This is a genomic window from Pseudomonas sp. PI1 (assembly GCF_000812405.1).
GTDB classification, from domain to species: domain Bacteria; phylum Pseudomonadota; class Gammaproteobacteria; order Pseudomonadales; family Pseudomonadaceae; genus Pseudomonas; species Pseudomonas citronellolis.
This window is the reverse complement of the sequence record NZ_JWMC01000060.1, coordinates 54,498-106,879: the sequence shown is the minus strand read 5'-3', so window position 1 is coordinate 106,879 and position 52,382 is coordinate 54,498. Positions and strand designations below refer to the sequence as shown.

At 67.4% G+C, this 52,382-nt stretch carries 53 protein-coding genes (1 of these 53 only partly in view); 44 read left to right on the top strand and 9 right to left on the bottom strand.

Translation table 11 applies throughout. The features are described 5' to 3' along the window. Window positions 1-157: 157 nt before the first annotated feature. From RN02_RS34475 to sthA, 3 genes are all read left to right on the top strand, one after another. Window positions 158-283 carry a hypothetical protein gene (locus tag RN02_RS34475; RefSeq protein ID WP_257724420.1) on the top strand — a complete coding sequence of 42 codons (126 nt, stop codon included), beginning with the start codon at window positions 158-160 and terminating at the stop codon, window positions 281-283. 123 nt (window positions 284-406) lie between these two features. Beyond that, the gene (locus RN02_RS20025) at window positions 407-1,414 is read left to right on the top strand and encodes an FAD:protein FMN transferase (protein WP_082033838.1); all 1,008 of its coding nucleotides are present in this window, start codon (window positions 407-409) and stop codon (window positions 1,412-1,414) included. 179 nt (window positions 1,415-1,593) lie between these two features. Continuing rightward, on the top strand, window positions 1,594-2,988 hold the full coding sequence (gene sthA / locus RN02_RS20020) for a Si-specific NAD(P)(+) transhydrogenase (protein ID WP_043267287.1): 1,395 nt from the start codon (window positions 1,594-1,596) through the stop codon (window positions 2,986-2,988). A 42-nt stretch (window positions 2,989-3,030) separates the two neighbouring features. Here the strand turns inward: sthA and RN02_RS20015 are convergent, their stop codons facing one another. From RN02_RS20015 to RN02_RS20005, 3 genes are read right to left on the bottom strand one after another with little or no spacing between them, the layout of a single operon-like run. Then, window positions 3,031-3,753 (bottom strand): glycerophosphodiester phosphodiesterase, encoded by a 723-nt coding sequence (locus tag RN02_RS20015; RefSeq protein WP_043316180.1) that lies wholly within the window; start codon window positions 3,751-3,753, stop codon window positions 3,031-3,033. Further along, window positions 3,750-4,067 carry a hypothetical protein gene (locus RN02_RS20010; protein WP_009621384.1) on the bottom strand — a complete coding sequence of 106 codons (318 nt, stop codon included), beginning with the start codon at window positions 4,065-4,067 and terminating at the stop codon, window positions 3,750-3,752. Before RN02_RS20010 ends, RN02_RS20015 begins: the two co-directional genes overlap by 4 nt. Beyond that, entirely contained in the window at window positions 4,064-4,642 is a 579-nt protein-coding gene (locus tag RN02_RS20005; RefSeq protein WP_043316179.1) for a PilZ domain-containing protein, read from the bottom strand. The genes RN02_RS20010 and RN02_RS20005 overlap by 4 nt, the downstream gene beginning before the upstream one ends. A gap of 135 nt (window positions 4,643-4,777) precedes the next feature. On the opposite strand from RN02_RS20005, the gene RN02_RS20000 reads away from it, so the two are divergent. Genes RN02_RS20000 through RN02_RS19990 form a run of 3 tightly spaced genes read left to right on the top strand, consistent with a single transcriptional unit; the run spans window position 4,778 to window position 7,974 of the window. Then, window positions 4,778-6,031: a lipoprotein-releasing ABC transporter permease subunit gene (locus RN02_RS20000; RefSeq protein WP_009621388.1), complete on the top strand. Its 1,254-nt coding sequence runs from the start codon at window positions 4,778-4,780 to the stop codon at window positions 6,029-6,031. Then, window positions 6,024-6,707 (top strand): lipoprotein-releasing ABC transporter ATP-binding protein LolD, encoded by a 684-nt coding sequence (gene lolD, locus RN02_RS19995; protein ID WP_009621390.1) that lies wholly within the window; start codon window positions 6,024-6,026, stop codon window positions 6,705-6,707. Before RN02_RS20000 ends, lolD begins: the two co-directional genes overlap by 8 nt. Before the next feature lie 16 nt (window positions 6,708-6,723). Continuing rightward, the gene (locus RN02_RS19990; protein ID WP_009621392.1) at window positions 6,724-7,974 is read left to right on the top strand and encodes a lipoprotein-releasing ABC transporter permease subunit; all 1,251 of its coding nucleotides are present in this window, start codon (window positions 6,724-6,726) and stop codon (window positions 7,972-7,974) included. Window positions 7,975-8,722: 748 nt separating this feature from the next. On the opposite strand, the gene RN02_RS19985 is transcribed toward RN02_RS19990, so the two are convergent. Further along, a complete protein-coding gene (locus tag RN02_RS19985) occupies window positions 8,723-9,253 on the bottom strand; it encodes a DUF2062 domain-containing protein (RefSeq protein ID WP_043316177.1) in 531 nt (176 codons plus the stop codon). Between the two features lie 136 nt (window positions 9,254-9,389). On the opposite strand from RN02_RS19985, the gene RN02_RS19980 reads away from it, so the two are divergent. The 8 genes from RN02_RS19980 to murB all read left to right on the top strand — a co-directional run bounded on the left by RN02_RS19980 (window position 9,390) and on the right by murB (window position 16,227). Next, complete coding sequence (locus RN02_RS19980; protein WP_177331067.1) at window positions 9,390-11,597, top strand: DNA internalization-related competence protein ComEC/Rec2; 2,208 nt, start codon at window positions 9,390-9,392, stop codon at window positions 11,595-11,597. Between the two features lie 72 nt (window positions 11,598-11,669). Next, a complete protein-coding gene (locus RN02_RS19975) occupies window positions 11,670-12,305 on the top strand; it encodes a MotA/TolQ/ExbB proton channel family protein (protein ID WP_009621398.1) in 636 nt (211 codons plus the stop codon). Next, the gene (locus RN02_RS19970; RefSeq protein WP_009621400.1) at window positions 12,302-12,748 is read left to right on the top strand and encodes an ExbD/TolR family protein; all 447 of its coding nucleotides are present in this window, start codon (window positions 12,302-12,304) and stop codon (window positions 12,746-12,748) included. Before RN02_RS19975 ends, RN02_RS19970 begins: the two co-directional genes overlap by 4 nt. Beyond that, the gene (gene lpxK, locus RN02_RS19965; RefSeq protein WP_043316174.1) at window positions 12,748-13,746 is read left to right on the top strand and encodes a tetraacyldisaccharide 4'-kinase; all 999 of its coding nucleotides are present in this window, start codon (window positions 12,748-12,750) and stop codon (window positions 13,744-13,746) included. The genes RN02_RS19970 and lpxK overlap by 1 nt, the downstream gene beginning before the upstream one ends. Window positions 13,747-13,786: 40 nt before the next feature. Further along, on the top strand, window positions 13,787-13,972 hold the full coding sequence (locus tag RN02_RS19960) for a Trm112 family protein (RefSeq protein ID WP_009621404.1): 186 nt from the start codon (window positions 13,787-13,789) through the stop codon (window positions 13,970-13,972). A 13-nt stretch (window positions 13,973-13,985) separates the two neighbouring features. Further along, entirely contained in the window at window positions 13,986-14,750 is a 765-nt protein-coding gene (kdsB, locus tag RN02_RS19955; RefSeq protein ID WP_043316171.1) for a 3-deoxy-manno-octulosonate cytidylyltransferase, read from the top strand. Further along, complete coding sequence (locus RN02_RS19950) at window positions 14,750-15,211, top strand: low molecular weight protein-tyrosine-phosphatase (protein ID WP_043316169.1); 462 nt, start codon at window positions 14,750-14,752, stop codon at window positions 15,209-15,211. Before kdsB ends, RN02_RS19950 begins: the two co-directional genes overlap by 1 nt. After that, on the top strand, window positions 15,208-16,227 hold the full coding sequence (gene murB, locus RN02_RS19945; RefSeq protein WP_043316167.1) for a UDP-N-acetylmuramate dehydrogenase: 1,020 nt from the start codon (window positions 15,208-15,210) through the stop codon (window positions 16,225-16,227). Before RN02_RS19950 ends, murB begins: the two co-directional genes overlap by 4 nt. A gap of 331 nt (window positions 16,228-16,558) precedes the next feature. Here the strand turns inward: murB and rne are convergent, their stop codons facing one another. Continuing rightward, entirely contained in the window at window positions 16,559-19,852 is a 3,294-nt protein-coding gene (gene rne / locus RN02_RS19940) for a ribonuclease E (protein ID WP_043316165.1), read from the bottom strand. A gap of 579 nt (window positions 19,853-20,431) precedes the next feature. On the opposite strand from rne, the gene rluC reads away from it, so the two are divergent. Genes rluC through sppA form a run of 3 tightly spaced genes read left to right on the top strand, consistent with a single transcriptional unit; the run spans window position 20,432 to window position 23,046 of the window. Continuing rightward, the gene (gene rluC / locus RN02_RS19935; RefSeq protein ID WP_009621414.1) at window positions 20,432-21,388 is read left to right on the top strand and encodes a 23S rRNA pseudouridine(955/2504/2580) synthase RluC; all 957 of its coding nucleotides are present in this window, start codon (window positions 20,432-20,434) and stop codon (window positions 21,386-21,388) included. Beyond that, window positions 21,381-22,076 (top strand): HAD-IIIA family hydrolase, encoded by a 696-nt coding sequence (locus RN02_RS19930; RefSeq protein ID WP_009621416.1) that lies wholly within the window; start codon window positions 21,381-21,383, stop codon window positions 22,074-22,076. The genes rluC and RN02_RS19930 overlap by 8 nt, the downstream gene beginning before the upstream one ends. Next, on the top strand, window positions 22,066-23,046 hold the full coding sequence (sppA, locus tag RN02_RS19925) for a signal peptide peptidase SppA (RefSeq protein WP_009621418.1): 981 nt from the start codon (window positions 22,066-22,068) through the stop codon (window positions 23,044-23,046). Before RN02_RS19930 ends, sppA begins: the two co-directional genes overlap by 11 nt. A gap of 214 nt (window positions 23,047-23,260) precedes the next feature. Here sppA and RN02_RS19920 read toward each other — a convergent pair whose 3' ends face one another. Then, window positions 23,261-23,839: a Maf family protein gene (locus tag RN02_RS19920; protein WP_043316163.1), complete on the bottom strand. Its 579-nt coding sequence runs from the start codon at window positions 23,837-23,839 to the stop codon at window positions 23,261-23,263. Window positions 23,840-23,949: 110 nt separating this feature from the next. On the opposite strand from RN02_RS19920, the gene RN02_RS19915 reads away from it, so the two are divergent. The 13 genes from RN02_RS19915 (at window position 23,950) to RN02_RS19855 (ending at window position 34,178) form a co-directional block, all read left to right on the top strand. After that, window positions 23,950-24,480 (top strand): YceD family protein, encoded by a 531-nt coding sequence (locus RN02_RS19915; RefSeq protein WP_009621422.1) that lies wholly within the window; start codon window positions 23,950-23,952, stop codon window positions 24,478-24,480. Between the two features lie 13 nt (window positions 24,481-24,493). Next, entirely contained in the window at window positions 24,494-24,676 is a 183-nt protein-coding gene (gene rpmF, locus RN02_RS19910; protein ID WP_009621425.1) for a 50S ribosomal protein L32, read from the top strand. A 3-nt stretch (window positions 24,677-24,679) separates the two neighbouring features. After that, entirely contained in the window at window positions 24,680-25,687 is a 1,008-nt protein-coding gene (gene plsX, locus RN02_RS19905; RefSeq protein ID WP_081884555.1) for a phosphate acyltransferase PlsX, read from the top strand. Between the two features lie 205 nt (window positions 25,688-25,892). Next, the gene (gene fabD / locus RN02_RS19900; protein ID WP_043316160.1) at window positions 25,893-26,831 is read left to right on the top strand and encodes an ACP S-malonyltransferase; all 939 of its coding nucleotides are present in this window, start codon (window positions 25,893-25,895) and stop codon (window positions 26,829-26,831) included. Window positions 26,832-26,846: 15 nt separating this feature from the next. Beyond that, window positions 26,847-27,590: a 3-oxoacyl-ACP reductase FabG gene (gene fabG, locus RN02_RS19895; protein ID WP_009621431.1), complete on the top strand. Its 744-nt coding sequence runs from the start codon at window positions 26,847-26,849 to the stop codon at window positions 27,588-27,590. A gap of 194 nt (window positions 27,591-27,784) precedes the next feature. Continuing rightward, window positions 27,785-28,021, top strand: coding sequence for an acyl carrier protein (gene acpP, locus RN02_RS19890; protein WP_007160597.1), 237 nt, complete (start codon window positions 27,785-27,787; stop codon window positions 28,019-28,021). Between the two features lie 128 nt (window positions 28,022-28,149). Beyond that, complete coding sequence (fabF, locus tag RN02_RS19885) at window positions 28,150-29,394, top strand: beta-ketoacyl-ACP synthase II (RefSeq protein ID WP_082033837.1); 1,245 nt, start codon at window positions 28,150-28,152, stop codon at window positions 29,392-29,394. Further along, the gene (gene pabC, locus RN02_RS19880; protein ID WP_043316157.1) at window positions 29,394-30,209 is read left to right on the top strand and encodes an aminodeoxychorismate lyase; all 816 of its coding nucleotides are present in this window, start codon (window positions 29,394-29,396) and stop codon (window positions 30,207-30,209) included. Before fabF ends, pabC begins: the two co-directional genes overlap by 1 nt. Before the next feature lie 6 nt (window positions 30,210-30,215). Next, window positions 30,216-31,298: an endolytic transglycosylase MltG gene (gene mltG / locus RN02_RS19875; RefSeq protein ID WP_043316156.1), complete on the top strand. Its 1,083-nt coding sequence runs from the start codon at window positions 30,216-30,218 to the stop codon at window positions 31,296-31,298. A 21-nt stretch (window positions 31,299-31,319) separates the two neighbouring features. Further along, a complete protein-coding gene (gene tmk, locus RN02_RS19870) occupies window positions 31,320-31,952 on the top strand; it encodes a dTMP kinase (protein WP_043316155.1) in 633 nt (210 codons plus the stop codon). Next, a complete protein-coding gene (locus tag RN02_RS19865) occupies window positions 31,945-32,931 on the top strand; it encodes a DNA polymerase III subunit delta' (protein WP_043267251.1) in 987 nt (328 codons plus the stop codon). Before tmk ends, RN02_RS19865 begins: the two co-directional genes overlap by 8 nt. Before the next feature lie 34 nt (window positions 32,932-32,965). Next, window positions 32,966-33,322 carry a PilZ domain-containing protein gene (locus RN02_RS19860; protein WP_009621447.1) on the top strand — a complete coding sequence of 119 codons (357 nt, stop codon included), beginning with the start codon at window positions 32,966-32,968 and terminating at the stop codon, window positions 33,320-33,322. A 79-nt stretch (window positions 33,323-33,401) separates the two neighbouring features. Beyond that, window positions 33,402-34,178, top strand: coding sequence for a TatD family hydrolase (locus tag RN02_RS19855; RefSeq protein ID WP_043316153.1), 777 nt, complete (start codon window positions 33,402-33,404; stop codon window positions 34,176-34,178). A 973-nt stretch (window positions 34,179-35,151) separates the two neighbouring features. Here the strand turns inward: RN02_RS19855 and RN02_RS19850 are convergent. Continuing rightward, window positions 35,152-36,285, bottom strand: coding sequence for an aminotransferase class V-fold PLP-dependent enzyme (locus RN02_RS19850; RefSeq protein ID WP_043316151.1), 1,134 nt, complete (start codon window positions 36,283-36,285; stop codon window positions 35,152-35,154). Window positions 36,286-36,369: 84 nt separating this feature from the next. Between RN02_RS19850 and RN02_RS19845 the strand changes: the two genes are divergently transcribed. The 5 genes from RN02_RS19845 (at window position 36,370) to RN02_RS19825 (ending at window position 40,213) form a co-directional block, all read left to right on the top strand. Further along, a complete protein-coding gene (locus RN02_RS19845; RefSeq protein ID WP_009621451.1) occupies window positions 36,370-37,008 on the top strand; it encodes a TetR/AcrR family transcriptional regulator in 639 nt (212 codons plus the stop codon). Window positions 37,009-37,091: 83 nt separating this feature from the next. After that, window positions 37,092-38,060, top strand: coding sequence for a GTP 3',8-cyclase MoaA (locus tag RN02_RS19840; RefSeq protein WP_043316149.1), 969 nt, complete (start codon window positions 37,092-37,094; stop codon window positions 38,058-38,060). Between the two features lie 29 nt (window positions 38,061-38,089). After that, window positions 38,090-38,980 (top strand): radical SAM protein, encoded by an 891-nt coding sequence (locus RN02_RS19835; protein ID WP_043316147.1) that lies wholly within the window; start codon window positions 38,090-38,092, stop codon window positions 38,978-38,980. A 64-nt stretch (window positions 38,981-39,044) separates the two neighbouring features. After that, window positions 39,045-39,656 carry a DUF4823 domain-containing protein gene (locus RN02_RS19830; protein ID WP_043267243.1) on the top strand — a complete coding sequence of 204 codons (612 nt, stop codon included), beginning with the start codon at window positions 39,045-39,047 and terminating at the stop codon, window positions 39,654-39,656. Further along, entirely contained in the window at window positions 39,653-40,213 is a 561-nt protein-coding gene (locus RN02_RS19825) for a DUF1285 domain-containing protein (RefSeq protein WP_043316145.1), read from the top strand. The genes RN02_RS19830 and RN02_RS19825 overlap by 4 nt, the downstream gene beginning before the upstream one ends. Window positions 40,214-40,470: 257 nt before the next feature. Here RN02_RS19825 and RN02_RS19820 read toward each other — a convergent pair whose 3' ends face one another. Further along, window positions 40,471-42,126 (bottom strand): electron transfer flavoprotein-ubiquinone oxidoreductase, encoded by a 1,656-nt coding sequence (locus RN02_RS19820; RefSeq protein WP_043316143.1) that lies wholly within the window; start codon window positions 42,124-42,126, stop codon window positions 40,471-40,473. A gap of 346 nt (window positions 42,127-42,472) precedes the next feature. Between RN02_RS19820 and RN02_RS19815 the strand changes: the two genes are divergently transcribed. The 3 genes from RN02_RS19815 (at window position 42,473) to fabV (ending at window position 45,551) form a co-directional block, all read left to right on the top strand. After that, the gene (locus tag RN02_RS19815; protein WP_043316141.1) at window positions 42,473-43,222 is read left to right on the top strand and encodes an electron transfer flavoprotein subunit beta/FixA family protein; all 750 of its coding nucleotides are present in this window, start codon (window positions 42,473-42,475) and stop codon (window positions 43,220-43,222) included. After that, a complete protein-coding gene (locus RN02_RS19810; RefSeq protein ID WP_043267238.1) occupies window positions 43,222-44,151 on the top strand; it encodes an electron transfer flavoprotein subunit alpha/FixB family protein in 930 nt (309 codons plus the stop codon). Before RN02_RS19815 ends, RN02_RS19810 begins: the two co-directional genes overlap by 1 nt. 203 nt (window positions 44,152-44,354) lie before the next feature. Next, window positions 44,355-45,551 carry an enoyl-ACP reductase FabV gene (gene fabV / locus RN02_RS19805; RefSeq protein ID WP_043316139.1) on the top strand — a complete coding sequence of 399 codons (1,197 nt, stop codon included), beginning with the start codon at window positions 44,355-44,357 and terminating at the stop codon, window positions 45,549-45,551. A 58-nt stretch (window positions 45,552-45,609) separates the two neighbouring features. On the opposite strand, the gene RN02_RS19800 is transcribed toward fabV, so the two are convergent. Further along, complete coding sequence (locus RN02_RS19800) at window positions 45,610-46,560, bottom strand: alpha/beta fold hydrolase (RefSeq protein ID WP_043316137.1); 951 nt, start codon at window positions 46,558-46,560, stop codon at window positions 45,610-45,612. Window positions 46,561-46,772: 212 nt separating this feature from the next. Between RN02_RS19800 and RN02_RS19795 the strand changes: the two genes are divergently transcribed. From RN02_RS19795 to RN02_RS19770, 6 genes are all read left to right on the top strand, one after another. Next, complete coding sequence (locus tag RN02_RS19795; protein ID WP_043267233.1) at window positions 46,773-47,591, top strand: substrate-binding periplasmic protein; 819 nt, start codon at window positions 46,773-46,775, stop codon at window positions 47,589-47,591. A 25-nt stretch (window positions 47,592-47,616) separates the two neighbouring features. Further along, on the top strand, window positions 47,617-47,958 hold the full coding sequence (locus RN02_RS19790; protein WP_009621471.1) for a DUF4398 domain-containing protein: 342 nt from the start codon (window positions 47,617-47,619) through the stop codon (window positions 47,956-47,958). After that, on the top strand, window positions 47,955-48,767 hold the full coding sequence (locus RN02_RS19785; protein WP_043316135.1) for an OmpA family protein: 813 nt from the start codon (window positions 47,955-47,957) through the stop codon (window positions 48,765-48,767). The genes RN02_RS19790 and RN02_RS19785 overlap by 4 nt, the downstream gene beginning before the upstream one ends. A 140-nt stretch (window positions 48,768-48,907) precedes the next feature. Next, a complete protein-coding gene (locus RN02_RS19780) occupies window positions 48,908-49,543 on the top strand; it encodes a response regulator transcription factor (protein WP_043267231.1) in 636 nt (211 codons plus the stop codon). A gap of 129 nt (window positions 49,544-49,672) precedes the next feature. After that, entirely contained in the window at window positions 49,673-51,112 is a 1,440-nt protein-coding gene (locus RN02_RS19775) for an aminotransferase-like domain-containing protein (RefSeq protein WP_043267229.1), read from the top strand. An 89-nt stretch (window positions 51,113-51,201) separates the two neighbouring features. Continuing rightward, on the top strand, window positions 51,202-52,382 hold the 5' portion of the coding sequence (locus RN02_RS19770; protein WP_043316132.1) for a vWA domain-containing protein. It continues 481 nt past the right edge of the window; only the first 1,181 of its 1,662 coding nucleotides appear in the window; it begins with the start codon at window positions 51,202-51,204; the stop codon falls past the right edge of the window.

Below are 52,382 nucleotides of genomic sequence, written 5' to 3'. Positions count from 1 at the left end.
TGAACAGTGGAGGCCCCAGTCAAGCGATGGCGGCAGGCGAAGAACGTTAACGCCTAGCCACTCCTGAAATCAGCAAAACATCCCACGCCGATCGAGGCCCCTGCCTACGCGCAGGACGCCATCTCTGGCAGATAAATCCAGGGAAACGTTGATTGCCTTGATCGAACTGGACTACCCCGGGTGGAAGATGGTCGTCCAGCTTTCCGGCCTGAGCCAGGAGCGTATTTCCGATGAAACCACCCTGCTCAACGTCCGCCGCCTGCGGGTTCTTGTTTCTGTATGAGAGGGCTTTGGTCAATATGCTGACGTGGTCAACGAACCTTTACCGCCTGGGCAACAGTAAGCCCCGCCGTTTCCGGTAGAATGTGCGCCGCCCGTGCCGGGGCAGGGGAATGGAGGTGGCGCGTTGCGAGGCATCTGGCTGTGCTTGGGGCTGTTGGCGTTGGCCGGTTGCGGCGAGCGTGTCGAGCGCTTCGGCGGCCCGACCATGGGCAGCAGCTATTCCGTGCAGTACCTGCCGACGGCGCAGAGCCCCGCGCCGCAGCGCCTGCAGGCGGAGGTCGAGGGCATTCTCGGCGAACTCGACCGGCAGTTCTCCACCTACCGCGACGACTCCGAGGTCTCGCGCTTCAACGCCCTGCCGGCCGGCGCCTGCCAGGCCATGCCGACCGAGCTGGTGGAGCTGCTGCGCTACGGCAACGAGCTGTCCGAGGCCAGCGCCGGCGCCTTCGACCTCACCGTCGAGCCGCTGATGAACCTCTGGGGCTTCGGTCCGCAGTCCCGCGGTGAGCTGGTGCCGGCGCCCGAGGCGCTGGAGCGCGAGCGGGCACGCGTCGGCTACCGCCACCTGCGGGTGGACGGCAGCCTGGTGTGCAAGGACGTGGCGGCGCAGCTGGACTTCGACAGCATCGTCGCCGGCTACGCGGTGGACCGCGTCAGCCAGCGCCTGGCCGAGCTGGGCGTGAAGAATTACCTGGTGGAGATCACCGGCGAACTCAAGGCCGTGGGCCACAAGCCCGACGGCTCGCCCTGGCGGGTGGCGCTGGAGGTGCCCAGCGGCGAACGCGAGCGCAGCGTGGCGCGCTCGCTGGCGGTGGACGGCTACGGGGTCTCGACCTCGGGCGACTACCGCAACTATTTCGAGGAAGGTGGGCAGCGCTACTCGCACACCTTCGACGCGCGCACCGGCACGCCGGTGCGGCACAGGCTGGCGGCGGTGACCGTGGTCGACCGCTCGACGCTGCACGCCGACGGCTTGTCGACCCTGCTCATGGTGCTGGGCCCGGACGAGGGCTACCGCTACGCCGAGCAGCACGGGCTGGCCGCCTGGTTCGTCGTGCACCAGGGGCAGGGCTTCGCCATGCGCGCCAGTACGCGCTTCGCCGAGCTCTTCCCCGATCCGGCGCGGCCATGAAAGCCGCACCAAATGTAGTGATGGCAAAATTCGCCTACCGCACGACCAAGCGCTAATGTGCAGCAATTTGTCACGCGGCTAAGCTGCCAACATCGATTCGATCGCTCCCGGCGCCAGGCGTGCCGGGACTTTGCCGGAAGCGCCACAGGGGCGCCCCGGCCTGTTCTGAAGGAGTACGCATGGCTGTCTACAACTACGACGTGGTGATTCTCGGCACGGGCCCGGCGGGCGAGGGGGCGGCGATGAACGCCTCCAAGTACGGGCGCAAGCTGGCGGTGGTGGACAGCCGTCGCGTGGTCGGCGGCAACTGCACGCACCTGGGCACCATCCCGTCCAAGGCGCTGCGTCACTCGGTGAAGCAGATCATCGAGTTCAACACCAACCCGATGTTCCGCCAGATCGGCGAGCCGCGCTGGTTCTCCTTCCCCGACGTGCTGAAAAGCGCCGAGAAGGTGATCAACAAGCAGGTCTCCTCGCGCACCGGCTACTACGCGCGCAACCGCATCGACATGTTCAACGGCACCGCCAGCTTCGTCGATGAGCGCACCGTCGAGGTGGTCACTCCCAGCGGCGCCGTGGAGCGCCTGGTCGCCGACCAGTTCGTCATCGCCACCGGCTCGCGCCCCTACCGCCCGGCGGACATCAACTTCAACCACCCGCGGGTCTACGACAGCGACACCATCCTCTCGCTGAGCCACACCCCGCGCCGCCTGATCATCTACGGAGCCGGCGTTATCGGCTGCGAGTACGCCTCGATCTTCAGCGGCCTGGGCGTGATGGTCGACCTGATCGACACCCGCGACCAACTGCTGAGCTTCCTCGACGACGAAATCTCCGACGCCCTGAGCTACCACCTGCGCAACAACAACGTGCTGGTGCGCCACAACGAGGAGTACGAGCGCGTCGAGGGCCTGGACAACGGCGTGATCCTGCACCTGAAGTCGGGCAAGAAGATCAAGGCTGACGCCCTGCTGTGGTGCAACGGCCGTACCGGCAACACCGACCGCCTGGGCCTGGAGAACGTCGGCATCAAGGTCAACAGCCGCGGCCAGATCGAGGTGGACGAGAACTACCGCACCTCGGTGTCGAACATCTATGCCGCCGGCGACGTGATCGGCTGGCCGAGCCTGGCCAGCGCCGCCTACGACCAGGGCCGCTCGGCCGCCGGCAACATCGTCGAGCAGGACACCTGGCGCTTCGTCAACGACGTGCCCACCGGCATCTACACCATTCCGGAGATCAGCTCCATCGGCAAGAACGAGCACGAGCTGACCGCGGCGAAGATTCCCTACGAAGTGGGCAAGGCGTTCTTCAAGGGCATGGCCCGCGCGCAGATCTCCAACGAGCCGGTGGGCATGCTGAAGATCCTCTTCCACCGCGAGACCCTGGAAATCCTCGGTGTGCACTGTTTCGGCGACCAGGCTTCGGAGATCGTCCACATCGGCCAGGCGATCATGAACCAGCCGGGCGAGCTGAACACCCTGAAGTACTTCGTCAACACCACCTTCAACTACCCGACCATGGCCGAAGCCTACCGCGTAGCGGCATTCGACGGCCTCAACCGGCTTTTCTGAAATACCCCGACCGGCGGCCTGAGCCGGCCGGGGGCGACCCGCTCAGCGATTCCCGAGCGTGGCAGTGGCCAAACCGGGAAAGTCTGTAATCAGGCTGTCCACGCCGAAGTCGGCGAGCCGGCGCATCAGCGCCGGTTCGTTGACCGTCCACACCGACACGTGCAGCCCCTGCTTCTGCGCCTTGAGCAGCCGCTCGGGGGTGCACAGCGTCCAGTTCAGCGCCAATATCTCGCAGCCATAGTTCGCCGCCACCTTCAGCGGATCGAGCCAGGCGTATTCGGCCACCAGCCCGCGGGACAGGTCCGGCGTCAGCTGCTGCAGCGCGCGCAGCACGGTGCGTGAACTGGACGTGACGGTGATGCGCTCGCGCAGGCCGAAGCGCCCGACCAACTGGTGGATGGCCTGCACGGTGCGCGCCGCGCGCTCGCGCGAAGCGCTCTTCACTTCCAGCTGCCAATGCTCGAACTCGCAGCGCTCGAACAGCTCGGCCAGCCGCGGGATGGGGCAGGGGCGCACCCAGCCCGGGCCGCCCTGGCGCGCGTCGTAGGTGACCAGGTCCTCGGCCAGTTGCTCGGACACCTTGCCGCGGCGCCCGGTGGTGCGCTTGAGCGTCGGGTCGTGGATCACCATCAGTTCGCCGTCGCGGGACAGGTGCAGGTCCAGTTCGCAACGCGTCACGCCGTGTTCCAGGCAGCGCTGGAAGCTGGGCAGGGTGTTTTCCGGCGCTTCGCCTTTAGCGCCGCGATGGCCATAGATGAGAGTCACTGGGGCTCCTTGGGAGAGGGAAGGATCGGGTTCTGCGGGCGATGCGCGCGAACCGCGTCGACCACGTGATCGTATTCGAAATAGACGCTGAATTCGCGGTAGTCCCAGCGGGTGATCGGCGGGCTGCCCACGGCCGGGTGCTCCTCGTCGGGCAGGCCGAAGCGCTCCAGCACGGCGCGCCGGCTCTCGCCGCGGGCGGGCAGAGCGATGCTGGCGTCGCCCTGGGCGCCGACGGGGATTTCCAGGGTGTCGGCCGCGGCCGGCAGGGCCATGCCCAGGCACAGCAGCAGGAAGGGGATGTGCAGGGCCTTCATGGGTCGTCGCGGTCCTTCGCCTGGCGCCGTTCGGCCGCCTGTTTCTGCAGGATGTGCCGGGCCAGCAGCTGGCGCTGCGGCTCCTCGAGGTTCTCGAACAGGGTGCCGATCTCGTACTCGCCCAGCCCGCGTGACTCGCAGTGGGTGACCCGCGCGCGCAGGCTCAGGCCCAGGGCCTGGGGCAGCAGCACCAGCTTCAGCGCCAGCAACTGCCCGGGGTGGAAGGGCTCGGGGGCGATGAAGGCGATGCCGCCCTCGGAGAGGACCACCGGCTGCGCCGGGCCGACCTGCTCCAGCAGCCCGCGGGCGAGGGCGCCGGCCACCAGGTCCAGGCGCTTGTCGAGCAGCTTCAGGTAGCTGGCCAGGGGGCGGTCGCGCTCGGCGATCTGCCGCAGCAGGTGCTGCGCCTCCACTTCCAGCAGATGCAGGTCGCCGAGCAGGTTGAACAGCGGCGAATCATCCTGTAACGCTTGCGCCACCTGCTCCGCGTCCTCCGCAAGAGGGCGAAATTCCAGTGCGAGGTGATCCTCGATACGGTAGTATTCGCGGCGGTCATCCGCGTCTGGAGTGGACATGGCGAACCCACGGCGGCAGTGATGGTCTGAGTGTAAAGCCGCCCGCCGTAGCTCGCCACAACGGCCTCCGCAAACCCTTGCGCGGTAGCGGACGCCGGCCGGACCGACGCCCCAATCCCCTGACAACGGCCCCACATGTTCAGACCTCTTTCCGTCTATATCGGGACGCGCTACACCCGCGCCAAGCGCCGCAGCCACTTCGTTTCCTTCATCTCCCTGACTTCCATGATCGGCCTGGCGCTCGGCGTCATGGTGATGATCGTGGTGCTCTCGGTGATGAACGGCTTCGACCACGAGATGCGCACCCGGGTGCTGGGCATGGTGCCGCACGCCACCGTCGAGGCCTACCAGCCGATCGACGACTGGCGCGGCCTGGCCACGCAGATCAAGGCGCAGCACCCCAACGTGCTGGAAGTGGCGCCCTTCATCCAGATGCAGGGCCTGCTGAGCAACAACGGCGTGGTGCAGAAGATTCTCATCAACGCCGTGGACCCGGCCGAGGAAGGCAAGGTCTCGATCATCGGCGACTTCTTCAGGCAGGGCAGCCTGGCCAGCCTCAAGCCCGGCGAGTTCGGCATCATCATCGGCGACAAGGCCGCGGCCAACCTGGGGGTGAAGGTCGGCGACAAGGTCACCTTCGTCGCCCCCGAGGTCTCGGTGACCCCCGCCGGCATCTTCCCGCGCATGAAGCGCTTCACCGTGGCCGGCATCTTCCACGTCGGCGCCGGCGAGCTGGACGGCTACGTGGCCCTGGCCAACGTCGAGGACGCCGCGCGCATGCAGCGCTTCAAGGACGGCGAGGTCCAGGGCCTGCGCCTGAAGCTCGACGACCTGTTCCAGGCGCCGCGCACCGCCTGGGAAATTGCCCAGACGCTGAAGGGCAACGACTTCTACGCCCGCGACTGGACGCGCACCCACGGCAACCTCTACCAGGCCATCCAGATGGAGAAATCCATGATCGGCCTGTTGCTGCTGCTGATAGTCGCGGTGGCCGCCTTCAATATCATTTCCACGCTGGTGATGGTGGTCACCGACAAGAAGTCGGACATCGCCATCCTCCGCACCCTGGGCGCCACGCCGGGGCAGATCATGGCCATCTTCATGGTCCAGGGCAGCGTGATCGGCGTGATCGGCACCCTGATCGGCGGCGTGCTCGGCGTGCTCGCGGCGCTCAAGGTGAGCGACGCCATCGCCCTGCTGGAGAAGCTGATCGGCCACAAGTTCCTCAGCTCGGACGTCTACTTCATCGATTACCTGCCCTCGCAGCTGATGCGCGAGGACGTGATCCTGGTGTGCGCCGCCGCGCTGATCCTGAGTTTCTTCGCCACCCTGTATCCGGCCTGGCGTGCCGCGCGCACCCAGCCCGCGGAGGCCCTGCGTTATGAGTGACAAGACCGTCCTGAGCTGCCGCAACCTGCGCAAGAGCTACGAGGAGGGCCCGCAGTCGGTCGAGGTGCTGGTCGACGTGCAACTGGAGCTGTTCCCCGGCGAGCGCGTGGCCATCGTCGGTAGCTCCGGCTCCGGCAAGAGCACCCTGCTGAACATGCTCGGCGGCCTCGACATCCCCAGCAGCGGCAGCGTCTGGCTGGCCGGCGAGGAGCTGTCGGCGCTCAACGAGAAGCAGCGCGGCCTGCTGCGCAACCGCGCGCTGGGCTTCGTCTACCAGTTCCACCACCTGCTGCCGGAATTCACCGCCCTGGAGAACGTCTGCATGCCGCTGCTGATCGGCCGCATGCCGATTCCCGAGGCCCGCGAGCGCGCCGCCGCGCTGCTGGAGCGGGTGGGCCTGAAGCCGCGCTTGCAGCACAAGCCGTCGGAGCTGTCCGGCGGCGAGCGCCAGCGCGTGGCCATCGCCCGCGCCCTGGTCAACCAGCCGCAGCTGGTGCTGCTCGACGAACCCACCGGCAACCTCGACCAGCACACCGCGCATTCCATCCAGGAGCTGATGCTCGAACTGTCGCAGTCGCTGCAGACGGCCTTCCTGGTGGTAACCCACGACCCGCACCTGGCGCAGCAGATGGACCGCGTGCTGCGCCTGGAGGACGGCCGCCTGATCGCTGCCTGATCGAGCCGCAGACGCCATGTTCAGACCCTTATCGATCTTCGTCGGCACCCGCTACACCCGGGCCAAGAAGCGCAACCACTACATCTCCTTCATCTCCCTGACCTCGATGATCGGCCTGACCCTCGGGGTGCTGGCGATGATCGTGGTGCTCTCGGTGATGAACGGCTTCCAGAAGGAAATGCGCTCGCGCATCCTCGGCATGGTGCCCCACGCCGTGCTGCAGAACGCCGACGGCAAGCCGCTGGCCGACTGGCAGGCGGTGGCCGCCGAGGCCTCGAAGCAGCGCGAGGTGGTCGGCGCGGTGCCCTACACCGAGCTGGACGGCATGCTCTCGTTCAAGGGCATGATGCAGCCGATCGAGGTGGACGGCGTCGACCCGGCCCTGGAGCCGAAAGTCTCGATCATCGGCTCGCACATGGTCCAGGGCAGCCTGGACGCGCTGAAGTCCGGCGAGTCCGGGGTGGTGATCGGCCAAATCACCGCGCGGCGCTTCCGCGTCAACGTCGGCGACAGCCTGCTGCTGATCGTCCCCGAGTCCACCTCCGCCGCCGGCGGCGTGACGCCGCGCATGCAGCGGTTGAACGTGGTCGGGGTGTTCAAGGTCGGCGCCGAGCTGGACGGCACCCTGGCGCTGGTCCACGTCGACGACGCCGCGCACCTGCTGCGCTGGGAGCCGGGCCAGGTGCAGAGCGTGCGCATCGCCCTGAAGGACCTGTTCCAGGCGCCGGAAGTGGGCCAGCGCATCGCCGCCGACCTGGGCCCGGGCTTCCGTTCGGTGGACTGGACGCACACCCAGGGCAGCCTGTTCGGCGCCATGAAGATGGAGAAGACCATGATCGGTCTGCTGCTGCTGCTGATAGTCGCGGTGGCGGCCTTCAACATCATCGCCACGCTGATCATGGTGGTGGCCGACAAGCGCACCGACATCGCCATCCTCCGCACCCTGGGCGCCACGCCGGGGCAGATCATGACCATCTTCATGGTCCAGGGCACGGTGATCGGGGTGATCGGCACCCTGGTCGGCGGCACCCTGGGCGTGCTGGCGGCGTTCAACGTCACCGCCATCGTCTCGGCGATGGAGAAGGCCCTGGGCACCCATGTGTTCAGTTCCGACGTCTACTTCATCAACTACCTGCCCTCCGACGTGCAGGTAACGGACGTGCTGCTGGTGTGCTGCGCGGCCCTGCTGATGAGCTTCCTCGCCACGCTGTACCCGGCCTGGCGCGCCGCCAGGACGCAGCCGGCCGAAGCGCTGCGCTACGAATGAACGAAGCCGCCCCGAGGGGCGGCTTCTTCGTTCCGTGGGCGCTGTCTTGCCGACTGCGCCGATCTGCTTTTCGCAGGATGGGTTGAGCTTGCGAAACCCGTCGGGCCATGGTGATGGGTATCGCTTCGCTCAACCCATCCTACGGGAATGACGTGGGTGGGGCAGCGTAGGATCTCATCCGCGAACCGCGCCGATACCTCCGGCTATCGCGGACAAGGTCCGCTTACGGGGAGGAATGCCGTGCCACCCGGCGACCTGTAGGAGCGGGCCCTGCCCGCGAAATCGCGCGCAGGGCGCGCTCCTACAGGGGGATGGCGTGGGTGGGGCAGCGTAGGAGCGAATCTCATCCGCGAACCGCGCCGACACCTCCGGCTATCGCGGACAAGGTCCGCTCCTACGAGGGAATGCCATGCCTCCCGGCAAATTGTAATTGCTACCCGGCATTCTGTAGGAGCGGGCCCTGCCCGCGAAATCGCGCGCAGGGCGCGCTCCTACAGGGGATGGCGTGGGTGGGGCAGCGTAGGGGATCTCATCCGCGAATCGCGCCGGAATGTCCGGCTATCGCGGAAAAGTTCCGCTCCTACGGGGAGGAATCCCGTGCCACCCGGCGACCTGTAGGAGCGGGCCCTGCCCGCGATTTCGCGCGCAGGGCGCGCTCCTACGGGGGAATGGCATGGGTGGGGCAGCGTAGGAGCGGATCTCATCCGCGAACCGCGCCGATGCCCCCGGCTATCGCGGACAGGGGGGCTCACAACCCCTGCCGCAGATTGCGCAACGCCTGGCGCCGCCGCCAGCTGCGGCCTATCCACCAGCGCCAGTAGGCCTGGGTGGCCAGGTAGCCGAGCAGGCCCACCAGCAGCCCGCAGATGATCGAACCGAGCAGGAACGGCTGCCAGAGCAGCGACAGCTCGCCGCTGATCCATTCCCAGGTGAGGTTCTCCGGTAGCGTGCGCGCCGGCACGCCCATGACCCAGGCGCCCATCTTGTAGGTGCAATAGAACACCGGCGGCATGGTGATGGGGTTGGTCAGCCAGACCAGCCCCACCGAGATCGGCAGGTTGGCGCGCACCCACACCGCCAGCGTGGCGGCCAGCAGCATCTGCAGGGGAATGGGCACGAAGGCGGCGAACAGGCCCATGCCCATGGCGCGGGATACCGACCTTCGATTCAGGTGCCAGAGGTTGGGCGAGTGCAGCAGGGACCCGAAGCAGCGCAGGGACTTGTGGTTCCTGATCAGCTCGGGGTCCGGCATGTAGCGCTGGAAAAGTCGGCGCGGCATGGGGAAATCTCTGGCAGACGAACACCGGCCATTATGCCTAGCTAGATGACAGCTTCTGTTCACCAACTATGTCCATGTGTAACCGGGCGCGGTGCACCGGACTTCGCTGCCAGGGAGGCAACCCGTGCGCACAGGGATGATGGCGCTGGCCTGCGGCCTGTTGCTGCTGCGTTTCCTGCCCCAGCTGCCACCCTTGGCGGCCCTGCTGCCATTGGTCGGAATGGCGCTGCTGTGCCTGTATCGGCGACATCACGCGGTGGCGCTCTTCCTGCTCGGCTTCGCCTGGGCCTGCCTGTTCGCCCATGACTCGTGGGAGGGGCGCCTGGCTCCCGAGCTGGACGGGCGGACGCTGTGGCTGGAAGGGCAGGTTGCCGGCCTGCCGGCTAGCGCGGATGGCATCGTCCGCTTCGAGCTGGAGGACGTCCAGGCGCGCCTGGACCTGCCCGGGCGCATCCGCGTGTCCTGGTATGGCGGCCCGGAGGTGCGGGCCGGGGAGCGCTGGCGCCTGGCGGTCACCCTGCGCCGCCCCCATGGCCTGGCCAACGACTTCGGTTTCGACTATGAAGCCTGGCTGGCGGCCGACGGCATAGGCGCCACCGGCAGCGTCAAGGATGGCCGGCGCCTGGCCGAGGCCACGGGACCGATGGCTTGGCGCGAAGCCTGGAAGGACCGGCTGCTGGCGGTGGATGCCCGGGGACGCAACGCCTACCTGGTGGCCCTGGTCCTCGGCGACGGCAGCGGCCTGGGCCGGGACGACTGGGACATGCTGCAGGACACCGGCACCCTGCACCTGATGGTGATCTCCGGCTCGCACATCTCCCTGCTGGGCGGCTTGCTCTACGCCCTGGTGGCGGGTCTGGCGCGCCTGGGAGCCTGGCCGGCGCGCGTGCCCTGGCTGCCCTGCGCCTGTGCCGCCGCACTGGCTGGCGCCTGGGGCTATGGCTGGATCGCCGGGCTGCAGGTGCCGGCATTGCGCGCTTGCCTGATGCTCAGCATGGTGCTGCTGTGGCGCCTGCACTTTCGTCGCCAGGGCGTCTGGCTGCCGCTGCTCGGCGCTCTGCTGGTGGTGCTGCTGGTCGATCCATTGGTCAGCCTGACGCCCGGCTTCTGGCTGTCCTTCGCCGCCGTGGCGCTGCTCGTCTACGGCTTCGCCGGGCGCCTGGGGCGGGGGGCCGGCTGGCTGGCCTGGGGGCGCGCGCAGTGGCTCATGGCCCTCGGGCTGGCACCGGTGTTGCTGGCCCTGGGCCTGCCGCTGAGTCCCGCCGGCGCGCTGGCGAACCTGATCGCGGTGCCCTGTGTCGAGTTGCTGGTGGTGCCCCTGGCGCTGGTCGGCAGCCTGCTGCTGTGGCTGCCGGCGGTGGGCGAGGGGCTGCTATGGCTGGCCGGTGGCGTGCTCGACGTGCTGCTGGGCCTGCTCGGGCGCCTGTCGCTGTATTCCCCGGCCTGGCATCCCATGGCACCGCCGGCCTGGAGCATCGCCCTGGCCCTGTTCGGCGCGCTGCTGTGCCTGGCGCCGGCCGGGCTGCCGCTGCGCCCGCTGGGCCTGGCGTTGCTGTTGCCGATGTTCTGGCCGCATTCCACTACGCCGCCCCATGGCCATGCCGAAGTGCGGGTGCTGGACGTGGGCCAGGGGCTGTCCGTGCTGATCCGCACCCGCCAGCACACCTGGCTGTACGACGCCGGACCGCGCCGGGGCGATTTCGACCTCGGCGAGGTGGCGGTGCTGCCGACTCTTCGTGGCCTGGGCGTCGAACGCCTGGACGTGCTGCTGCTCAGCCATGCCGACAACGACCACGCCGGCGGCGCCCGCTCGGTGGCGGCGGCCGTGCCGGTAGCGCGGATCATCAGCGGCGAGCCCGGGCGTTTGCCGGACAGCCTGCCTGCCGGCCCCTGCGGCAACGAGGCATGGCAGCTGGACGGCGTGCGCTTCTCCACCTGGCAGTGGCCCGGCGCGACGGACAGCAACGGTCGCTCCTGCGTGCTGCACGTCGAGGCTGGCGGCGAGAGCCTGCTGCTCACCGGCGACCTGCCGGCCGCAGGCGAGGCCGCCTGGCTGGCCAGCCATCCTGGGCTTGGCGCCGACTGGCTGCTGGCCGGCCACCATGGCAGCCGCAGCGCCTCTTCCGCGGCCTTCGTCAGGCAACTGGCGCCCCGCGCGGCGCTGGTTTCCCGCTCGCGGCACAACGCCCATGGCCATCCGTCCAGCGAGGTGCTGCAACGCTTTGCCGAGCAGGGGACGAAGGTGCACGATGTGGCCCGGGAGGGCGCCCTGCGCCTGCTCCTGGGCCAGCGCGGAACGCTGCGCGGCGTGCGCGAAAATGCCGGATTCTGGAGGGAAAAATGAGAACGGCGACGGTCGGCGGGGCAGGGGCCCTGTGCTAGAGTGTCGCCACTTTTTTTCAGGGGATTCGCCACTGTGTGGGAACTGGTCAAAGCCGGCGGCTGGATGATGCTGCCGATCATTCTGAGCTCCATCGCCGCCACCGCCATCGTCGCCGAACGACTCTGGACCCTGCGCCGCAGCCGCATCGCCCCGCCGCAGCTGCTGGGCCAGGTGTGGAAGCAGATCAAGGACAAGAAGCTGAACAGCCAGGCGCTCAAGGAGCTCAAGGCGTCTTCCCCGCTGGGCGAGGTGCTCGCCGCCGGCCTGGTCAACTCCAAGCACGGCCGCGAGATCATGAAGGAGTGCATCGAGGAAGCCGCCGGCCGGGTGATCCACGAGATGGAGCGCTACCTCAACGCCCTCGGCACCATCGCCGCCATGGCTCCGCTGCTCGGCCTGCTGGGCACCGTGTTCGGCATGATCCAGATCTTCAGCGCCTTCATGGGCGACGGCATGGCCAACGCCCCGCAGCTCGCCGGCGGCATCTCCAAGGCCCTGGTGACCACCGCCTCCGGCCTGATCGTGGCCATCCCGGCCGTGTTCTTCCATCGCTACCTGCTGCGCCGCGTCGATGAGCTGGTGGTGGCCATGGAGCAGGAAGCGATCAAGCTGGTGGAAATGGTCCAGGGCGACCGCGAGGTCGACCTCTCCGAGGATGGCAAAGCGTGAAATTCCGCCGCAGAAACGGCAGCGCCGCCCGCGATGACGTGTTCATCAACCTGGCGTCGCTGATCGACGTGATCTTCGTCCTGCTGCTGTTCTTCGTGGTCACCACCACCTTCAGCCGGCCGACGCAGCTGAAGGTCGAGCTGCCCGAGGCGGTCAGCGGCACGCCGCCGGAAGCCACCGACATCAAGCCGCTGGAACTGGACATCGACGCCGCCGGCCACTACGCGCTGAACGGCCAGACTCTGGTCAACGGCGACATCGCCACCCTGATGGCGGCGATGCAGAAGGAATCCGCCGGCGACAGCAGCCTGCCGCTGGTGATCACCGCCGACGGCAAGGCCACCCATCAGTCGGTGGTCACCGCCATGGACGCCGCCGGCAAGCTCGGCTTCAGCCACCTGCGCATCACCACCGTCGAGGCGCAGCCGGCGGCCAAGCCCTGATGGCGTTTTCCGAGCGCCTGCTGCGGGCCTGGTACCAGGGCCACCCGGCCCTCGGCCTGCTGCGCCCGCTGGAGGCGCTGTACCGGCGCATCGCCCTGCGCAAGCGCGCCGACTACCTGGAAGGCCGGCGCCAGGCCTACCGCGCGCCGGTGCCGGTCATCGTGGTCGGCAACGTCACCGTCGGCGGCACCGGCAAGACGCCGATGATCCTCTGGCTGATCGAGCACTGCCGCGCCCGCGGCCTCAAGGTCGGCGTGGTCAGCCGCGGCTACGGCGCCAAGCCGCCGAGCCTGCCCTGGCGGGTGCGCGCCGAACAGAGCGCGGCGCAGGCCGGCGACGAGCCGCTGATGATCGTCCAGCGCTGCGGCGTGCCCCTGGTCATCGACCCGGACCGCCCGGCCGCGGTGCGCGCGCTGCTGGCCGAAGAGCCGCTGGACCTGATCCTCTGCGACGACGGCCTGCAGCACTACCGCCTGGCCCGCGACCTGGAGCTGGTGCTGATCGACGCCGCGCGCGGCCTGGGCAACCGCCGCTGCCTGCCGGCCGGCCCCCTGCGCGAGCCGGCCGAGCGCCTGGAGTCGGTGGACGCGGTGCTCTACAACGGCGCCAGCAGCGATCCGGCCGGGGCCTTTTCCTTCGTCCTGCGGCCGAGCGCACTGGTCAACCTGCGCAGCGGCGAGCGCCGCGACCTGACGCACTTCCCGCCGGGCCAGCAGGTCCACGCCCTGGCCGGCATCGGCAACCCCCGGCGTTTCTTCGCGACGCTCGAGGCGCTACACTGGCGGCCTGTTCCGCACGCCTTCCCGGACCACGCGGCCTACAGCGCCGAGCAGCTGCAATTCAGCCCGCCGCTGCCCTTGCTGATGACCGAGAAGGATGCGGTGAAATGCCGGGCCTTCGCCGCCGCCGACTGGTGGTACCTCGCGGTCGACGCGCAGCCATCCCCGGCCTTCGTCGCCTGGTTCGACACCCAGCTCGAGCGTCTGATCGCGCGCTGACGGGTGGCGCCGCCACCCATTGCTTTCCAAGGATTCCGCCATGGACCCGAAACTCCTCGACATCCTCGCCTGCCCGCTGTGCAAGGGGCCGCTGAAGCTCACCGACGACAAGTCCGAACTGATCTGCAAAGCCGACGGCCTGGCCTACCCGGTGCGCGACGGCATCCCGGTGATGCTCGAGGGCGAGGCCCGCACCCTGAACGTCGACGAACGCCTGGACAAGTGACCGAGACGCAGCGATGAGCCAAGCCTTCACCGTCGTCATCCCGGCCCGCTTCGCCTCCACCCGCCTGCCCGGCAAGCCGCTGCAGGACATCTGCGGCAAGCCCATGGTCCAGCACGTCTGGGAGCAGGCGCGCAAGAGCGCCGCATCTCGCGTGGTGATCGCCACCGACGATGCGCACATCCTCGAGGCGGCCAATGTCTTCGGCGCCGAGGCGCTGCTGACCCGCGTCGACCACAACTCCGGCACCGACCGCCTGGCCGAGGTGGCCGATGCCCTGGGCCTGGCCGACGACGCCATCGTGGTCAACGTGCAGGGCGACGAGCCGCTGATCCCGCCGGCCATCATCGACCAGGTGGCCGCCAACCTGGCGGCCCACCCGGAAGCCGGCATCGCCACCCTGGCCGAGCCGATCCACGAGCTGGCCGCGCTGTTCAACCCGAACGTGGTGAAGGTGGTGACCGACCTCAACGGCCTGGCGCTGACCTTCAGCCGCGCGCCGCTGCCCTGGGCCCGCGACGCCTTCGCCAAGGAGTCGGACGGCCTGCCCCAGGGCGTGCCCTACCGCCGCCACATCGGCATCTACGCCTACCGCGCGCGCTTCCTCCGCGACTTCGTCGCCTGGGGCCCGTGCTGGCTGGAAGACACCGAGTGCCTGGAGCAGCTGCGGGCGCTTTGGCACGGCGTGCGCATCCACGTCGCCGACGCTCTGGAGGCGCCGCAGGCCGGGGTGGACACCGCCGAGGACCTGGAGCGCGTCAGGCGCATCCTGGGGGGCTGATGCGGGTTCTCTTCGTCTGCCTGGGCAACATCTGCCGTTCGCCCACCGCCGAGGGCGTGTTCCGCCACAAGCTGCGCGAGGCCGGGCTGGAGGCACGGGTGACCGTCGATTCCGCCGGCACCGGCGACTGGCACGTGGGCAAGGCACCGGACGCCCGCACCCGCGTCGCTGCCATGCGCCGTGGCTATGACCTGTCGGCGCTGCGCGCGCGCCAGGTGAGCGCTGCCGATTTCACCGACTTCGACCTGATCCTGGCCATGGACCTGAGCAACCTGGCTCATCTCGAACGCCTGCGGGGAAGTGGCCCGGCTGAGCTGGACCTGTTCCTGCGCCGCTACGCCGGCGCGCTGGACGAGGTGCCCGATCCCTATTACGGCGGCGAGGCCGGTTTCGAGCAGGTGCTGGACCTGATCGAGCTGGCCTGCGACGCCCTGCTGCTGGAAGTGAAGGGGCGCCTGTGAGCCTGGTTTTGCAGAAAGACGTTTCCCTGAAAGCCTTCAATACCTTCGGCATCGAAGCGCGCGCGCAGTTGTTCGCCGAAGCCCGCGACGACCAGGAAGTGATGCAGGGCCTTGCCCTGGCGGTGGAACACGACCTGCCGCTGCTGGTGCTCGGCGGCGGCAGCAACCTGCTGCTGACCCGCGACGTCGAGGCCCTGGTATTGCGCATGGCCAGCCGTGGCGTGCGCATCCTCGAAGACGACGGCGATCGGGTGCGTATCGAAGCCGAGGCCGGCGAGGTCTGGGACGACCTGGTGCGTTGGAGCCTGGAGCAGGGCTTCGCCGGCCTGGAGAACCTCAGCCTGATCCCCGGCACCGTCGGCGCCGCGCCCATGCAGAACATCGGCGCCTACGGCGTGGAGCTGAAGGACGTGTTCGACAGCCTGGTGGCGCTAGACCGCCATAGCGGCGGCCTGCGTGAATTCCACCTGGACGATTGCGCCTTCGCCTACCGCGAAAGCCTGTTCAAGCGCGAGTCGGGGCGCTGGGTGATCCTGCGCGTGCGCCTGAAGCTTGCGCGCCGGGCCAGCCTGCATCTGGACTACGGTCCGGTGCGCCAGCGCCTGGTGGAGGAGGGCATAGACGCTCCTGGCCCCGCCGACGTGGCGCGGGTGATCTGCGCCATCCGCCGCGAGAAGCTGCCCGACCCGGCAGTGCTGGGCAATGCCGGCAGCTTCTTCAAGAATCCGCTGGTATCCGCCGCCGTGGCAGAGCGCCTGCGTGGCGAATACCCGGACCTGGTGGCCTATCCCCAGGCCGACGGCCAGGTCAAGCTGGCTGCCGGCTGGCTGATCGACAAAGCCGGCTGGAAGGGCTTCCGCGACGGCGCCGCCGGCGTGCATGCCCAGCAGGCGCTGGTGCTGGTCAACTACGGCGGTGCCAGCGGGGCGCAGATCCAGGCACTGGCCGAGCGCATCCGCGAGGACATCCGGCAGCGCTTCGGCGTGGAACTGGAGATGGAGCCCAACCTCTACTGAGGTGTGCGGGCTTGGAAAAAGGCGCTTGCCGGCAACGGCAAGCGCCTTTTTTTGTCCGTGCTGCTTTTCGTAGGAGCGAGCCGTGCCCACCGGTATGGGTGTAGGAGCGGACCTTGTCCGCGATAGCCGGACATCCCGGCGCGATTCGCGGATGAGATCCTACACTGCCCCACCACTCCATTCCCCTGTAGGAGCGCGCCCTGCGCGCGATATCGCGCGCAGGGCCCGCTCCTACAGTTGTTGTCGTGAGGCATGGCGATCTACCCCACGCAACCCAGTAACCATAAAAAAAGGGGATGCCTAGGCATCCCCTTTTTCAGCACGGGGGCGATCAGCCGTGGTGCTTTTCCACTTCTTCGCGGTGCTGCTCGGCCTTGTCGGCTTCGACTTGCTCCTCGACGGCCTGGATGGCCTGCTCGCCTTCGGCAGCTTCGGCAGCTTCGGCAGCTTCGGCAGCTTCGGCAGCTTCGGCAGCGGGTGCTTCGGCGGCTTCGGTGGTGGCAGACGCTTCGACAGTCTCCTGGGCCGCTTCCACGACGTTTTCTTCCGCGGCCTCGACTTGCTGCTCGGCGATGGCTTCCACCTCGGCGGCCTGTTCGACCACGGCGGTTTCCACTACGGCCGGAGCGGCAGCGGCGGCTTCCGCGGCTTCACGGGCCAGGCGCTCGGCTTCGCGCTGCAGGCGACGACGCTCGCGCGGGTCGTTCAGGGCGCGGCCGGTGGCGTTGGCTGCCGGCTGGGCTTCGTCCTGGCTCGGCGCGGCAACAGCAGGCTCGGCCTGGGCGACCGGGGCTTCGACCACCTCGGGTTCGACGTGAGCGGTCTCGACGACCGGAGCGGCCTCGACCACGGCTTGCGCAGCAGGCTGCTCGACCGATTCGGCGGCGGCCGGGGCGGATTCGCTCGGCTGCAGGCTGAACTCGACGATCTGCTCGCCGGCGCTTTCCTCGTGGGTCTCGGTGACCACGACGGTGTCGGCGCCGGCTTCGACGGCAGCGGCCGGCTCGGCGGTTTGCTCGCTGGCGGCTTCGACGACCTGCTCGGCGACCACGGCTACCGCGGCGACACCGGTTGCGGCCAGGGCCGGAGCGGACGGCGACTCGCTGCCTTGCTGCTGCTCACCGGCCTCCGGGCCTTCCACGCCGACTTCGCGCTGACGCTCGCGGCGGTTGCTGCGGCGGCGCTGGCCACGGGAACGGCGGCGCGGACGATCGTCATCGCTGCCTTCCTGGTCATCCTGCTCCAGCAGTTCCTCGTTGTTCGGCAGTTCTTCGGCTTCCAGCGCGGCTTCGCGGGCCTGGCGCTCCTCGCGGGGCTGGCGCTCGCCACGTTCGCGACGCTCACCACGCTCTTCGCGCGGCTGGCGTTCTTCACGGGGCTGACGCTCTTCACCCGGCTGGCGCTCGGCACGTTCTTCACGCGGTTGGCGCTCCTCGCGGGGCTGGCGCTCGGCGCGCTCTTCACGCGGCTGACGTTCCTCGCGGGGTTGACGCTCGGCACGCTCTTCACGCGGTTGGCGCTCCTCGCGGGGCTGGCGCTCGGCACGCTCTTCGCGCGGCTGACGTTCCTCGCGGGGCTGACGCTCGGCGCGCTCTTCACGCGGCTGGCGTTCCTCGCGCGGCTGACGCTCGGCACGCTCTTCGCGCGGTTGACGCTCCTCGCGCGGCTGGCGTTCGGCGCGTTCTTCGCGGGGCTGGCGTTCTTCGCGGGCCGGGCGCTCGGCGCGCTCTTCACGACGGCGCTCGTTGCGCTCGCCACGCTCCTCGCGGGGCTTGCGCTCGTCGTCGCGACGGCCGCCATCACGGCGACGGTTCTGCTGACGGCCGTTTCGGCGCTCCTCCGGCGTCGAGCTGCGCTCGCTGGCGGGTTTCTCCGCGCTGGCGGCCGGCTTGGCCTCTTCTTCCTTGCCGGCGAACAGGCTCACCAGCGACTTGACCAGGCCCTGGAACAGGCTCGGCTGCGGCATCGGCTTGGCGGCTTCCACCGGTTGCGGCGCGGCGGCAGCCTGCTCGGCTTGTTGCGGGGCGGGAGTCTGCGGGGAGACGGTCTTCACCGCGGCTTCCTGGCGTACCAGGGTGCGGGTGGCGCTGACCGGCTGGACTTCCTCGTGCTCGACCTGGGCCATCTCGTAGCTGGTGTGGCCGACCAGCAGGTCCGGGTTGTCGTCACGCAGGCGCTGCACTTCGAAGTGCGGGGTTTCCAGATGCTCGTCCGGCAGGATGAAGATGCGCGCGCGGGTGCGCAGCTCGATCTTGGTGATGGCGTTGCGCTTCTCGTTGAGCAGGAAGGCGGCGACCTGGAAGGGCACGCGGGCGCGGACTTCCGCGGTGCGGTCCTTCAGCGCTTCTTCCTCGATCAGGCGCAGGATGGCCAGCGACAGGGATTCCACGTCGCGGATGATGCCCTGGCCGTTGCAACGCGGGCAGACGATGCCGCTGGTCTCGCCGAGGGACGGACGCAGGCGCTGGCGGGACATCTCCAGCAGGCCGAAGCGCGAGATGCGCCCGACCTGCACGCGCGCGCGGTCGGCCTCGAGGGCTTCGCGCACGCGCTCTTCCACGGCGCGCTGGTTCTTCGCCGGGGTCATGTCGATGAAGTCGATGACGATCAGGCCGCCGATGTCACGCAGGCGCAGCTGGCGGGCGATTTCCTCGGCCGCTTCCAGGTTGGTCTGCAGGGCGGTTTCCTCAATGTCGCCGCCTTTGGTGGCGCGCGCCGAGTTGATGTCGATGGACACCAGGGCCTCGGTCGGGTCGATGACGATGGAGCCGCCGGAGGGCAGCTTCACTTCGCGCTGGAAGGCGGTCTCGATCTGGCTCTCGATCTGGAAGCGGTTGAACAGCGGAACGCTGTCCTGGTACAGCTTGACCTTGCTGGCGTACTGCGGCATCACCTGGCGGATGAAGTTCAGGGCTTCTTCCTGGGCATCGATGCTGTCGATCAGCACCTCGCCGATGTCCTGGCGCAGGTAGTCGCGGATGGCGCGGATGATGACGTTGCTTTCCTGGTAGATCAGGAAGGGCGCGCCGCGCTCGCCGGAGGCTTCCTTGATGGCGCCCCACAGTTGCAGCAGGTAGTCCAGGTCCCACTGCAGCTCTTCGGAGCTACGGCCCAGGCCCGCGGTGCGGACGATCAGGCCCATGTCGGCGGGAGCGTTGAGGCCGTTCAGGGCTTCGCGCAGTTCATTGCGCTCTTCGCCCTCGATGCGGCGGGAGATGCCGCCGGCGCGGGGGTTGTTCGGCATCAGCACCAGGTAGCGGCCGGCCAGGCTGATGAAGGTGGTCAGGGCCGCGCCCTTGTTGCCGCGTTCTTCCTTCTCGACCTGGACGATGACTTCCTGGCCTTCGCTGAGCACATCCTTGATGTTGATGCGCCCTTCGGGGTTCTTCTTGAAGTACTCGCGGGAAATTTCCTTGAGGGGGAGGAAGCCGTGGCGCTCGGCGCCGAAGTCGACGAAGGCGGCTTCCAGGCTGGGCTCGACGCGGGTGATGCGGCCCTTGTAGATGTTGGCCTTCTTCTGTTCACGCGCGCCGGACTCGATGTCCAGGTCGAACAGACGCTGGCCATCTACCAGCGCTACACGCAACTCTTCGGGTTGAGTTGCGTTGATCAGCATTCTTTTCATGTAGTACCAATGGTTTCCGGGGCCACCGGAAACGGCAATCGGCACCCACGACTCTCACGGTCGGTGCTCAGGCGCGTACTCAGGAACGGCGGACCATTCCCGTGTCCAGCGACGTCCGGCCAGCAACGGGCCGGGTCGCGACTACGTCTCCTGCTTGTCCTGCGAACAAGCAATCAACAGGAGGAGGAATCAGCTGTCGGAGGCGGACGAAAGAGTGCGTCTGAAACAAGGCTATGCCAGCTACGCGGTCCGACAGTTGTGCATCTCCACCCTGCACGTTTCCTATTGAAGAAGCGGGTGCCGCTCGCAGAATCCGGGAGCGGGTTGGCTTTTCACGGCTACCGAGGCAACCGTGCGTCATGTCTCAAGGCTCGGGTTCCGAATCGTTGCGGCGAGGGATTCATGGGTCCGCCACGGCAACGCTTCGCAGGACTGCCTCACGTCCGTTCAATGTGCTTGCAGGCAGCGGGGATGGCGATTTCGCTGACATCCGCGGGCCCGGCCACTTTTGGCGGCCTCCCGAATATAGCAGCAATGATTAAGTGCTTCAATTGAATGAAAAATTGCTATGATGGGCGGATGACGACTTCCTCCCCTCCGACTTCCGGCGTCCAGCTGCTTGAAGTCGCGCCGGAATATGCCGGCCAGCGCATCGACAATTTCCTCAGAACTCAGCTCAAAGGCGTACCCAAGACCTTGATCTATCGCATCCTGCGCAAGGGCGAGGTGCGGGTGAACAAGGGGCGGATCAAGCCCGAGTACAAGCTGCAGGCCGGGGACGTGGTGCGTGTGCCGCCGCTGCGCCTGGCCGAGCGCGACGAGCCGGCGCCGCTGGCCCAGGGGCTGCTCGAGCGCCTGGAGGCCGCCATCGTCTACGAAGACAAGGCGCTGATCGTGATCAACAAGCCCGCCGGCATCGCCGTGCACGGCGGCAGCGGCCTCAGCTATGGCGTGATCGAGGCTTTCCGTCAGCTGCGTCCGGAGGCCAAGGACCTGGAACTGGTGCATCGTCTGGACCGCGACACTTCCGGCCTGCTGATGATCGCCAAGAAGCGCAGCATGCTGCGCCACCTGCATGATGCGCTGCGCAACGAGCATGTGGTGGACAAGCGCTACCATGCACTGGTGCGCGGCAGTTGGCCGGCGGCGAAGAAGCAGATCCGCGCGCCGCTGCTGAAGAACAACCTGCGCTCCGGCGAGCGCATGGTGGAGGTCAACGTCGAAGGCAAGGACGCGCTCACCGAGTTCAAGGTGCTGCGCCGCTTCGGCGATTTCGCCACCCTGGTGGAGGCGCGGCCGATCACCGGGCGCACCCACCAGATCCGCGTGCACGCCAAGCATGCCGGGCATTCCATCGCCGGCGACGCCAAGTACGGCGACGACGAATTCTCCCGCGAGATCCGCGAACTGGGCGGCAAGCGCCTGTTCCTGCATTCCGCGCAGCTGCGCGTGCCCATGCCCGACGGCTCCACCCTGGAGCTGGAGGCCGAGGTGGACGACATCTGGCGCAGCACCCTGGAGCGCCTGGATGCCTGATTACGCGCTGCTGGTCTTCGACTGGGACGGCACTCTGGTCGACTCCGTCGGCCGCATCGTCGAGTCGATGCGGGTGGCGGCCGAGCGTTCCGGCCTGCCGCGGCGCAGCGACGAAGCCATAAAAGGCATCATCGGCCTGGGGCTGCCGGAGGCGATCCAGACGCTGTACCCGGAAGTCGACGATGAGGCGGCGCTGACAGTCTTTCGTGGCGATTACGCTGAGCATTATCTGATGCTGGAGGTCGAACCTTCTCCTTTGTTCCCCGGCGTGGCCGATGCGCTGGAGCATTTCCGCCAGTCCGGCTACCGTCTGGCGGTCGCCACCGGCAAGAGCCGCCGCGGCCTGGATCGGGTGCTGAAGGGGCGGGGCTGGGAAGGCTTTTTCGACATCACCCGCGCCGCCGACGAGTCGGCGAGCAAGCCCGACCCGCGCATGCTGCATGAAATCCTTGCGCATTGCCGGGTCGAGCCGGGCCGCGCACTGATGGTCGGGGATGCGCCCTTCGACCTGGAGATGGCGCGCCGGGCGGGCATGGACTCGGTGGCGGTGTCCTACGGCGCGCAGCCGCTGTCCGTGCTGCGCGAGTACGGCCCGCGCCTGGAAATCGGGCATTTCAACGAATTGCGCGCCTGGCTGGATGGCCGGGCGCAGGACCTACGGATCGAGGTAAACGAGCATGTCGGATGAGTGGAAGGCCGAGGAGCCCGGCAAGGAAGACGCAAAGAGCTGGAAGCTGCTGGAGAAGGCTGTGCTGGCGGGCGTGCAGGAACAGCGCCGGGCCCGTCGCTGGGGCATCTTCTTCAAGCTGCTGACCTTCGTCTACCTGTTCGGCGCCCTGGCGCTGTTCACTCCCTTGAGCGGCCTGTCCAAGTCCGCCTCGCGCAGCGGCAGCCATACCGCGCTGATCGAGGTGAAGGGCATGATCGCCGACGACGAGCCGGCCAGCGCCGACAATGTCGTCGGGGCGCTGAAGGCGGCCTTCGAGGACAGCGGCACCAAGGGCATCGTCCTGCGCATCAACAGCCCGGGCGGCAGTCCTGTGCAGTCCGGCTATATATATGACGAGATCAAGCGCCAGCGCGGCCTGCATCCGGACGTGAAGGTCTACGCGGTGATCAGCGATCTGGGGGCGTCCGGCGCCTACTACATCGCCAGCGCCGCCGATGAAATCTACGCCGACAAGGCCAGCCTGGTCGGCTCCATCGGCGTGACCGCCGCCACCTTCGGCTTCGTCGGCACCATGGAGAAGCTCGGCGTCGATCGCCGCGTCTACACCTCCGGCGAGCACAAGGCCTTCCTCGATCCCTTCCAGCCGCCCAAGGCCGAAGAGACGCAGTTCTGGCAGGGCGTGCTGGACACCACCCACAAGCAGTTCATCGACAGCGTGAAGAAAGGGCGCGGCGATCGCCTGAAGGACAAGGATCATCCCGAGCTGTTCTCCGGGCTGATCTGGTCCGGCGAGCAGGCGCTGCAGCTCGGCCTGATCGATGGTCTGGGCAGCACCAGCTACGTGGCGCGCGATGTGATCAAGGAAAAGGAAATCGTCGACTACACCGTGCAGGAAACGCCGTTCGACCGCTTCGCCAAGAAGATCGGCGCCAGCGTCGCCGAGCGCCTGGCGCTGTGGATGGGCTGGCAGGGGCCGGCGTTGCGCTGAGGCCCTGATGCTCGAAACGAGCCGCTGCCTTTATATATAGAGGCAGCGGCTTTTTCGTTTCCGGGCGGGCCTTGTCGACCTCCGCTCCTACACCGCCCGCCCATGCCATTCCCCTGTAGGAGCGGGCCCTGCCCGCGATTCGCGCGCAGGGCGCGCTCCTACATGTTCCGGAAGGGGGCCGATTGTAGGGGGGGGCGGACTCTGTCCGCGATGCTCAGGGAACCTGCACGCCTTCCGCCAGCAGCATATCCACCAGGCGAATCAGCGGCAGGCCGACCAGGCTGGTGCCATCCTCGCCCTCGGTCGCGCGGAACAGGCTGACGCCCAGGCCCTCGGCCTTGAAGCTGCCGGCGCAGTCGAAGGGGCGTTCGGCTTCCAGGTAGCGGCGGATGCGCGCCTCGTCCAGTTCGCGGAAGTGCACGCGGAAGGGGATGCAGTCCACCTGGCAGCGGCCGCTGGCGCTGTCCAGCAGGGCCAGGCCGGTGAGGAAGCTGACGCTGCTGCCGCTGGCGGCCTTGAGCTGCTCCATGGCCCGCTCCAGGGTATGCGGCTTGCCGAGGATCGCCTGGCCCTGGACGGCGGCCTGGTCCGAGCCGATGATCAGGTGTTCGGGAAAGCGCGCCGCCAGCGCCCGCGCCTTGGCTTCGGCGAGGCGGCGCACCAGCTGTTCGGCGCTTTCGCCGGGCAGCGGGCTTTCATCTATATCCGGGCTTGCGCATTCGAAGGGCAGGCGCAGGCGTTGCAGCAGTTCGCGGCGGTAGGGCGAGCTTGAGGCAAGGATCAGTGGGCGCATCGGGGGTCTCCTGGGCGAAGTCCGCGATTCTAGCGAAAAGGCTGTCCATACAGCGGTTTATGCCTAATTTCCTTTGACAGGGACGGGGGCATCCCTATAATGGCGCGCTTATGTTGAATGGGCCGATACCACCTCACGTCGATCCGCGCAAATTGGTAGAGCGCGAAGCCACCCTCGAGGGTGTGCTGCCGCTCGCCAGTATGCCGCGGGTTTGCGAACAGCTGACCAGCAGCGACGGCAACGTCCGGGCGAAGTTCTTCTTCCACCGCGACGAGCAGAAGCTGGCGGTCATGCATGTCGAAGTCGACGCGCAGGTGAGCATGGTATGCCAACGCTGCCTCGAGCCGGCGACCTTCCAGGTCACCAGCGAGTCCGACTTCGCCATCCTCTGGGAAGGCCAGTCTGCCGAGGGGCTGCCGAAGGGGTACGATGCGCTGGAAGTGGGGGAGGAACCCCTCGACCTGCCGCCTCTGGTCGAGGACGAGTTGTTGCTCGCCTTGCCCATCGTTCCGGCCCATGACCCTGAAGAATGCCAGCATCCGGCGGGATTTGCAGCAGCGCCCGAGCCGAGCGAGAACGTGGAAGAACGTCCCAACCCGTTCAGCGTACTGGCGCAGTTGAAGCGTGACCCAAACGTTTAGGAGTTAATCAATCATGGCTGTTCAGCAGAACAAAAAATCCCGTTCCGCTCGTGACATGCGTCGTTCCCACGATGCGCTCGATGCGAACGCTCTGTCCGTGGAAAAGAGCACCGGTGAAGTCCACCTGCGCCACCACGTCTCCCCGGACGGCTTCTATCGCGGCCGCAAGGTCGTAGACAAGGGCTCTGACGAGTAATCCTTGTCCGCACCAATCATCGCGATTGATGCAATGGGTGGGGACTTCGGTCCCCACTGCATTGTTCCGGCCAGCATTTCCTTCCTGGCCCAGCACCCCGCTCTGCAACTGGTCCTTGTCGGCCAGGCTCCCCTTCTCGAAGAACTCTGCGCCCGCGTTCCCGCGGTCGACCGCCCGCGCCTGCACATCCAGCACGCCAGCGAAGTCATCGGCATGGACGAACGCCCGTCCCAGGCCCTGCGCAGCAAGCCCGACTCCTCCATGCGCGTCGCCCTGGAACTGGTCCGCGACGGTACGGCCCATGCCTGCGTCAGCGCCGGCAATACCGGCGCGCTGATGGCCCTGTCGCGCTATCTGCTCAAGACCCTGCCGGGCATCGACCGGCCGGCCATGGTCACCGCCGTGCCGACCCAGACCGGGCATTGCCATCTGCTGGACCTGGGGGCGAACGTCGATTGCAGCGCCGAGCACCTCTACCAGTTCGCCGTGATGGGCGCGGTGGCGGCCGAGGCGCTGGGCAAGGCCAACCCGAGGGTGGCGCTGCTCAACGTCGGCACCGAGGAAATCAAGGGCAACCAGCAGGTCAAGCTGGCCTCGACCCTGCTGGAGCAGGCGCGCGGCATCAACTACATCGGCTACATAGAAGGCGACGGCCTGTACCGCGGCCTGGCCGACGTGGTGGTGTGCGACGGTTTCGTTGGCAACATCCTGCTGAAAGCCAGCGAGGGGCTGGCGGCCATGGTGGTCAGCCGCCTGGAGCAACTGTTCGCGTCCAGCCTGTCGGCGAAAGCCATCGGCCTGGTGGCCATGCCGCTGCTGCGCCGCCTGCGCAGCGACCTGACGCCGGCCCGGCACAATGGCGCGAGCTTCCTGGGGCTGCAGGGCATCGTGGTGAAGAGCCACGGCAGCGCGGCCGAGGAGGGCATCCAGAGCGCGCTGCGCCGGGCCCTGGCGGAAATCCGCGAGAACCTGCCGCAGCGGCTCCATGGGCGGCTCGAGAGCCTTCTCTAAGTAACTGAATAGAAAGGAAATAGAGATTTCTGGCGGTAATGGAAGTATGCTTGCGCACCGCGCTCGCAAGGCTGCCCGGCGAGATGAAGTGCTCGCCCTGGCGATGTGACCGCGCGGTCGAGGCCGTCATCCAACTGTCAGTTCCATGCGCCAGGCTGCTGCTGGCGTTACCCTTCGACGAAACAGACACAAGGGACCCGTTGCAATGTCCGCATCCCTCGCATTCGTTTTCCCCGGCCAGGGCTCGCAATCCCTCGGCATGCTGGCCGAGCTGGGCGCGCAGCACGCACTGGTGCGTGACACCTTCGCCGAAGCCTCGTCGGCCCTGGGCTACGACCTCTGGGCGCTGGTGCAGGAAGGCCCGGAAGAGCGCCTGAACCAGACCGACAAGACCCAACCCGCCATCCTCACCGCCTCCATCGCCCTGTGGCGCCTGTGGCAGGCCGAGGGCGGCGCCGCGCCGGCCTACGTCGCTGGCCACAGCCTGGGCGAGTACTCGGCCCTGGTCGCCGCCGGCAGCCTGGGCTTCGCCGAGGCGGTGAAACTGGTCGAGCGCCGCGGCCAATTGATGCAGGAAGCGGTGCCCGCCGGTACCGGCGGCATGGCCGCGATCCTCGGCCTGGAAGACGCCGACGTGCTGGCCGCCTGCGCCGAAGCCGCGCAGGGTGAGGTGGTCAGCGCCGTCAACTTCAACGCTCCCGGCCAGGTGGTGATCGCCGGTGCCGCCGCCGCGGTCGAGCGTGCCATCGAGGCCTGCAAGGCGCGCGGCGCCAAGCGCGCCGTGGCGCTGCCGGTCAGCGTGCCGTCGCACTGCGCGCTGATGCGTCCGGCCGCCGAGCGCTTCGCCGAAGCGGTGGAAGCCATCGCCTGGCAGGCTCCGCAGATCGCCCTGGTGCAGAACGTCAGCGCCCAGGTGCCGGCGGACCTCGACACCCTCAAGCGCGACCTTCTGGCGCAGCTGTACAGCCCGGTGCGCTGGGTCGAGACCGTGCAACTGCTCGCCGCCAAGGGCGTGAGCGATCTGGTAGAGTGCGGCCCTGGCAAGGTCCTGGCCGGCCTGAACAAGCGTTGCGCCAAGGGCGTGAACACCCACAATCTGGATTCGGCGGACGCCTTCGCGGCGGCTCGTGCGGCTCTGGCTTGAACAGGAGATAACAGCATGAGTCTGCAAGGTAAGGTTGCCCTGGTCACCGGCGCGAGCCGCGGCATCGGCCAGGCCATCGCCCTGGAACTGGGTCGCCTGGGCGCCATCGTCATCGGCACCGCCACCAGCGCCTCGGGCGCCGAGAAGATCGCCGAATACCTCAAGGCCAACGGCATCGAAGGCGCCGGCCTGGTCCTGGACGTTTCCAGCGACGAATCCGTCGCCTCCACCCTCGAACACATCCAGCAGCACCTCGGCCAGCCGCTGATCGTGGTCAACAACGCCGGCATCACCCGCGACAACCTGCTGATGCGGATGAAGGACGACGAGTGGTTCGACGTGGTCAACACCAACCTCAACAGCCTCTACCGTCTGTCGAAAGCCGTGCTGCGCGGCATGACCAAGGCTCGCTGGGGTCGCATCATCAACATCGGCTCGGTGGTCGGCGCCATGGGCAATGCCGGGCAGACCAACTATGCCGCGGCGAAGGCCGGCCTAGAGGGCTTCACCCGCGCCCTGGCGCGCGAAGTGGGTTCCCGTGCCATCACCGTCAACGCGGTGGCCCCGGGCTTCATCGACACCGACATGACCCGCGAGCTGCCCGAAGCCCAGCGCGAAGCGCTGCTCGGCCAGATTCCGCTCGGGCGTCTCGGCCAAGCCGAAGAGATCGCCAAGGTGGTAGGATTCCTCGCCTCCGATGGTGCCGCCTATGTGACCGGCGCCACGGTACCGGTGAATGGCGGAATGTACATGAGCTGAATGTGACCTTACTCTTCGCGGATGTGTCATATGCGCTGTCTAAAATCCGTTATATAGATGCAACTGGGTTATAGACAGAACATCGTGGTGGTCGCGAAGGGGCGTCGGCGTTCAGCTTGAAATGCAGAAAACCCTTTCTATACACTTACCCGCAGCCCAGCTGTACGGATTGTCCATAGGAGTGAAAACAAGGTATGAGCACCATCGAAGAACGCGTCAAGAAGATCGTTGCTGAGCAACTCGGCGTTAAGGAAGAAGAAGTCACCAACAGCGCTTCCTTCGTCGAAGACCTGGGCGCCGACTCCCTTGACACCGTTGAGCTGGTGATGGCTCTGGAAGAGGAATTCGAGACCGAAATCCCCGACGAGCAAGCCGAAAAGATCACCACCGTGCAGGAAGCCATCGACTACATCGTTGCCCACCAGCAATAAGTAGCCGTTTCCGACGGAAGAAGCCGCACGGCCTGCAAAGGCGTGCGGCTTTTCTTTAGCATGGCGCTGGACAGCCCTGGTCGCGGTCCGGCGCCTATGCCGTGTATTCGCAAAATGAGGAAGTCGTAGTGTCGCGCAGACGCGTCGTCATCACTGGCATGGGTATGCTCTCGCCGCTGGGCGTGGACGTGCCGAGTTCCTGGCAGGGTATCCTGGCCGGCCGCAGCGGTATCGCCCCGATCGAGCACATGGACCTTTCCGCCTTTTCCACCCGCTTCGGCGGTTCGGTGAGGGGGTTCGACGTCGAGCAGTACATGTCCGCCAAGGAAGCCCGCAAACTCGACCTGTTCATCCAGTACGGCCTGGCCGCCAGCTACCAGGCGGTGCGCGATTCCGGCCTGGAAGTCAGCGACGCCAACCGCGAGCGCATCGGCGTCGCCATCGGCTCGGGCATCGGCGGCCTGACCAACATCGAGAACACCTGCCGTTCTCTGTTCGAGCAGGGGCCGCGGCGCATTTCGCCGTTCTTCGTGCCCGGCTCGGTCATCAACATGGTTTCCGGGTTCCTGTCGATCAACCTCGGTCTGCAGGGCCCCAACTACGCCATCACCACCGCCTGCACCACCGGCACCCACAACATCGGCATGGCCGCGCGCAACATCGCCTACGGCGAGGCTGACGTGATGGTCGCCGGCGGTTCGGAAATGGCCACCTGCGGCCTGGGCATCGGCGGTTTCGGCGCCGCCCGCGCGCTGTCCACCCGCAACGACGAGCCGGCCAGGGCCAGCCGTCCGTGGGACAGGGACCGCGACGGTTTCGTGCTCTCCGACGGCGCCGGCGCCGTGGTGCTGGAAGAGCTGGAGCACGCCAAGGCCCGCGGCGCGCGCATCTACGCCGAGCTGGTCGGCTTCGGCATGAGCGGCGACGCCTTCCACATGACCGCGCCGCCGGAAGATGGCGCCGGCGCTGCCCGTTGCATGAAGAACGCCCTGCGCGACGCCGGCGTGAACCCGGAGCAGGTCGACTACATCAACGCCCACGGCACCTCCACCCCGGCCGGCGACATCGCCGAGATCTCCGCGGTGAAGTCGATCTTCGGCGAGCACGCCTACAAGCTGTCGATGAGCTCGACCAAGTCCATGACCGGCCACCTGCTCGGTGCCGCCGGTGCGGTGGAAGCCATCTTCTGCATCCTGGCGCTGCGCGACCAGGTGGCGCCGCCGACCATCAACCTGGACAACCCGGACGAAGGCTGCGACCTCGACCTGGTGGCGAACCGGCTCAAGGAGCGCAGCATCGAAGTGGCGGTGTCCAACTCCTTCGGCTTCGGCGGCACCAACGGTTCCCTGGTGTTCCGCCGGTTCAACGGCTGATGTCCGCCTGGGTCGACGGCCGGCCCGCCGAGGCCCTGTCCGTGCGCGATCGCGGGCTGGCCTACGGCGATGGCCTGTTCGAGACCATTGCCGTGCGCGCCGGCCGGCCACGCCTGCTGGCGCGGCACCTGGCGCGCCTGGAGGAGGGCGCCCGGCGCCTGTTCCTGCCGGTGTCGCTGGCCCAGGTCGAGCAGGAACTGCTGGCCTTCGCCGCGCAACTGGGCGAGGGCGTGGCCAAGCTGATGCTGACCCGCGGCGAAGGCCTGCGCGGTTATGCCGCGCCGGCCGATGCCCAGGTGCGGCGCATCCTTATCGGCTCACCGGCGCCGGCCTACCCGGTGGCCCATTTCGACGAGGGCATCGCTCTTTTCCCCTGCGCCACCCGCCTGGCCGAGCAGCCGTTGCTGGCCGGCCTCAAGCACCTCAACCGCCTGGAGCAGGTCCTGGCCCGCAGCGAATGGAGCGACCCGGCCTTCGCCGAGGGGCTGATGCGCGACCAGGGCGGGCGCGTGGTCGAAGGCGTATTCAGCAATCTGTTCCTGGTCCGCGGCGGCCAATTGATCACGCCCGAACTGAGCCGCTGCGGAGTGGCCGGGGTGATGCGCGCCGAACTGCTGGAGTGGGCGGCGGGGCAGGGCATTCCCACCGCGGTTCGGGATGTTGCCTACGTCGAACTGTTGCAGGCCGATGAGGTCTTTCTCTGCAACAGCCTCTATGGTGTCTGGCCGGTGCGTCGACTCGAAGCCCATGCCTGGCCGGTCGGGGCGATCACCCGTAAACTGCAAGCCCACTTCCGCGAACGCCTGGATTCCTGACCTGTGATGCGCAAATTGCTGGTGCTGCTGGAAAGCGGCCTGCTGTTGGCCGGGCTGTTGCTCGGCCTGGCCGGCTGGGAGCAGCGCCGGGCCCTGCAGCAGCTGCTGCAGCTGACCGAAGAACGCCTGCTGGACGTCCCTTCCGGCGCCACCCCGGGGGCGCTGCTGACGCGCCTGCAGGACGAGGAAGTGCTGCACGGCGCCTTCTGGCTGCGCCTGTACTGGCGCTTCAACCTGGCCGGGCAGGCCCTGCACAGCGGCGAATACCGGCTCAAGCCGGGGATGAGCGGCGATGACCTGCTGGAACTGTGGCGCGAAGGCGACGTGGTGCAGTACAGCCTGACCTTGGTAGAGGGCTGGACCTTCCACCAGTTCCGCGAACTGCTGGCGCGCCAGCCCAAGCTGGAGGCCACCCTGGCCGGCCTCAGCGACGAAGAGGTGATGAAGCGCCTGGGCAAGGCCGGCGTCGTGCCCGAGGGGCACTTCTTCCCGGACACCTACCGCTATGTCCGCGGCATGCGCGACATCGACCTGCTCAAGCTGGCCTACCAGCGCATGGAGCGCATCCTCGACCAGGAGTGGCAGGGCCGCAGCGGCGACCTGCCCTACAAGGACCCGTACCAGGCGCTGATCATGGCATCGCTGGTGGAGAAGGAAACCGGCGTGCCCCAGGAGCGCCCGCAGATCGCCGGGGTCTTCGTGCGCCGCCTGCAGAAGAACATGCTGCTGCAGACCGACCCGACCGTGATCTACGGCATGGGCGAACGCTACAGCGGCAAGATCAGCCGCGCCGACCTGCGCGAGCCCACCCCCTACAACACCTACGTGATCGCCGGCCTGCCGCCGACGCCGATCGCCATGCCCGGGCGCGAGGCGATCCATGCCGCGCTCAATCCGGCCGATGGCCAGAGCCTGTATTTCGTCGCCCGTGGCGATGGCAGCCACGTGTTTTCCGACAACCTCGACGACCACAACAAGGCGGTGCAGGAATACCAGCTGAAGCGGCGCGCGGACTACCGGTCCAGCCCCGCGCCGATTCCCGCACCGGCGCCGGCGGAAGCTCCCGGGCAACCGCCGGCGCAGCAGTAGCACAGACAGAAGGAGAGCCGAGTGAGCGGCCTGTTCGTCACCCTGGAAGGCCCCGAAGGCGCGGGCAAGACCACCAACCGCGAGTACCTGGCCGAGCGCCTGCGCGAATGCGGCGTGGAAGTGCAGCTGACCCGCGAGCCCGGCGGCACGCCGCTGGCCGAGCGCATCCGCGAGCTGCTGCTGGCCCCCAGTGACGAGCCGATGGCGGTGGATACCGAGCTGCTGCTGATGTTCGCCGCCCGCGCCCAGCACATCGCCCAGGTCATCCGCCCGGCTCTGGCCCGTGGCGCCGTGGTGCTCTGCGACCGCTTCACCGACGCCACCTACGCCTACCAGGGCGGTGGCCGCGGCCTGCCGGAGTCGCGCATCGCCGAACTGGAACGCTTCGTCCAGGGCGAGCTGCGCCCGGACCTGACACTGGTCTTCGACCTGCCGGTGGAAGTCGGCCTGGCCCGCGCCGCCGCCCGCGGCCGCCTGGACCGCTTCGAGCAGGAAGGCCGCGAATTCTTCGAGGCGGTGCGCCAGACCTACCTGCGCCGCGCCGCCGCCGAGCCGCAACGCTACCAGGTGCTCGACGCCGCGCAGCCGCTGGCGCGCGTACAGGCCGACATCGAGGCCCTGCTGCCGAACCTGCTGGAGCGCCTGCATGGCTGAGATCTACCCCTGGCAGGCCACGCTCTGGCAGCAGCTCAGCGGCCGCCCGCGGCATGCCCACGCCTACCTGCTGCACGGCCCCGCGGGCATCGGCAAGCGCGCCCTGGCCGACAACCTGGTGGCCCTGCTGCTCTGCCAGCACCCGGCCGGCGGCCGCGCCTGCGGCCAGTGCAAGGGTTGCCAGCTGCTGGCCGCCGGCACCCATCCGGACTTCTTCCTGCTGGAGCCGGAAGAGCCGGAGAAGCCCATCCGCGTCGACCAGGTCCGCGAACTGGTGGACTTCGTGGTGCAGACCGCGCAGCTGGGCGGGCGCAAGGTGGTGCTGCTGGAGCCGGCCGAGGCGATGAACCTCAACTCCGCCAACGCCCTGCTCAAGAGCCTGGAGGAGCCCTCCGGCGACACCGTGCTGCTGCTGATCAGCCACCAGCCCAGCCGCCTGCTGCCGACCATCAAGAGCCGCTGCGTGCAGCAGGCCTGCCCGCAGCCGAGCGCCGAGCAGAGCCGCGCCTACCTGGCCAGCGTGCTGCCCGGCGAGGACGCCGCCGCGCTCGACGAGCTGCTGGTCCTGGCCGGCGGCTCGCCGCTGACCGCCCAGCGCCTGTACGGCCAGGGCGTGCGCGAACAACGCGCGCTGGTGGTGGAGGGAGTGAAGAAGCTGCTCAAGCAGCAGATCGCCCCCGGCCAACTGGCGGAAAGCTGGAACGCCGTGCCGCTGCCGCTGCTGTTCGACTGGTTCTGCGACTGGGCGCTGGGCATCCTGCGCTACCAGCTGACCCGCGACGAGGCGGGGCTGGGCCTGGCGGACATGCGCAAGGTGCTGCAGTACCTGGCGGAGAAGTCCACCCAGCCCAAGGTCATGGCGATCCAGGACTGGCTGCTGGAGCACCGGCAGAAAGTCCTGAACAAGGCCAACCTCAACCGTGCCCTGCTTCTCGAAGCCCTGCTCGCGCAGTGGGCAAGCCTGCCGGGGCCGGGCTAGAATCGGCCAATCGGATCATCGCTAGGACAGCCCAATGAGCTTGCCACCGAACCTGGGACCGCGTAACGGTATCCTGTCCCTGACCATCAAGGACAAGTCCGTACTCTATGCCGCGTACATGCCGTTCATCCGCAACGGCGGGCTGTTCATCCCGACCAACAAGACCTACAAGCTGGGCGACGAGGTCTTCATGCTGCTCAACCTGATGGACGAGCCGGAGAAGATCCCGGTGGCCGGCAAGGTGGTCTGGATCACCCCCAAGGGCGCCCAGGGCAACCGCGCCGCGGGCATCGGCGTGCAGTTCAACGACGGCGACAACACCGCGCGCAACAAGATAGAGACGTACCTGGCCGGGGCGCTGAAGTCCGACAGGCCGACCCACACCATGTAAGTCGCGCGCCGCGGCGCGCATGAGCAGAACGCAGGAGGCGCCCGCAGGGGCGCTTCGTCATTTCCGGAGTACCCATTCGATGCTGGTCGATTCCCATTGCCACCTCGACCGCCTGGACCTTGCGGCCCATGGCGGTTCGCTGGACGCCGCCCTGGACGCCGCGCGCGCCCGTGGCGTCGGGCAGTTCCTCTGCATCGGCGTCAGCGCCGACAACGCCCGGGCGGTCAAGGACCTGGCCGAGCGCTACGCCGACGTGCACTGCTCGGTGGGCGTCCACCCATTGGACCTGGCCCCCGGCACCCCGCCGGCCCTGGACTGGCTGCTGGCCGAACTGAACCACCCGCGCGTGGTGGCCATCGGCGAGACCGGCCTGGACTACCACTACGAACCCGAAGCCGCCGAACTGCAGCAGGAAGCCTTCCGCCTGCACCTGGAGGCGGCGAAGCTCACCGGCAAGCCGGTCATCGTCCACACCCGCGAGGCCCGCGCCGACACTCTGGCGCTGCTGCGCGAGGCGGCGCTGCCCCAGGCCGGCGTACTGCACTGCTTCACCGAGGACTGGGAAATGGCCAAGGCGGCGCTGGACATCGGCTTCTACATCTCGTTGTCGGGCATAGTCACCTTCCGCAACGCCGAAGCCCTGCGCGAAGTGGCCCGCCAGGTCCCGGCCGACCGCCTGCTGGTGGAAACCGACTCGCCGTACCTGGCGCCGGTACCGCACCGCGGCAAGCCGAACCTGCCGGAGTACGTGCGCGAAGTGGCCGAGTACCTGGCGGTGTTGCGTGGGGTGAGCTTCGAGGTGTTGGCTGAGCAGACTACGGCGAACTTCAAGCGGTTGTTCCCGTTGGCGGCGTGATCTGATCGCCGGCCTGTAGGAGCGAGCTTGCTCGCGAATGGGGTTTGCCGGGGGCGTAGGTGTTGGGTTTAAGAGCGCCCTCTCCCCAACCCTCTCCCGCAAGCGGGAGAGGGGGCTGTCCCGAGCTGCTAGGGAGTTCGGAGTCATCCTGATACTCCTACCTCCACCCCGCCATTTCCGCGAACGCGGGAATCCAGTGACGAGCGGTTCGCGAGCAAGCTCGCTCCTACGAAAAGCAAAAGCGCGTTTGCTCTTGGACTTCCAGAGAAACACCCGAGCGCACCGGAACGCCCCTTCAGAAGGCCGAACGAAACCGGCGCTCAGGAGGTCATGCGACATGGATGTCGCGAGAGCCCCGATGGGCTACAGGGACGTACCCTCGGGGCGGGCCTCCGTGGCGGGGGAGTTCGTGAGGGTAGCCCGACTCTGTCGGGCCCGTATGTCGGGGCAAGCCTTTTTGGTTCCTTTTGTGGCGATTGACAAAAGGGACTCGCCCGAGGGGGCGAAACGAGAAACATCCAAGCACTCGGTGCGGCGCGCTACACCAAGCCCCCAAGCCACTGGGTTATCCCCCTTCGGGCCAGCGCACACGCTGTTCGCGATGGAGCCGCGTCCCGCGTTCGCAGAAATGACGGGGATGGAAGTGCGGGCCAAGGCTCGCGCCTACAGGCAGGAAAGGGCAGGCGCAGCCCAATTATTTCACGCACATAAAAAAAACCCGGGTTCTGGGGGATGAATCCGGGTCAAGACCATTAGGAGTGTAACAATAAGGTACGCGATCCTCGATACCTTCACTGGCGGGGCACTTGGGGGGGAGATGCCGCACACCAGTAAGTTCAAGTATTGGCCAAGATGGCGGAGCTTCCACAACCGCCCGGCGGTTTTTTAAACGGATTTGGAATACTGCTCCGCCCATGGCCCGCCATTTGCCGCCTGCGCCCGGGGCCAGGCCCCCTGGCTCGCGGGTTGCGGCTTATTCCCGGGCCAGGGCCGAGATGATGGCCAGTGTGTCCTCTATCACCTTTTCCGGGGTGTAGAAGTGCGGCGAGAAGCGCACCCCGGCGCCGCGCTGGATGCAGACTACCTGTTCGGCCTTCAGCCGCTCGTGCAGGCGGGCGTTGTCCCAGCCGTCGAGGCTGAAGGTCAGGATGCCGGCCCGGCGCTCGGGTTGCTGCGGGCTGTGCAGGCGCGCTCCGGGGATGCCTTTCAGGCCATCTTGCAAGGCCTGTACCCGTTCGGCCAGGGCTGCGCCGACCGCCGGCATGCCGAATTCCTCCAGCAGCCCCAGGCTGGCGTCCAGGGCCACGGCGCCGAGCATGTTCGGGCTGCCGCATTCGAAGCGCCGTGCGCTGCGCGCCGGCTGCCAATCGGTCTGGTTGTAGTTGCCGGCGTTTTCCAGCATGTGCCAGCCATATTCCTGCAACGACAGCAGGTCGCGCTCGGCGGCGCGGCAGTAGAACACCCCCAGGCCCTCGGGGCCGAGCATCCACTTGTGGCCGTCGGCCATGGCGAAGGCGCAGTCGTAGGCCTGGGCGTCGAAGGGCAGGGCGCCCAGTTGCTGGATGGCGTCGATGCAGAACAGCACGCCCCGCTGTCGGCAGCCGGCGCCGAGGCGCTCCAGGTCCATGCGCAGGCCGCTGGCGTACTGCACGGCGCTGATCGACAGCAGGCGCGTGCGCGGCCCGCAGGCGGCCAGCAGGTCGGCCTCGGGATCGGCGCCTTCCAGGCTCACCTGGATGACCTCCACCCCGCGCGGCTTCAGGGCTTCCCAGACGACGCGGTTGGAGGGGAATTCCTGGTCGCTGATCACCACCTGGTCGCCGGGGCGCCAGTCGAGTCCGAAGGCCACGAAGGAAAGGGCTTCGGACGTATTCTTCACCAGGGCGACGTCGCCCGTGGTGGCGGCGCCGACCAGCTGCGCAAGGCGCTGGCGTAGGCGGTTCTCCACCTGCAGCCACTGCGGATAGTCGCGCGCGCCCAGGCGGATGTTCTCGCTGGCGAAGGCGGCGACGGCGTCGGCGCTACGCTTGGGCCAGGGCGCCACGGCAGCGTGGTTCAGGTAGCGCAGGCCGGGTTCCTGGGGAAACTCGAAAGAAAGCGGATTCATGGCGGATGTTCCGTGCATTTTGTCGCTGAATAGGCATAATACGCGGCTCCGGATTTTGACTATTTTTGACCGAACAGTCTTTTTATGCAGAAAGAGCCACGCAAGGTTCGCGAATTCCGTCGTCGCGAACAGGAGATCCTCGACACCGCCCTCAAGCTGTTCCTTGAGCAGGGCGAAGACAGTGTCACGGTCGAGATGATCGCCGATGCCGTGGGTATCGGCAAAGGCACCATCTACAAGCACTTCAAGTCGAAGGCGGAGATCTACCTGCGCCTGATGCTCGACTACGAGCGCGACCTGGCGGCGCTGTTCCACTCCGAGGACGTCGCCCGCGACAAGGAACGCCTGTCGCGCGCCTACTTCGAGTTCCGCATGCGCGATCCGCAGCGCTACCGCCTGTTCGACCGCCTGGAAGAGAAGGTGGTGAAGAACAGCCAGGTGCCGGAGATGGTCGAGGAACTGCACAAGATCCGCGAATCCAACTTCGAGCGTTTGAGCCAGCTGATCAAGGAGCGCATCGCCGCCGGCAAGCTGGAGGACGTGCCCGCGTACTTCCACTACTGCGCGGCCTGGGCCCTGGTGCACGGCGCCGTGGCGCTGTACCACTCGCCGTTCTGGCGCGAGGTGCTGGAGGACCAGGAGGGCTTCTTCCAGTTCCTCATGGACATCGGCGTGCGCATGGGCAACAAGCGCAAGCGCGACGGCGATACCCCTGCCGCCTGAACCAATGCCGGCGGCGCTTTCGGGCCGCCGCCGCGGCCCAGCGGGGATATACTGACAGAACCACTCTCCGCCGGAGTCGATAGATGATCGTCGACCGCCAGGGCAGGCGCTTCCGCAACCTGCGCGTCAGCCTTACCGCCGCCTGCAACTACGCCTGCACCTATTGCGTGCCGGACGGCAAGCGCCTGGTCGCCGCGCAGGACGAGCTGTCCGCGCAGAGCCTGGTGCGCGGCGTGGCCTACCTGATCGAGGCCGCGGGCATCGAGCGCCTGCGCATCACCGGCGGCGAACCCCTGGTCAGCCCCAAGCTCGACGAATTCCTGCATGGCGTCAGCCGCCTGGGCCTGAAGGACATCAGCCTGACCAGCAACGGCCAGTTGCTTTCGCGCAAGCTGCCGCTGCTGCTGGAATGCGGTATCCGCCGGCTGAACGTCTCCCTCGACACCCTGGACGCCGCGGCCTTCCGCGGCATCGCCCGCGGCGGCGACCTGGCCACGGTGCTCAAGGGGCTGGACGAGGCCAGCGCCGCGGGCATGAAGGTCAAGGTCAACATGGTGCTGCTGCGCGGGCAGAACCTCGACCAGGTCGTCCCGCTGCTGGACTACTGCCTGGCGCGCGGCTTCGAGCTGCGCTTCATCGAGCTGATGCGCATGGGCCACCTGGCCCGCGACGGCAACGCCTTCGCCAGCCAGTTCGTCGGCCTGCGCGAGCTGCTCGAACTGATCGGCCGCGGCCACCCCTACATCCAGGCCGACGCCCCGGTGGACGCCACCGCGCTGCGCTACGAAGTGCCGGGGCAGGGCTTCTTCGGCGTGATCGCCAACGAAAGCGTACCCTTCTGCCGCACCTGCTCGCGGCTGCGCCTGTCCTCCACCGGCTGGCTGCACGGCTGCCTGTCCTCCAGCAACCGCCACTACGTCGGCGACCTGCTCGACAAGCCGCGCCACCAGGCCCTGCCGGCCCTGCAGCGGCTGCTGGTGAAGGCCCTGGCGGACAAGCAGGAAGTGGCCTTCTCCGGCGGCGTCACGGTGATGAAGATCATCGGCGGCTGAAACCCGACATTCCCCAAGCCAAGCGATCCATGCACGACTTCCCCATTTCCTATATCGAACCGGTGTTCCGCCCGCCGAGCGAGGCGCATTCGCTGATCCTGCCGGTGACCAACGGCTGCTCCTGGAACCAGTGCGGCTTCTGCGAGATGTACACCCAGCCGCAGAAGAAATTCCGCGCCCGCGACGAGGCCGAAGTGCTGGAGGAGATCCGCCGCTGCGGCGAGCGCCTGATCGTCCAGCGCGTGTTCCTCGCCGACGGCGATGCCCTGGTGCTGCCGACGCGACGCCTGCTGAACGTCCTGCGGGCGATCCGCGAGCACCTGCCGGAGGTGCGGCGGGTGTCCAGCTACTGCCTGCCGCGCAACCTGCGCAAGAAGTCGGTGGCGGAACTGAAGGAACTGGCCGACGCCGGGCTGGGCATGGCCTACGTCGGCGCCGAGTCCGGCGACGACGAGGTGTTGGCGCGGGTGAACAAGGGCGAGACCTACGCCTCGACCCTCGACGCCCTGGACAAGCTCGGCCAGGCCGGCATCAAGCGCTCGGTGATGATCCTCAACGGCCTCGGCGGCCAGGGCCTGAGCGAGCAGCACGCGGACAACTCGGCGCGCCTGATGAACGCCGCGCAGCCGGAGTTCCTCTCCACCCTGGTGGTCAGCTTCCCCATCGGCGAGCAGCGCTTGCGCGAAGGCTTCCCCGACTTCCAGCCGCTGGGCCAGGCCCAGCTGTTCGCCGAGGTCGAGCGCCTGCTGCAGGGTCTGGAGTTGCGCGACACCGTGTTCCGTAGCGACCACGCCTCCAACTACCTTGTGCTCAAGGGCGTGCTTGGCGCCGACAAGCCGCGCCTGCTGGCCCAGGTGCGCGAGGCCATCGAGCGGCCGCAGCAGGCGAAGCTGCGCCAGGAATGGCAGCGCGGCCTGTGATGGCGCGGAAGCTGCATCCGTCCGGCCAACGCCGGTTTTTCGACGCCGGCCGCGGAGAGATCGAATGCGCTACCTGTTGTTGACCCTGGCCCTGGCTGCGCTGGCTGGCTGCATGAAGCCCAGCGACATGGCCGAACGCACCGGCTACTACATGGGCGACGCCGGCTTCCTCGACCACAGCCACACCCACCGCACGGGGAACTGGCGGGTGCAGCCGGACTCCTTCATCTACATCGCCCAGGGGCACTTCGTGCCGCCGGGGCATCCCTACGCGCGGCCCAACGTGGTGGCGGAGGAGGCCTTCAAGGGCTTCGTCGAATACTTCCCGCAGGTGCGCCGGGCCAAGGCCCCGGAGGGCCTGGACGAGGCCATGCAGGAGGCGCGGGCGGCCGGCGCCGACTACCTGCTGTACACGCGCTTCGCCCGCGGCGAGGACAATGTGGGAAACTGGGAAGAGTACGAAGACACCGACAACGACGTCGGACGCGACCGCAGCGTGATCCAGGTGATGCTGATCGACACCGGCAACCGCTTCCTGCTGGACAGCGCCACCATCCGCAGCCGCGGCGGTTTCCTGACGTTCTACGACGCCCGGCCCGAGGACCTGATCGGGCCGCCGCTGGAAGACTACGCCCGCAGCCTGCTGGGGGTGAAGGCGACCGAGGAGTTCCAATGACCGATACAGGCAAGGCCGGCGACCTGCTGGCGCAGATTCCCGCCGGCAAGGGCCTGCCGCCCGTGCACCTGTGGAACCCGCCGTTCTGCGGCGACATCGACATGCGCATCGCCCGCGACGGCACCTGGTACTACCTGGGCACGCCCATCGGGCGCAAGCCGATGGTCAAGCTGTTCTCCAGCATCATCCGCCGCGATGGCGACGACTACTTCCTGGTCACCCCGGTGGAGAAGTGCGGAATCCGCGTCGACGATGCGCCTTTCGTCGCCGTGACGCTGAGCGTGGAAGGGCAGGGCGAGGCGCAGCGACTGCGCTTCACCAGCAACGTCGAGGACGAGTTCGTCGCCGGCCCCGAACACCCGATCCGCGTCGACATCGACCCGCAGACCCAGGAACCGGCGCCCTACGTGCTGGTGCGCAGCAACCTGGAGGCGCTGATCCACCGCAACGTCTTCTACCAGCTGGTCGAACTGGCCGTGTCGCGCCTGATCGATGGCCAGGAATGGCTGGGCGTGTGGAGTGGCGGCGAGTTCTTCGCCATCGGCCCGCAGCCGTGACCGGCGGGTCCCGGAGCGGCCGGTAGTTCGCGGAAGGTGTCGCTACAGCGGTTGGGGCCTCAAGCCCCTGCAAGGTGTAGGAGAAAACGCTGTCGTAGGATGGGTTGAGCGAAGCGATACCCATCACCACGACCGCATGGGTTTCGCAGGCTCAACCCATCCTACGAAGAGCACCTCGGCGCAGGCACAAAAAAACGCCGTTTCCTGTGAGGGAAACGGCGTTCTTTCTACGCGAGGGCCTTACATGTTGGGCTGATTTACATATTGGGATAGTTCGGCCCGCCGGTGCCTTCCGGGGCGATCCAAGTGATGTTCTGCGCCGGGTCCTTGATGTCGCAGGTCTTGCAGTGCACGCAGTTCTGCGCGTTGATCTGGAAGCGCTTGCTGCCGTCGTCGTTGCTTACCACTTCGTACACACCGGCCGGGCAGTAGCGCTGCGCGGGCTCGTCGTAGAGCGGCAGGTTCTTGGCGATCGGCACGCTCGGATCGGTCAGCTTGAGGTGGATCGGCTGGTCTTCCTCGTGGTTGGTGTTGGAGAGGAACACCGAGGAGAGCTTGTCGAAGCTCAGCTTGCCGTCCGGTTTCGGGTAGTCGATCTTCGGCGCTTCGCTGGCCTTCTTCAGGCAGGCGTAGTCCGGGGTGGTGTCGTGCAGGGTGAGCGGAATCTTGCCGCCGAAGAAGTTCTGGTCGATGAAGTTGAAGGCACCGCCGCCGATGGCGCCGAACTTGTGGATGGCTGCGCCGAAGTTGCGGCTGCGGAACAGCTCGTCGTACAGCCAGCTGGCCTTGAAGGCGTCCACGTAATTGGTCAGCTCGTCGCCGCCTTCACGGCCGGCGGCCAGGGCTTCGGCGATGGCCTCGGCGGCCAGCATGCCGGACTTCATGGCGGTGTGGCTGCCCTTGATCTTGGCGAAGTTCAGGGTGCCCAGGTCGCAGCCGATCAGCGCGCCGCCGGGGAAGACCATCTTCGGCAGCGAGTTCAGGCCGCCCTTGCAGATGGCGCGGGCGCCGTAGGCCACGCGCTTGCCGCCTTCCAGGTACTGCTTGATCACCGGGTGGTGCTTGTAGCGCTGGAACTCGTCGAAGGGCGACAGGTGCGGGTTGCTGTAGGACAGGTCGATGATCAGGCCGACCACCACCTGGTTGTTCTCCAGGTGATAGAGGAAAGAGCCGCCCGGGTTGTCGTCGTTCAGCGGCCAGCCGGCGGTGTGCACCACCAGGCCCTGGTCGTGCTTGGCCGGGTCGATGTCCCAGATTTCCTTGATGCCGATGCCGTAGTGCTGGGCGTCGGCGTCGCTGTCGAGCTTGTACTTCCTGATCAGTTGCTTGCCGATGTGGCCACGGCAGCCTTCGGCGAACAGGGTGTACTTGGCGCGCAGCTCCATACCCGGGGTGTAGTACCCTTCTTTCGGATTGCCTTCGCGGTCGACGCCCAGGTCGCCGGTGACGATGCCGCGGACCACGCCGTTCTCGTCGATCAGCGCTTCCTGGGCGGCGAAGCCCGGGTAGATCTCGACGCCCAGGCCTTCGGCCTGCTGGGCCAGCCAGCGGCACAGGTTGCCCAGGGAGATGATGTAGTTGCCCTCGTTGTGCATGGTCTTGGGCACGAAGAAGTTCGGCACCTTGGTGGCGGCCTGGTCGTTCTTCAGGACGTAGATGTCGTCGCGCTTGACCGGGGTGTTCAGCGGGGCTTCGAGTTCCTTCCAGTTGGGGAACAGCTCGTTCAGCGCGCGGGGCTCGAACACGGCGCCAGAGAGAATGTGGGCGCCTACTTCGGAACCCTTCTCGACCACACAGACGCTGATTTCCTGACCCGCGTCGGCGGCCTTCTGCTTCAGTCGGCATGCGGCGGACAGACCGGCAGGGCCGGCGCCGACGATGACGACGTCGAATTCCATGTATTCGCGTTCCACTTCTCGATCTCTCCTAACTCAAGGCTCTACAGGCTATTTGTTGGTATGGGGCCGGGGGCGCTACCCCGGACAGAGCGGGGCGCAATTATAGCGACAGGGCCCAGCATAGTTATACCCCCCGTTTTGGGCAATACAAACGTTTGTTTGAAATGCGCGGAAGCCTGATAGAATCGGCTTCCGCGCCTTATGAACGGGCATTCACGCGTATTGACCCGACAGGGCGATGCGGTCAAGATAGCCACGGTTTTGCGGTCGCGGTCTCGCTGGATGTAGTCGCAGATGGCGTGCACTACCGGCCAGGCCTGTCTGGCGACATTCCTATTCACCGGAGAAAAACGAGGAATCCATGAAGGTTCTTGTAGCTGTCAAACGAGTGGTTGACTATAACGTCAAGGTCCGCGTCAAGGCGGACAACTCCGGCGTCGATCTCGCCAACGTGAAAATGTCCATGAACCCCTTCTGCGAAATCGCCGTGGAAGAGGCCGTGCGTCTGAAGGAAAAAGGCGTCGCCACTGAAATCGTCGCCGTCTCCGTCGGCCCGACCGCGGCCCAGGAACAACTGCGCACCGCCCTGGCCCTGGGCGCCGATCGCGCCATCCTGGTCGAGACCAACGAAGAACTGAATTCCCTGGCCATCGCCAAGGCCCTGAAGGCCGTGGTCGACAAAGAGCAGCCGCAGCTGGTCATCCTCGGCAAGCAGGCCATCGACAGCGACAACAACCAGACCGGCCAGATGCTGGCCGCGCTGACCGGCTACGCCCAGGGCACCTTCGCCTCCAAGGTCGAGGTTGCCGGCGACAAGGTCAACGTCACCCGTGAAATCGACGGCGGTCTGCAGACCGTTGCGCTGAACCTGCCGGCGATCGTCACCACCGACCTGCGCCTGAACGAGCCGCGCTACGCGTCGCTGCCGAACATCATGAAAGCGAAGAAGAAGCCGCTGGACGTGGTGACCCCGGACGCCCTCGGCGTTTCCACCACTTCCACCGTGAAGACCCTGAAAGTGGAAGCTCCGGCTGCCCGCAGCGCCGGCATCAAGGTCAAGTCCGTGGCTGAACTGGTCGAGAAACTGAAGAACGAGGCGAAAGTAATCTGATGGCTATCCTGGTAATCGCTGAGCACAACAACGGCGTCCTGGGCGCTGCCACCCTGAACACCGTCGCTGCCGCACAGAAGATCGGTGGCGATGTCGCCGTGCTGGTCGCCGGCCAGAACGTCGGCGCCGTGGCCGAAGCCGCCGCCAAGATCGCGGGCGTTGCCAAGGTGCTGGTCGCCGACAACGCCGCCTACGCCCACCAACTGCCGGAGAACGTCGCTCCGCTGGTGGCCGACCTCGGCAAGGGCTACAGCCACATCCTGGCCGCCGCCACCACCAACGGCAAGAACTACCTGCCGCGCGTCGCCGCGCTGCTGGACGTCGACCAGATCTCCGAGATCATCGAAGTGGTCAGCGCCGACACCTTCAAGCGCCCGATCTACGCCGGCAACGCCATCGCCACCGTGCAGTCCTCGGCTCCGGTCAAGGTCATCACCGTGCGCACCACCGGCTTCGACGCCGTCGCCGCCGAAGGCGGTTCGGCTGCTGTCGAGCAGGTTTCCGGCCCGGCCGATGCCGGCAAGTCCGCCTTCGTCGGCGAAGAGCTGGCCAAGTCCGACCGTCCGGAACTGACCGCCGCCAAGATCGTGGTCTCCGGTGGCCGCGGCATGGGCAACGGCGACAACTTCAAGATCCTCTACGCCCTGGCCGACAAGCTGGGCGCCGCCGTCGGCGCTTCCCGCGCCGCGGTCGACGCCGGCTTCGTGCCGAACGACATGCAGGTCGGCCAGACCGGCAAGATCGTCGCCCCGCAGCTGTACATCGCCGTGGGCATCTCCGGCGCCATCCAGCACCTGGCGGGCATGAAGGACTCGAAAGTCATCGTGGCCATCAACAAGGACGAAGAGGCGCCGATCTTCCAGGTCGCCGACTACGGCCTGGTGGGCGATCTGTTCGAGCTCGTACCGGAGCTGGAAAAGGCCGTCTGAGCCTGAACCGCTGACGAAGGAACCCGCTCCCAGGAGCGGGTTCTTTCATTTCCGGCCCCGGGTTTCCCGTGTTCGCCGCAGGGGATGACCCATTGGTCACGAATCTTCTCCCGGTTGCGCCCAAGAAGAGGTGTCTCATCTACAATGCGCGACGTCTTCAGTACCTGAACCTGTTCTAACGGCACCTGGCAAACGAGGTTTTCATGATCATCAAACCGCGCGTGCGTGGCTTCATCTGCGTCACTACCCATCCGACCGGCTGCGAAGCCAACGTCAAGGAACAGATCGAGTACGTCGAGGCGCATGGCCCCATCGCCAACGGTCCGAAGAAGGTCCTGGTGATCGGCTCGTCCACCGGCTACGGCCTGGCCGCGCGCATCAGCGCCGCCTTCGGCGCCGGCGCCGCCACCCTGGGCGTGTTCTTCGAGCGCCCGGGCAGCGAGACCAAGGCCGGCACCGCCGGCTGGTACAACTCGGCGGCCTTCGAGAAGTTCGCCCACGCCAAGGGCCTGTATGCCCGCAGCATCAACGGCGATGCCTTCTCCGACGAGGTGAAGAAGGTCGCCATCGAAACCATCAAGCAGGACCTGGGCAAGGTCGACCTGGTGGTCTACAGCCTGGCCGCCCCGCGCCGCACCCATCCGAAGACCGGCGAAGTCTTCAACTCGGTGCTCAAGCCGGTGGGCAAGACCGTCAACTTCCGTGGCCTGGACACCGACAAGGAAGTGATCAAGGAAAGCGTGATGGAGCCGGCGACCCCCGAGGAAATCGCCAACACCGTCGCGGTGATGGGTGGCGAAGACTGGCAGATGTGGATGGACGCGCTGCAGGAAGCCGGCGTACTGGCCGATGGCGCCAAGACCACCGCTTTCACCTACCTGGGCGAAGAGATCACCCACGACCTGTACTGGAACGGCTCCATCGGCGCCGCCAAGAAGGACCTGGACCAGAAGGTCCTGGGCATTCGCGAGAAGCTGGCCGCCACCGGTGGTGACGCCCGCGTATCCGTGCTCAAGGCCGTGGTCACCCAGGCCAGCTCGGCCATCCCGATGATGCCGCTGTACCTGTCGCTGCTGTTCAAGGTGATGAAGGAGAAGGGCACCCACGAGGGTTGCATCGAACAGGTCGACGGCCTGTTCCGCGACAGCCTCTACGGCAGCCAGCCGCACCTGGACGCCGACGGCCGCCTGCGCGCCGACTACAAGGAGCTGCAGCCGGACGTGCAGGACAAGGTGAAGGAACTGTGGAACCAGGTGACCAACGAGAACCTGTACCAGCTGACCGACTTCACCGGCTACAAGACCGAGTTCCTGCGCCTGTTCGGCTTCGAGATCGCCGGCGTGGACTATGAGCAGGACGTCAATCCGGACGTGCAGATACCCGGTCTGATCCAGCTTTAAGCGCTGATCTTCGCTCCGCACAGAACCGGCGCCCAGGCGCCGGTTCTGCATTCTGGCGTCAGCGAATGGCGGTGCGCTGGGCCCTGGCCTGTTCGAGGAAGTCCAGGTAGCGGTTGGCGGTCTCTTCCGGGCGCTCGATCATCGGCACGTGGCCGCAGTCGCGCAGGATGGCCACGCTGGGATGCCTGAGCAGCGGCTTCATCACCTCGATGCTGGAAACGTCCAGCACGCGGTCGCGGTCGCCCCACAGCAGCAGGGTGGGCGCGGTGATCTTCGGCAGCTCCGGCTCCAGCGGGATGTAGCGCTCGCGCAGCTGGCCGAAGATGTAGGCGTTGAGCTGGCTGCGCTGCACGCCGCGCTCGCCCAGGTACAGTTGCAGGCGCTCGGGCATCGGCGGGCGCTGGTAGAAGACGAAGTCCATCAGCCCGGAAAAGTCCTCGGGGCGGTTCAGCACCAGCGGGTTGGACTTCCCGCCGAGCAGACGCTTGAACAGCTCGCTCTGCTGCGGGGCCATGATCCCGGCGTTGTCGAACAGGCCCACGGAGAAGGCCATGTCCGGATGCCGCGCGGCCATCAGCGCGACTATCTGCCCGCCCATGGAGTTGCCCACCAGATGCAGGCGGCCGATGCCCAGGGCCTTGGCGAAGTCCACCAGGCGCTCGGCCTGGGTGCCGACGTCGTAGCTGATGGCCTGGGGCTGGCTGCTTTCGCCGAAGCCGGGCAGGTCGGGGATGAGCACGTGGTAGCGCGAGGTCAGGTAGCGGGCGAAGCGCGGCCAGTTGTCCTTGTCGGCGCCAAAGCCGTGGACCAGCAGGACGGTCTCGGCCTCGCGCGGGCCGCCCTCGTAGTAGCGGATGTCCAGGCCGTCGACGCGCACGCTCTGCTCGTCCAGGCCGGCGCGGGTGCGCTCGACGAACTGGGCGCTGGCCAGCAGGGTGGAAGGGAAGGCGTAGAGCACGCCGGCGCCGGCGGCCAGCAGCAGGACGAGGGCGAGCAGGACTTTCTTCATCGGTGATCCTTGTGACCGGGGTAGCGGAAATCGAGGGGCGGGAAGGGAACGCGACGGTTCCCGGCTTGGCGTATCCACCTGAACAGTGACATGCTGCACTGGCGTCCGAATTCGCCTAGTCTGACCCTTCGCTCAGAACTTTTTCTTACAGAAGCTAGCATGCCGTCGTCATACGCACCGCCCTCCCTTTCGCCGGTTCGCGAGGACCGCGCATGATCAGGCGCAGCCGCGTCCTGCTGGCCATGGTCGGCCTGCTGGCGCTGTATGCCCACGCCCAGAGCAGCCAGTGTTCGGTGCTGGTGGCCAGCGGCAACCCGGAATACCCGCCGTTCCTCTGGCGCGACCCCGCCCAGCCGGAGCGCCTGGTCGGGGCCAGCGCCGAGCTGCTGGAGCAACTGGGCAAGTCCATGGGCGTGAGCATCCGCGTGCGCTACACCGGCTCCTGGGCCCGCGCCCAGGAAGAGGCGCGCCTGGGCCGCGTCGACCTGCTCGCCGGCGCCTTCCTCACGCCCGAGCGCGAGGCGATCATGGACTACATCCGCCCGGCCTTCCTCAGCACCGACAACGTGGTCTGGGTGCACAAGGGCGAAGGCTTCCCCTACGCCCGCTGGGAAGACCTGCGCGGCCACAAGGGCGGCACCCTGGTGAACAACAGCTTCGGCGCCGCCTTCGACGACTTCGCCGAGCAGCAGCTGACCCTGGAAGAGGTGCCCAGCGTAGCCCAGGCCTTCCAGAAGCTGGCCCTGGGGCGCACCGACTACGTGCTCTACGAGCGCTTCCCCGGCCTGGCCACGGCGGCCCGGCTGGGCCTGCAGCAGCGCCTGCAGCCGCTGGAGCCGCCGATCTCCAGCGAAGGGCTGTACCTGACCCTGGCCCACGCCTCGCCCTGCTACGGCCCGGAACTGCGCGGACAACTGCAGGAAAAGATGACAGAATTGATTGCCGCCGGCGTACCGCAGCGCCTGTTGCAGCGCAACCTGCAGCGCTGGCAGGCCGAGCAAGCGCGGTCCGCCGCCTCTCCCACGCAGTAGAGAAGATTTCGTGAGCAAGCCAAGCATGACCCTCCCCGGGCTGTTGCTGTGCGCCCTGGCGGGATGCGCCAACGACCCGCTTCCCAACGAGCAGATGCGTCTCACCGAACAGGCCCTGGACCAGGCCCGGGCGGTCGGCGCCACGGACGAGGTGGCCGAGTTCAAGCTGGCCGAGGACAAGTACCAGGCCGCCCGCGAGGCCCTGGCCGGCGCCGCCAACAAGCGCGCCCGGCAGCTCGCCGAGCAGGCCGAACTGGACGCGCGCCTGGCCGAGGCCAAGGTGCTGACCGGCAAGAGCGCCGCGCAACTGGCCGAGCAGGGCAAGAGCATCCAGCGTCTGCGCCGCCAGCTGGGGGAAGTGAAATGAGCCCGCGCCCGTTGATGCCATGCGGCCTGGTCGCCGCCGCCCTGGCCCTGGCGGGCTGCACCCACGGGCAGCTCGCCGAGCAGTCCCTGGAGCGCGCGCGCAGCGAGTTCCAGGCGGTCAAGGACGACACCGGCGTGCTGCACAGCGCGCCGCGCGACGTGATCCGCGCCGGCGAGTCCCTGGCCCGCGCCGAGCGCCTGTCCAGCTACTGGGGCAGCAACGACGACGTGCTGCAGTACGCCTACCTCAGCCAGCGCTACAGCGAGATCGCCCGCGAGCGCAGCAACCTGGCGCTGAACCAGGAGCGCCTGGCCCGCCAGCAGCTCGACCGCGAGCGCCTGCAGCTGGCCCTGCGCGAGGCCAAGCTGGCCAGCGTGCAGGAGCAGAGCAAGTGGCTGGAAGAGCAGATGGTCAGCCTGGCCACCGACCAGACCGAGCGCGGCCTGGTGCTGACACTCGGCGACGTGCTGTTCGACAGCGGCGAGTCCGACCTCAAGCCCGCCGCCAACCGCACCGTGCTCAAGCTGGTGCAGTTCCTCCAGCTCAACCCGCGGCGGGTGATCCGCATCGAGGGCTACACCGACAACCAGGGCGACGAGCAGGAGAACCAGCAACTGTCCCGGGACCGCGCCCAGGCGGTGGCCGACGTGCTCACCGACCTCGGCGTGGACGCCAAGCGCATCCAGGTGCAGGGCTTCGGCGAGGCCTACCCGGTGGCGGACAACGCCTCGTCCCTGGGCCGCGCGCAGAACCGCCGCGTGGAAATCGTCTTCTCCGACGACAAGGGCCAGCTCGGCGCCCAGCGCTGAGCCCCCGGCGCCGGGCGGGCCGGCCCGGCGCTGCTAACCTGTTGGCAGGGCGGCATCTCGAAGTTGTTCGAGGGTCGCCTTGGCGAAAATACGCCGATGGGACCACCCCACTCCGGGGCGTCCGCCAGCAGGAACCCGCAATGCCCTTCAAACGTGAAACTCTCAAAGCCCTCGTCGCCGATGCCCAGCCGCTGACCGGCTGGGGGTTGCAGCGCTACCTGGCCGACCAGAGCCAGGTGCAGGTGCTGGACTGGGTCACCGATACAGATTCGCTGCTGCGCCAGTTGAGCGAACGCCCCGACCTCGATCTGCTGATCACCGAGATGGCCTTGCCCGGCTCGCGCGGGCGCGATGGCGTGCACTTGCTCGAATGGCTGCAGCGCAACTACCCGCAGCTCAAGGTGCTGGTCTACTCGGTATCGGGGGCGCCGCTGATGGCGCGGGCCTCGCTCAAGTGCGGCGCCAGCGCCTATGTCTGCAAGCGCAGCCCGTTGTCGGTACTGGACGAGGCGGTGACGCGGATTCGCCAGGGGCTGGCCTACACCGACCCCACCCTGCGCCCGCAGCGCCATACCGGCCAGCCGCTGAGCCCCACCGAGATCGACATCCTGCTCCGCCTGTCCCATGGCGCCACGGTCGGCGAGATCGCCGAGCGCACCAGCCGCAGCGTTTCCACCATCAGCACCCACAAGCGCAACGCCATGAGGAAGCTGGGCGTGACCAACGACGCGCAACTGGTGATCGCCGGCATGCTGGACTGGCTCGGGGAGTTCTGAGGCGCTCTGGCGCGCGGCCTGCGCCGATCATCGGCGGCGGGCTGTATCGGCATGTTTCCCTGCTACTGTTCTGGAACAGTTTCGAGTTTTTGGCTACTGTTTCGGTCCAATGCCCGAGGGATCGCCGCCATGAGCAATCTGCTTCTGTACCAACGCATCGCCCAGCAACTCGCCGAGGACATCCGCCGCGGCGTCTACCAGCCGGGCGAGCGCGTGCCCTCGGTACGCAAGCTGAGCACCCAGCTCAACGTCAGCCACGCCACCGTGCTGCAGGCCTACGCCACCCTGGAGGACCAGGGGCTGATCCGCGCGCGCCCGCAGTCCGGCTTCTACGTGCACCACACCCCGGCGCTGACCGCCTCGACCCCGGACATCGCGCGGGTCGAGCGTCCCGGCCTGGTGACCCGCAGCAGCATCATCAACCAGGTGCTGGCCGAGGCGCGCCGCGAGGGCGTGTTCCCCCTGGGCGCGGCGGTGCCCCACGTGGACTACCTGCCGGTGCGCGCGCTGCACCAGCAACTGGCCAAGGTCACCCGCTTCTCCAGCCCGCGGGCCTTCAGCTACATGTTCAGCCCCGGCTACGAGCCGCTGCGCCGCCAGGTGGCGATCCGCATGCGCGACGCCGGCGTGGTGGTCGACCCCAGCCAGGTGACCATCACCCACGGCTGCGTGGACGCCATCCACATGGCGCTGCGGGTGATGACCCGCCCCGGCGACCTGATCGCCACCGAATCGCCCAGCTACTACGGCCTGCTGCAACTGGCCGACATCCTCGGCCTGAAGGTCATCGAGATCCCCAGCGACCCGCTCACCGGCATCAGCCTGGAAGCCCTGCAGCTGGCCGCCAACCAGTGGCCGATCAAGGCCCTGGTGCTGACCGCGCGGCTGTCCAACCCGCTGGGCGGGACCATCCCCGAGGAGCGCCAGAAGCAACTGCTCAAGCTCACTTCCGAGCACAACATCGGGGTGATCGAGGACGACATCTACGGCGAGCTGATGTTCGACGAGGGCCAGACCAAGTCACTCAAGGCCCACGACCGCGAGGGCAGGGTGGTGTACTGCTCGAGCTTCTCCAAGACCATCTCGCCGGGGGTGCGCATCGGCTGGATCATCGCCGAGCGCTACCAGGAGGAAATCCGCCGCCTGCAGACCTTCACCACGCATTCGGCATGCACAGTGACGCAGATGGGCGTGGCCGCCTACCTGGAGAACGGCGGCTACGACCGCCACCTGCGCTACATCCGCCAGGAGTACCGCAAGAACATGACCGCCTACCAGTTGGCGGTGCAGCAGTACTTCCCCGAAGGCACGCAGATGACCCGGCCCAAGGGCGGCTTCATCCTCTGGGTCAGCCTGCCGGCCAAGGTGAACACCAAGGAACTGCACGTTCGCGCGCTGGAGCAGGGCATCAGCATCGCCCCGGGGCTGATCTTCAGCAACACCGAGCAGTTCAACAACTGCCTGCGCCTGACCTGCGGCATCCCCTGGAACCGCGAGGCGGAGCGGGCGATCATGACCCTCGGCATGCTGGCCTGCCAGCTGTGCCAGGAGGAGCAGATCGCTGCCTGAAACACCTGGGGTTGAATAGGGTTGATGCTTAACCCGTTTTGGCTGACGGCCTCGTCTGAAGGTTTGACTCCTTCACCGAGGCCGCCGTCATGTCCCTTCCCGCTTCCGCCTTCCGTCCCCTCGCCATCGGCCTGCTGCTGGCCGTGGGCGGTTGTGGCCAGTCCACCCAGCAACAGGCCGCCCAGCCTTCGATGACGAAACAGGCGCCTCGCGCCGACCTGGCCGTCAAGAGCGAGGCCCGCCGCGCCATGCCGGCCGCCGCCCCGATGCTGGAAAGCTACGCCCTGCCCGTGGCGCCCGAGCCGTTGCCAGCCGGTTATCGCGACCAGGACCGCGAGCAATACCAGAAGCTGGCGCAGAACCCGGTGCACAGCGTCGCCGAGGCGCCGGTGTCGACCTTCAGCATCGACATGGACACCGGCAGCTACGCCAACGTCCGCCGCCTGCTCAACGAGGGCCGCCTGCCGCCCCAGGGCGCGGTGCGCCTGGAAGAGATGCTCAACTACTTCCCCTATGCCTACGCGCCGCCCAGCGACGAGAGCCCCTTCGGCATCACCACCGAGCTGGCGCCGTCGCCGTGGAACCCGCACACCCGGCTGCTGCGCATCGGCATCAAGGCTTCGGAGCGCAGCGTCGAGCAACTGCCGCCGGCCAACCTGGTGTTCCTGGTGGACGTCTCCGGCTCCATGGACCGCCGCGAAGGCCTGCCGCTGGTGAAGGGCACCCTCAAGCTGCTGGTGGACCAGCTGCGGCCGCAGGACAAGGTGTCGCTGGTGGTCTATGCCGGCGACTCGCGGGTGGTGCTGGAACCCACCTCGGGCAAGGACAAGGCGAAGATCCGCGCCGCCATCGAGCAATTGCAGGCCGGCGGCTCCACCGCTGGCGCGGCAGGCATCGAACTGGCCTACCGCATGGCGCAGCAGGGCTTCATCGACAAGGGCATCAACCGCATCCTGCTGGCCACCGATGGCGACTTCAACGTCGGCGTCAGCGACTTCGACAGCCTCAAGGCCATGGCCGCCGAGAAGCGCCGCAGCGGGGTGTCGCTGACCACCCTGGGCTTCGGTGTGGACAACTACAACGAGCGCCTGATGGAACAACTGGCCGACGCCGGCGACGGCAACTACGCCTACATCGACAACCTGCGCGAGGCGCGCAAGGTGCTGGTGGAACAACTCGGCTCGACCCTCGCGGTGCTGGCGAAGAACGTGAAGCTCCAGCTGGAATTCAATCCCGCGCAGGTCAGCGAGTACCGCCTGCTGGGCTACGA

What these genes read in the sequence shown, in the direction of transcription:
- RN02_RS19920 (WP_043316163.1), bottom strand. Translation starts at nt 23,839, where the DNA reads ATGCGCCCACTGATCCTTGCCTCAAGCTCGCCCTACCGCCGCGAACTG.
- RN02_RS20010 (WP_009621384.1), bottom strand. Translation starts at nt 4,067, where the DNA reads ATGAAGGCCCTGCACATCCCCTTCCTGCTGCTGTGCCTGGGCATGGCC.
- RN02_RS19845 (WP_009621451.1), top strand. Translation starts at nt 36,370, where the DNA reads ATGCAGAAAGAGCCACGCAAGGTTCGCGAATTCCGTCGTCGCGAACAG.
- pabC (WP_043316157.1), top strand. Translation starts at nt 29,394, where the DNA reads ATGTCCGCCTGGGTCGACGGCCGGCCCGCCGAGGCCCTGTCCGTGCGC.
- mltG (WP_043316156.1), top strand. Translation starts at nt 30,216, where the DNA reads ATGCGCAAATTGCTGGTGCTGCTGGAAAGCGGCCTGCTGTTGGCCGGG.
- lpxK (WP_043316174.1), top strand. Translation starts at nt 12,748, where the DNA reads ATGGCGTTTTCCGAGCGCCTGCTGCGGGCCTGGTACCAGGGCCACCCG.
- RN02_RS19860 (WP_009621447.1), top strand. Translation starts at nt 32,966, where the DNA reads ATGAGCTTGCCACCGAACCTGGGACCGCGTAACGGTATCCTGTCCCTG.
- lolD (WP_009621390.1), top strand. Translation starts at nt 6,024, where the DNA reads ATGAGTGACAAGACCGTCCTGAGCTGCCGCAACCTGCGCAAGAGCTAC.
- kdsB (WP_043316171.1), top strand. Translation starts at nt 13,986, where the DNA reads ATGAGCCAAGCCTTCACCGTCGTCATCCCGGCCCGCTTCGCCTCCACC.
- RN02_RS19790 (WP_009621471.1), top strand. Translation starts at nt 47,617, where the DNA reads ATGACCCTCCCCGGGCTGTTGCTGTGCGCCCTGGCGGGATGCGCCAAC.
- sthA (WP_043267287.1), top strand. Translation starts at nt 1,594, where the DNA reads ATGGCTGTCTACAACTACGACGTGGTGATTCTCGGCACGGGCCCGGCG.
- RN02_RS19865 (WP_043267251.1), top strand. Translation starts at nt 31,945, where the DNA reads ATGGCTGAGATCTACCCCTGGCAGGCCACGCTCTGGCAGCAGCTCAGC.
- RN02_RS19775 (WP_043267229.1), top strand. Translation starts at nt 49,673, where the DNA reads ATGAGCAATCTGCTTCTGTACCAACGCATCGCCCAGCAACTCGCCGAG.
- RN02_RS20000 (WP_009621388.1), top strand. Translation starts at nt 4,778, where the DNA reads ATGTTCAGACCTCTTTCCGTCTATATCGGGACGCGCTACACCCGCGCC.
- fabV (WP_043316139.1), top strand. Translation starts at nt 44,355, where the DNA reads ATGATCATCAAACCGCGCGTGCGTGGCTTCATCTGCGTCACTACCCAT.
- rne (WP_043316165.1), bottom strand. Translation starts at nt 19,852, where the DNA reads ATGAAAAGAATGCTGATCAACGCAACTCAACCCGAAGAGTTGCGTGTA.
- RN02_RS19830 (WP_043267243.1), top strand. Translation starts at nt 39,045, where the DNA reads ATGCGCTACCTGTTGTTGACCCTGGCCCTGGCTGCGCTGGCTGGCTGC.
- rpmF (WP_009621425.1), top strand. Translation starts at nt 24,494, where the DNA reads ATGGCTGTTCAGCAGAACAAAAAATCCCGTTCCGCTCGTGACATGCGT.
- RN02_RS19835 (WP_043316147.1), top strand. Translation starts at nt 38,090, where the DNA reads ATGCACGACTTCCCCATTTCCTATATCGAACCGGTGTTCCGCCCGCCG.
- RN02_RS19950 (WP_043316169.1), top strand. Translation starts at nt 14,750, where the DNA reads ATGCGGGTTCTCTTCGTCTGCCTGGGCAACATCTGCCGTTCGCCCACC.
- RN02_RS20005 (WP_043316179.1), bottom strand. Translation starts at nt 4,642, where the DNA reads ATGTCCACTCCAGACGCGGATGACCGCCGCGAATACTACCGTATCGAG.
- acpP (WP_007160597.1), top strand. Translation starts at nt 27,785, where the DNA reads ATGAGCACCATCGAAGAACGCGTCAAGAAGATCGTTGCTGAGCAACTC.
- RN02_RS19795 (WP_043267233.1), top strand. Translation starts at nt 46,773, where the DNA reads ATGATCAGGCGCAGCCGCGTCCTGCTGGCCATGGTCGGCCTGCTGGCG.
- RN02_RS19780 (WP_043267231.1), top strand. Translation starts at nt 48,908, where the DNA reads ATGCCCTTCAAACGTGAAACTCTCAAAGCCCTCGTCGCCGATGCCCAG.
- RN02_RS19785 (WP_043316135.1), top strand. Translation starts at nt 47,955, where the DNA reads ATGAGCCCGCGCCCGTTGATGCCATGCGGCCTGGTCGCCGCCGCCCTG.
- RN02_RS19915 (WP_009621422.1), top strand. Translation starts at nt 23,950, where the DNA reads ATGTTGAATGGGCCGATACCACCTCACGTCGATCCGCGCAAATTGGTA.
- fabD (WP_043316160.1), top strand. Translation starts at nt 25,893, where the DNA reads ATGTCCGCATCCCTCGCATTCGTTTTCCCCGGCCAGGGCTCGCAATCC.
- rluC (WP_009621414.1), top strand. Translation starts at nt 20,432, where the DNA reads ATGACGACTTCCTCCCCTCCGACTTCCGGCGTCCAGCTGCTTGAAGTC.
- RN02_RS19960 (WP_009621404.1), top strand. Translation starts at nt 13,787, where the DNA reads ATGGACCCGAAACTCCTCGACATCCTCGCCTGCCCGCTGTGCAAGGGG.
- RN02_RS19850 (WP_043316151.1), bottom strand. Translation starts at nt 36,285, where the DNA reads ATGAATCCGCTTTCTTTCGAGTTTCCCCAGGAACCCGGCCTGCGCTAC.
- RN02_RS19800 (WP_043316137.1), bottom strand. Translation starts at nt 46,560, where the DNA reads ATGAAGAAAGTCCTGCTCGCCCTCGTCCTGCTGCTGGCCGCCGGCGCC.
- RN02_RS19930 (WP_009621416.1), top strand. Translation starts at nt 21,381, where the DNA reads ATGCCTGATTACGCGCTGCTGGTCTTCGACTGGGACGGCACTCTGGTC.
- RN02_RS19855 (WP_043316153.1), top strand. Translation starts at nt 33,402, where the DNA reads ATGCTGGTCGATTCCCATTGCCACCTCGACCGCCTGGACCTTGCGGCC.
- fabG (WP_009621431.1), top strand. Translation starts at nt 26,847, where the DNA reads ATGAGTCTGCAAGGTAAGGTTGCCCTGGTCACCGGCGCGAGCCGCGGC.
- RN02_RS19985 (WP_043316177.1), bottom strand. Translation starts at nt 9,253, where the DNA reads ATGCCGCGCCGACTTTTCCAGCGCTACATGCCGGACCCCGAGCTGATC.
- sppA (WP_009621418.1), top strand. Translation starts at nt 22,066, where the DNA reads ATGTCGGATGAGTGGAAGGCCGAGGAGCCCGGCAAGGAAGACGCAAAG.
- RN02_RS19980 (WP_177331067.1), top strand. Translation starts at nt 9,390, where the DNA reads ATGATGGCGCTGGCCTGCGGCCTGTTGCTGCTGCGTTTCCTGCCCCAG.
- RN02_RS19840 (WP_043316149.1), top strand. Translation starts at nt 37,092, where the DNA reads ATGATCGTCGACCGCCAGGGCAGGCGCTTCCGCAACCTGCGCGTCAGC.
- RN02_RS19815 (WP_043316141.1), top strand. Translation starts at nt 42,473, where the DNA reads ATGAAGGTTCTTGTAGCTGTCAAACGAGTGGTTGACTATAACGTCAAG.
- RN02_RS19990 (WP_009621392.1), top strand. Translation starts at nt 6,724, where the DNA reads ATGTTCAGACCCTTATCGATCTTCGTCGGCACCCGCTACACCCGGGCC.
- RN02_RS19810 (WP_043267238.1), top strand. Translation starts at nt 43,222, where the DNA reads ATGGCTATCCTGGTAATCGCTGAGCACAACAACGGCGTCCTGGGCGCT.
- RN02_RS19825 (WP_043316145.1), top strand. Translation starts at nt 39,653, where the DNA reads ATGACCGATACAGGCAAGGCCGGCGACCTGCTGGCGCAGATTCCCGCC.